General features: G+C 35.7%; 44 protein-coding genes (2 of these 44 only partly in view). 39 read left to right on the forward strand and 5 right to left on the reverse strand.

The features are described 5' to 3' along the window. From BK574_RS19550 to BK574_RS28905, 14 genes are all read left to right on the forward strand, one after another. Positions 1–734, forward strand: the 3' portion of a protein-coding gene (locus tag BK574_RS19550; protein WP_078429740.1) for a glycosyltransferase family protein. Its footprint begins 2,059 nt before the window's first position; 734 of the gene's 2,793 nt are visible here — the last part of the coding sequence; the start codon falls outside the window, past its left edge; it ends in the stop codon at positions 732–734. Positions 735–1,234: 500 nt separating this feature from the next. After that, positions 1,235–3,967, forward strand: coding sequence for a SpoIID/LytB domain-containing protein (locus BK574_RS19555; RefSeq protein ID WP_078429741.1), 2,733 nt, complete (start codon positions 1,235–1,237; stop codon positions 3,965–3,967). Between the two features lie 205 nt (positions 3,968–4,172). Further along, on the forward strand, positions 4,173–6,002 hold the full coding sequence (locus BK574_RS19560; protein ID WP_078429742.1) for an N-acetylmuramoyl-L-alanine amidase: 1,830 nt from the start codon (positions 4,173–4,175) through the stop codon (positions 6,000–6,002). A 264-nt stretch (positions 6,003–6,266) separates the two neighbouring features. Then, the gene (locus tag BK574_RS19565; protein WP_078429743.1) at positions 6,267–8,132 is read left to right on the forward strand and encodes a L,D-transpeptidase; all 1,866 of its coding nucleotides are present in this window, start codon (positions 6,267–6,269) and stop codon (positions 8,130–8,132) included. Positions 8,133–8,336: 204 nt separating this feature from the next. Next, positions 8,337–13,403: a choice-of-anchor L domain-containing protein gene (locus tag BK574_RS19570; RefSeq protein WP_078429744.1), complete on the forward strand. Its 5,067-nt coding sequence runs from the start codon at positions 8,337–8,339 to the stop codon at positions 13,401–13,403. 32 nt (positions 13,404–13,435) lie between these two features. After that, positions 13,436–13,948 carry a hypothetical protein gene (locus BK574_RS19575; RefSeq protein ID WP_078429745.1) on the forward strand — a complete coding sequence of 171 codons (513 nt, stop codon included), beginning with the start codon at positions 13,436–13,438 and terminating at the stop codon, positions 13,946–13,948. A gap of 55 nt (positions 13,949–14,003) precedes the next feature. Beyond that, on the forward strand, positions 14,004–14,582 hold the full coding sequence (locus tag BK574_RS19580; protein ID WP_142247998.1) for an LPXTG cell wall anchor domain-containing protein: 579 nt from the start codon (positions 14,004–14,006) through the stop codon (positions 14,580–14,582). A 277-nt stretch (positions 14,583–14,859) separates the two neighbouring features. Continuing rightward, complete coding sequence (locus BK574_RS19585) at positions 14,860–17,031, forward strand: S8 family serine peptidase (RefSeq protein ID WP_078429746.1); 2,172 nt, start codon at positions 14,860–14,862, stop codon at positions 17,029–17,031. A gap of 115 nt (positions 17,032–17,146) precedes the next feature. Further along, entirely contained in the window at positions 17,147–19,534 is a 2,388-nt protein-coding gene (locus BK574_RS19590; protein ID WP_078429747.1) for a M14 family zinc carboxypeptidase, read from the forward strand. A 355-nt stretch (positions 19,535–19,889) separates the two neighbouring features. Further along, positions 19,890–21,095, forward strand: a complete 1,206-nt coding sequence (locus BK574_RS19595; RefSeq protein ID WP_078429748.1) for a glycosyltransferase family 4 protein — start codon at positions 19,890–19,892, stop codon at positions 21,093–21,095. 12 nt (positions 21,096–21,107) lie between these two features. Then, positions 21,108–22,235, forward strand: a complete 1,128-nt coding sequence (locus tag BK574_RS19600; protein WP_078429749.1) for a glycosyltransferase family 4 protein — start codon at positions 21,108–21,110, stop codon at positions 22,233–22,235. 279 nt (positions 22,236–22,514) lie between these two features. Next, positions 22,515–23,609, forward strand: coding sequence for a glycosyltransferase family 4 protein (locus tag BK574_RS19605; protein WP_078429750.1), 1,095 nt, complete (start codon positions 22,515–22,517; stop codon positions 23,607–23,609). A gap of 321 nt (positions 23,610–23,930) precedes the next feature. Then, positions 23,931–24,167 (forward strand): transposase, encoded by a 237-nt coding sequence (locus tag BK574_RS28895; RefSeq protein ID WP_142247999.1) that lies wholly within the window; start codon positions 23,931–23,933, stop codon positions 24,165–24,167. A 267-nt stretch (positions 24,168–24,434) separates the two neighbouring features. Further along, entirely contained in the window at positions 24,435–24,593 is a 159-nt protein-coding gene (locus BK574_RS28905) for a transposase (RefSeq protein WP_274379466.1), read from the forward strand. Positions 24,594–24,697: 104 nt separating this feature from the next. Here BK574_RS28905 and sda read toward each other — a convergent pair whose 3' ends face one another. From sda to BK574_RS19625, 3 genes are read right to left on the reverse strand one after another with little or no spacing between them, the layout of a single operon-like run. After that, entirely contained in the window at positions 24,698–24,841 is a 144-nt protein-coding gene (sda, locus tag BK574_RS28910) for a sporulation histidine kinase inhibitor Sda (RefSeq protein WP_078429751.1), read from the reverse strand. Positions 24,842–24,865: 24 nt separating this feature from the next. Beyond that, on the reverse strand, positions 24,866–26,179 hold the full coding sequence (locus tag BK574_RS19620) for an acetyl-CoA hydrolase/transferase family protein (RefSeq protein ID WP_158211697.1): 1,314 nt from the start codon (positions 26,177–26,179) through the stop codon (positions 24,866–24,868). 30 nt (positions 26,180–26,209) lie between these two features. After that, positions 26,210–27,805 (reverse strand): acyl-CoA carboxylase subunit beta, encoded by a 1,596-nt coding sequence (locus tag BK574_RS19625; protein WP_078429753.1) that lies wholly within the window; start codon positions 27,803–27,805, stop codon positions 26,210–26,212. 129 nt (positions 27,806–27,934) lie between these two features. Between BK574_RS19625 and BK574_RS19630 the strand changes: the two genes are divergently transcribed. The 7 genes from BK574_RS19630 (at position 27,935) to BK574_RS19660 (ending at position 36,939) form a co-directional block, all read left to right on the forward strand. Continuing rightward, on the forward strand, positions 27,935–28,840 hold the full coding sequence (locus BK574_RS19630) for a LysR family transcriptional regulator (RefSeq protein ID WP_078429754.1): 906 nt from the start codon (positions 27,935–27,937) through the stop codon (positions 28,838–28,840). Between the two features lie 343 nt (positions 28,841–29,183). Then, positions 29,184–30,596 (forward strand): hypothetical protein, encoded by a 1,413-nt coding sequence (locus BK574_RS19635; RefSeq protein WP_078429755.1) that lies wholly within the window; start codon positions 29,184–29,186, stop codon positions 30,594–30,596. 158 nt (positions 30,597–30,754) lie between these two features. Continuing rightward, a complete protein-coding gene (locus BK574_RS19640; protein ID WP_078429756.1) occupies positions 30,755–31,795 on the forward strand; it encodes a TAXI family TRAP transporter solute-binding subunit in 1,041 nt (346 codons plus the stop codon). 65 nt (positions 31,796–31,860) lie between these two features. Beyond that, on the forward strand, positions 31,861–33,819 hold the full coding sequence (locus tag BK574_RS19645) for a TRAP transporter permease (protein ID WP_158211698.1): 1,959 nt from the start codon (positions 31,861–31,863) through the stop codon (positions 33,817–33,819). Positions 33,820–34,080: 261 nt separating this feature from the next. Then, positions 34,081–35,439, forward strand: a complete 1,359-nt coding sequence (gene accC, locus BK574_RS19650) for an acetyl-CoA carboxylase biotin carboxylase subunit (protein ID WP_078429758.1) — start codon at positions 34,081–34,083, stop codon at positions 35,437–35,439. A gap of 2 nt (positions 35,440–35,441) precedes the next feature. Next, positions 35,442–35,654, forward strand: coding sequence for an acetyl-CoA carboxylase biotin carboxyl carrier protein subunit (locus tag BK574_RS19655; RefSeq protein WP_078429759.1), 213 nt, complete (start codon positions 35,442–35,444; stop codon positions 35,652–35,654). Between the two features lie 94 nt (positions 35,655–35,748). Then, complete coding sequence (locus BK574_RS19660) at positions 35,749–36,939, forward strand: YeiH family protein (protein ID WP_238458053.1); 1,191 nt, start codon at positions 35,749–35,751, stop codon at positions 36,937–36,939. Between the two features lie 45 nt (positions 36,940–36,984). Here BK574_RS19660 and BK574_RS19665 read toward each other — a convergent pair whose 3' ends face one another. Then, on the reverse strand, positions 36,985–37,995 hold the full coding sequence (locus BK574_RS19665; protein WP_078429760.1) for an LCP family glycopolymer transferase: 1,011 nt from the start codon (positions 37,993–37,995) through the stop codon (positions 36,985–36,987). A gap of 256 nt (positions 37,996–38,251) precedes the next feature. On the opposite strand from BK574_RS19665, the gene BK574_RS19670 reads away from it, so the two are divergent. Next, positions 38,252–39,535, forward strand: a complete 1,284-nt coding sequence (locus tag BK574_RS19670) for a nucleotide sugar dehydrogenase (RefSeq protein ID WP_078429761.1) — start codon at positions 38,252–38,254, stop codon at positions 39,533–39,535. A 44-nt stretch (positions 39,536–39,579) separates the two neighbouring features. On the opposite strand, the gene BK574_RS19675 is transcribed toward BK574_RS19670, so the two are convergent. Next, the gene (locus tag BK574_RS19675; protein WP_078429762.1) at positions 39,580–40,476 is read right to left on the reverse strand and encodes an LCP family glycopolymer transferase; all 897 of its coding nucleotides are present in this window, start codon (positions 40,474–40,476) and stop codon (positions 39,580–39,582) included. 248 nt (positions 40,477–40,724) lie between these two features. On the opposite strand from BK574_RS19675, the gene BK574_RS19680 reads away from it, so the two are divergent. The 17 genes from BK574_RS19680 to BK574_RS19760 form a co-directional block, all read left to right on the forward strand. Continuing rightward, entirely contained in the window at positions 40,725–41,438 is a 714-nt protein-coding gene (locus BK574_RS19680) for a YveK family protein (protein ID WP_078429763.1), read from the forward strand. 14 nt (positions 41,439–41,452) lie between these two features. After that, complete coding sequence (locus tag BK574_RS19685; RefSeq protein ID WP_078429764.1) at positions 41,453–42,145, forward strand: CpsD/CapB family tyrosine-protein kinase; 693 nt, start codon at positions 41,453–41,455, stop codon at positions 42,143–42,145. 81 nt (positions 42,146–42,226) lie between these two features. Beyond that, positions 42,227–42,994, forward strand: a complete 768-nt coding sequence (locus BK574_RS19690) for a tyrosine-protein phosphatase (protein WP_078429765.1) — start codon at positions 42,227–42,229, stop codon at positions 42,992–42,994. Positions 42,995–43,437: 443 nt separating this feature from the next. Continuing rightward, a complete protein-coding gene (locus BK574_RS19695; protein ID WP_078429766.1) occupies positions 43,438–45,249 on the forward strand; it encodes a polysaccharide biosynthesis protein in 1,812 nt (603 codons plus the stop codon). A 282-nt stretch (positions 45,250–45,531) separates the two neighbouring features. Then, positions 45,532–45,885 (forward strand): four helix bundle protein, encoded by a 354-nt coding sequence (locus BK574_RS19700; protein WP_078429767.1) that lies wholly within the window; start codon positions 45,532–45,534, stop codon positions 45,883–45,885. Positions 45,886–46,056: 171 nt separating this feature from the next. After that, positions 46,057–46,938 carry a UTP--glucose-1-phosphate uridylyltransferase GalU gene (gene galU / locus BK574_RS19705; RefSeq protein WP_078429768.1) on the forward strand — a complete coding sequence of 294 codons (882 nt, stop codon included), beginning with the start codon at positions 46,057–46,059 and terminating at the stop codon, positions 46,936–46,938. 133 nt (positions 46,939–47,071) lie between these two features. Beyond that, on the forward strand, positions 47,072–47,503 hold the full coding sequence (locus BK574_RS19710) for a type II secretion system protein (protein ID WP_078429769.1): 432 nt from the start codon (positions 47,072–47,074) through the stop codon (positions 47,501–47,503). 418 nt (positions 47,504–47,921) lie between these two features. After that, positions 47,922–49,133 (forward strand): DegT/DnrJ/EryC1/StrS family aminotransferase, encoded by a 1,212-nt coding sequence (locus tag BK574_RS19715; RefSeq protein WP_078429770.1) that lies wholly within the window; start codon positions 47,922–47,924, stop codon positions 49,131–49,133. An 11-nt stretch (positions 49,134–49,144) separates the two neighbouring features. Then, positions 49,145–49,822, forward strand: a complete 678-nt coding sequence (locus BK574_RS19720; protein WP_238458054.1) for a sugar transferase — start codon at positions 49,145–49,147, stop codon at positions 49,820–49,822. 21 nt (positions 49,823–49,843) lie between these two features. Further along, the gene (locus BK574_RS19725; RefSeq protein ID WP_078429771.1) at positions 49,844–50,869 is read left to right on the forward strand and encodes a glycosyltransferase family 2 protein; all 1,026 of its coding nucleotides are present in this window, start codon (positions 49,844–49,846) and stop codon (positions 50,867–50,869) included. Positions 50,870–50,915: 46 nt separating this feature from the next. Beyond that, positions 50,916–51,998 carry a polysaccharide pyruvyl transferase family protein gene (locus tag BK574_RS19730; protein ID WP_158211699.1) on the forward strand — a complete coding sequence of 361 codons (1,083 nt, stop codon included), beginning with the start codon at positions 50,916–50,918 and terminating at the stop codon, positions 51,996–51,998. A 71-nt stretch (positions 51,999–52,069) separates the two neighbouring features. Then, complete coding sequence (locus BK574_RS19735) at positions 52,070–52,702, forward strand: GNAT family N-acetyltransferase (RefSeq protein ID WP_078429773.1); 633 nt, start codon at positions 52,070–52,072, stop codon at positions 52,700–52,702. A gap of 32 nt (positions 52,703–52,734) precedes the next feature. Continuing rightward, entirely contained in the window at positions 52,735–53,865 is a 1,131-nt protein-coding gene (locus BK574_RS19740) for a glycosyltransferase family 1 protein (protein ID WP_078429774.1), read from the forward strand. A gap of 171 nt (positions 53,866–54,036) precedes the next feature. Then, positions 54,037–55,113 carry a glycosyltransferase family 4 protein gene (locus BK574_RS19745; protein ID WP_218970597.1) on the forward strand — a complete coding sequence of 359 codons (1,077 nt, stop codon included), beginning with the start codon at positions 54,037–54,039 and terminating at the stop codon, positions 55,111–55,113. 48 nt (positions 55,114–55,161) lie between these two features. Next, positions 55,162–56,409 carry an O-antigen ligase family protein gene (locus BK574_RS19750; protein ID WP_078429776.1) on the forward strand — a complete coding sequence of 416 codons (1,248 nt, stop codon included), beginning with the start codon at positions 55,162–55,164 and terminating at the stop codon, positions 56,407–56,409. Further along, positions 56,396–57,307: an ATP-grasp fold amidoligase family protein gene (locus BK574_RS19755; RefSeq protein WP_078429777.1), complete on the forward strand. Its 912-nt coding sequence runs from the start codon at positions 56,396–56,398 to the stop codon at positions 57,305–57,307. The genes BK574_RS19750 and BK574_RS19755 overlap by 14 nt, the downstream gene beginning before the upstream one ends. Positions 57,308–57,422: 115 nt before the next feature. Then, positions 57,423–57,671, forward strand: the 5' portion of a protein-coding gene (locus BK574_RS19760) for a glycosyltransferase (protein WP_078429778.1). The gene runs 864 nt beyond the window's last position; the window shows 249 of its 1,113 coding nt (coding positions 1–249); it begins with the start codon at positions 57,423–57,425; the stop codon falls past the right edge of the window.

The following is a 57,671-nucleotide window of genomic DNA, read 5'->3' on the forward strand; positions in this document are numbered from 1 at the left end:
CGATATTGGAGAAACTAAATATTAATATAGACGAACATGAAGAAGGCGTGTCCGTTGTTACATGTACAAATCGCGAGAACTTTTTAGAAACTGTATTTGAGAATTTCATTTCTCAAACGGTTGAAAAGAAAGAGCTTGTTATCGTATTAAACAGTGATGATATGGCTATCGAAAAGTGGGAAGAAAAGGCCCAGGAATATAACGACCATAAAATTACAGTACTCCAGTTACCAGAAGACAAAACACTGGGAGAGTGCTTGAATTATGGAATAGACAATTCCACCTATGAGTATATTGCCAAGTTTGATGACGATGATTATTATGCACCGAATTATTTACAAGATGCACTACATGCATTTACGTACTCTGGAGCTGATTTAGTAGGTAAGAAGACATTCTTAACATATGTTGAAAGTTATGGTGCGATTGCGGTTCGAACCATTAATAATGAGAACAAAATAACCGATTTTGTTCATGGTGGAACGTTAGTATTTACAAGAAAGCTCTATGAGGATGTTCGGTTTGAAGCTAGAAACCGAGGTGAAGATACGGCCTTCTTAAGAACAGCACGGGAAAAAGGGTATAAAGTGTATTCAGCGAATCGATTTAACTTTGTGTATATGAGAAGTGCAAACCTTGAACATCATACGTGGAAAATTGATGAGACAGAATTTATGAAAAACTGCAAAATTATTGCTTATACTACTGACTATAAACCTCATGCCACAGTTTAGCCGATTCTTTTAAAGGAGTTAAAAAGCTAACGTTGAAAACTAATAAGCAACTTTTGAAAGGTGTAAAGTACAAATTAAATCGTGTTTCGGTAAATAACCGAGGCACGATTTGTCTTATTTTAGTCAAAAAAGGAGTCTTCTTCCAGTTTGAGAGTATGTGGTTTCTTACTTATCTGACTTTGGGGAGGTACTCTTTTTTTATGTCTTGATAATCTAGTATGACCAAATTTGAATTATGCGACTGACAAAGATACAGCTTTTTCGTTTTAGTAAATCTAATTACCTAACGAAATATATTTCGATTATGGTAGTATGTTTCGACACAAACCTTTAAAACTATTATCTATAAAAATATGACTTTTTGTCCAAATTTAGTTTTTTTTAGGTTTTTTTCTATAATTATGTAGAGATCTAGTGGCAATATTTATATAATGAAATCTGTAGGATGAAATTATATAATTGTCCTTGTGTTTAACACAACAAATGGAGAGGAAGCGATTATGAATCAATTAAAACTATTACTTGTTTATAGTTTAGTATTTTTACTCGTTCTGTCTGGGATAGTTCCAAGTAGCGGTAAAACATCAGCACAAAGTAGCAGTGCTTTTATAATGGAAAATGGGGAAATAAAACGGCACACATTAACGATTGATCGACGTGCTTGGGATTTTCGCTCGATATTTAATAGTACTTTTATGAAAAGTCCTTATGTAAAGAGTGTCACAGACACTGGAAGTACATTTACAGTAAATGGTGGCGGCTGGGGACATGGGATTGGTATGAGTCAATTTGGAGCGTATCAAATGTCGACGGAAGGCCATTCATATCAAAATATATTAAATTTCTATTATCCAGGTGCACAAATCACTACGGAACAAAATAGAAATGTTAATATTCGACTGTCGAATTATTTAGGAAATAGAACAGAAGTGCCGGTTTTAGTAACTGGTGAATATACGATAGATGGAGTTCAAACATTAAATGGCTCGCATAACTATTCTATTAAAATAGAAAATGGATTGCTTGCTTTATATAGAGGAAATGAAAGAATTAGAACAGGAAGTACATTGAATGCTGTTCCTAAAGAGTATGGGGCTGATAACGTTATTCGCATTAATGGTCGCCCATATATAGGTACAGTTCGCTTTGCGATAGAAGGTGGGTTCATTCGCCCAGTAGTAACACTTCAACTTGAAGATTATTTAAAAGGTGTTGTCCCACACGAAATGTCAGCTGGTTGGGGGAATCATGGTGGCTTAGAAGCGTTAAAAGCGCAAGCCGTTGCTGCTAGAACGTATATTTTACGCTTTGGTTCAGCAACCGTAACGGATACACAAAGTCATCAAGTATATGGTGGACATGTTACTTTTGCAAATACGAATCAAGCTGTCGATTCAACAAGAGGAGAAGCTCTTAGACACAATGGTGGTTTAATAGAAGCTTTATATTCTTCTAGTAATGGTGGGAAAATTCTCTCGAACACAAACTCTTGGGGGAGTGGATTAATTCCGTATCTTATAACAAATGATGACCCATATGATTTGAGAAGTGGCGGTTTAGGAAACGGAAATATTAATTGGAACTTTTCACTTCACAAAACACAAATTGATCTATCTGGGAGAAATCTATCAAATCCAGGTCAATGGTGGAGCGAAGTCAGTGAAAGAGATGTTACTTTAACGAACAATATTAAAACATGGATAAGAAATCAAGGCTTAGTAGACTCTCATTACGAGATGAAAATAGTAGGAATAGATAATATTTCTTTTACTACGAACTTCACTAGTAATCAACGTATTAATGGCTCGATGTCTGTATCCTATATTCTAAGAGATACAAATGAACCACTGTATAATTTAACCCTTACTTCATCTACCCCTTTGTATGATCAAATAGGGGGTTCGCCTCGAAGTGAGGTTATCAACCCGCAAGTCGTAACGGTGTACCAAGAAAGTAATGGTTGGTATCAAATTAATACGTGGTTAGGTAGAAAGTGGATTAACCCAACGTTTGCTATTGAAGGTGAACCGAATTCGGTTTCGCAAAGGTTGACGTTAACTCAAGATACTCGACTGCATGACGGTCCTTTTGCAGGTCAAAGACGATCAGAGATCGTTAAACCACAAACAGTAACAGCAATAGCCGAGTGGAACGGTTGGTACCAAATCAATACATGGTTAGGACCTAAATGGATTAATCCAACAAATGTATTAATCGGGGAACCGAATGTTATTAATGAACGATTACTCCTAACTACAGATACACGTTTACATGATCAACCGTTAGATAGTGCAAGACGCAATGATAGTGTCAGACCACAACAAGTGACAGCAACAGCCGAGTGGGATGGCTGGTATCGAATTAATACGTGGCTAGGACCGAAGTGGATTAAATCAAGTAATGCGACTGTTTGGTCTCCAAATAATGTATCTGTAAGGATTACATTAACTGAAGATGTACGTTTGCATAACCAACCGCTAGCCAATACAAGTCGAAGTGAAATCGTTCGACCACAAACCGTAACAGGTATTCAGGAATGGAATGGTTGGTATTTAATAAATACTTGGGTTGGACAAAAGTGGATCAAACCAAATAATGCAATTATTGGTGAGCCAACACCAATTTCAGAACGAATTCGCTTAACAGAAGATGCACGTTTGCATAATTCCCCATCGGAATCATCAAGAAGATCAGAAGTAGTCCGACCACAAACAGTAACAGCAGTTGCTGAATGGAATGGCTGGTACTTGATTAATACGTGGGTTGGGCAAAAATGGATCAAACCAAATAATGCAATGATCGGTGAACCAACGCCAATCTCTGAACAAATTGTATTGACTGAAACGGTGCATCTGCACAATTTACCGTTTGAAAATACAAGAAGATCAGAAGTAGTCCGACCACAAACAGTAACAGCAGTTGCTGAATGGAATGGCTGGTACTTGATCAAAACTTGGGTTGGAGATAAGTGGATTAAACCTAGTAATGTAACATTTGCAAGTAGTAGTATTGTTGTTGAAGAGAAGGAAGAGGAAAAAGAAGAAGTAATTGAACCAGTTGAGGAACAACAACAGGAAATCGATAACAAGCCAGAGGAAGTTAAGCAGGAAAAAGTTGAACAGATCAATGAAGAAAGTAAGCAATCAGAAGAAGTTGAGTCTGTAGAAGAAGAGCTGGCTAATGATGAACATGACCTGTTAGAAGAAGAGGAACCAGTAAAAAACGACGAATGATTATAGAAAAAGCTTTGTTAAAAAAATGATCAAGTTGTTATGAATAGAAACTCGAAACATATACGGTCTCGTATATGTTTCGAGTTTTCAAAAAATATTACAACAACTTGAAGTAGTTTTTAGAAGCAAATTGAGATGGTACTAGTGTAGCACTTGAGTTTGCTAGCTAGTACCATTTTTCTATACATATGGAAGGAGGCTCGGAATGTATTATAAAGACGTCCTAGTAAAAAAGAGTTATCTAATTACCTTTTTATTCATTATGATTGTTGCATTTATGGCGGTTACCTCACCTAGTAATATTTCTGCAAATACAACTGTCGAAATTAGAGAACGGTTAACATTAACAGAGCCCACTCATTTACACGATTCTGCATACTCCACTCGACAAGTCTCATTAATACAACCACAAACGGTAACTGCTACAGCCCAAAATGGTAGTTGGTTTCGGATTAACACGTGGCTTGGTCCGAAATGGATTAATCCAAGAAACGCTGTTCCATCAGAAATAACAGCGACTTCCAAACAATTGACTTTAACGAGAACAACATCGTTGTACAATCAAACGATGTCCAATACAAAAATAAGTTCTTCAGTGAACCCACAGACCGTTCGAGTAACTGGCCAGTGGGGAAATTGGTACCGAATTAATACATGGTTAGGATCAAAATGGATACAGCCAGTCGATCCAAGACCTGCTAATGTTGAAACCGTTTCTGAACGATTAACATTAACGGAAGTAACCCGACTATACGATCAGCCATTTTCAAATAAGCGGATAAGTTCTAGTGTAAACCCACAAACCGTAACAGTTACAGGAAAATGGGGAGAATGGTATCGAATCAATACTTGGCTTGGAGCAAAGTGGATCAAGCCAACCAACGCAGTTCCTTATAATATAGAAGAAATCAACAGATCTTCCGTTTTACTCCAAACAGCGCATCTGCATAATCAGCCGTTGGCAGGGTCCAAAACATCTACGACCGTTCAACCTCAAGTGGTAACAGTGACAGGTCAATGGGGAGAATGGTATCGAATTAATACGTGGCAAGGTCCGAAATGGATAGAAGGAAGAACGATTTCTTCGACACCGATTACAGAAATATCGCAACAATTAACTCTCGAGCATGCGGTTCCTCTTCATAACCATCCGATTACAAGCACGAAGCAAAACAATGAAGTAAAGCCACAGACAGTTAACGTCATTGCGAAATGGGGAGAATGGTATCGAATCAATACGTGGTTAGGTCTGAAATGGATAAATCCAAATATAGTCGTCATTTCACAAACCGAAAAAAAATACGGAATTGTGAAGGTGAATAGCACATTGAATGTCCGTAGTGGTCCAGGGTCATCCCATCCAGTCATCGGTGCATTAGCGAATGGTACGAGTGTAACGATCATAAATGAGTTAAATGGCTGGTACCAAATTGAATTCTCGAATCATAACGGCGCTGCTTATGTTTCGGCAGATTTTATCGAAATACAAAGCCATTCTGCAAATGGGAAGTATACTGTGTTCATTGATGCGGGACATGGGGGAACCGACCCAGGTGCTCTAGGAAGAGTCAGTACAGAAGCCAATCTTGTCTTGAGCATTTCTAATAAGATAATTAATCTACTAGAGAATGATCCGACGATTAATGTTCATTATTCTAGAAAAGATGATAGTACTGTCGCATTAGGTGATCGGCCCAAACTAGCAAACGCAGTAAATGCTGATCTATTTTTATCAGTTCATGCAAATGCAGCAACTGGAACAGCAACAGGGACCGAAACCTGGATGTCAAAAAGTATTGACCGGCCATTTGCTGAGATCGTTCATCAACACTTGATTAAAGCTACTGGACTTAGAGACAGAGGATTGAAAACAAGTAGTTTTAGAGTATTAAGGGATACAAATATGCCAGCAGCCTTAATAGAAGTTGGATTTATTGATAATCCAAGTGAAGAGACGCTACTTTTAAACAATAACTTTCAAAATAGAGTTGCAACTGCAATGTATAACGCAATTAAAGAATACCTTGAAAAATAGAATAGAAGGCACACCAAAAAAACAGGTACTGTATTGATTTACAGCACCTGTTTTTTTTTGTGTGCTGAAAATAATATAGCAATTCTGAGGGACGTCCTTTGAGTAAAATAGTAAATAACAACTACAATTTTTAAAACTAGTAAAAAAATATAAGAAATTAAACTGAAGTTACATGTTTTTACAAAAAAATTAAATATTTTCCTGTATAATAAAATTACTTTTATTTATCCTACAAAACTACTAATTCTTTGGGTGGGTGATATGATGAGAAACATTGCAGTTATTATCGTTTTATTAGTTAGTTTTTTAATTGGTATGCCGCATGAAGCAGAGGCATCTAACCAAGGACAATTAATTATTATTAACAAGAGTAATAATCAACTAGCCTTTTATGATAATGGTAAATTAGTAAGGACATTTAGTGTAGGTACAGGACGGGATAATGCATTTACTCCAGAAGGTACCTTTAAGATTGTTAATAAAATAAAAAACCGTCCATATTATTCTGGAAATATACCAGGCGGTGATCCAAGAAATCCACTTGGTGACCGTTGGCTAGGTTTAGACGCAAGAGGTACATATGGAACAACCTATGCTATTCATGGAAATAACAACCCTGCTTCAATTGGTAATTATGTAAGTGCTGGCTGTGTCAGAATGCACAACCATGAGGTTCGCTGGCTATTTGATCAAGTAAAATTAAATACAACAGTAATCATTACGAATACCAACAACACATTTGAACAAATTGCGAGATCTCGTGGTTATCAAATAACGCAAGGGCAAGCAATCAATAAGACCATTACAGTGTTAGAAAGAACACATTTATATAATCAACCAAATACGAGTAGCAGAACTTCTGCTGTATTAAACCCTCAATCGGTCAGGGCAACTGAGAAACTATCAAATTGGTATAAAATCAATACATGGATGGGTCCGAGGTGGATTCCTTCTAATAACACGATTGATGGTACGATCAAAAATATTTCACAAAAATTGACATTAACCGAAAATGCACGTCTACATAATCAACCGATTGCTAATACGAGAAGGTCTGAAGTTTTACGTCCTCAAATGGTACAAGCAACAGGAGAATGGAATGGTTGGTACCGTGTAAACACGTGGTTGGGCTCGAAATGGATTAAACCGTCGAATGTAATCGTTGGGGAAATTAAATCAATCTCGCAAAAAATAACATTAACCCAAAATACATACTTGCATAACCAACCTTTTACAAACACAAGAAGATCAGAATTACTACGTCCGCAAACTGTACAGGCAACAGGGGAATGGAATGGCTGGTACCGAATTAATACATGGGTAGGACCAAAGTGGATTAAACCGTCGAATGCGATTGTAGGAGAAATTAAGCAAATCTCGCAAATTATAACATTGACGCAAAATACGTACTTGCATAATCAACCATTTGACAATACAAGAAGATCAGACTTGTTACGCCCGCAAACTGTACAAGCAACAGGAGAATGGAATGGCTGGTACCGAATTAATACATGGGTAGGACCAAAGTGGATTAAACCGGCGAATGCGATTGTAGGAGAAATTAAGCAAATCTCGCAAAGTATAACATTGACGCAAAATACGCATTTGCATAATCAACCATTTGCAAATACAAGGCGATCAGAAGTGTTAGGTCCACAGACGGTACAGGCAACGGGAGAATGGAATGGCTGGTACCGAATTAATACATGGGTAGGATCAAAATGGATTCAACCAACTAATGCAATTGTAGGAGAAATTAAATCGATTTCGCAAAGTATAACGTTAACGCAAAATACGCATTTGCATAATCAACCATTTGCAAATACAAGGCGATCAGAAGTGTTAGGTCCACAGACGGTACAGGCAACGGGAGAATGGAATGGCTGGTATCGAGTGAATACGTGGTTAGGATCAAAATGGATTCAACCAACTAATGCAATTGTAGGAGAAATTAAATCGATTTCGCAAAGTATAACGTTAACGCAAAATACGTATTTGCACAATCATCCATTTGCAAATACGAGAAGGTCTGAAGTTCTTCAACCTCAGACTGTTCATGCGATAGGCGAATGGAATGGTTGGTACCAAATTAATACATGGATTGGTCCCAAATGGATTAAAGTAAATTAATAGAAAAGGAAAGTAAAGAACCGAGTAGATCATCTACCGGTTCTTTAGTTTGGTTATTTATAAGGGGAAAAACCGACAAAACATGACCAAGTATCCATAAAATTGTTAAAAAGAACTAGAAATTGTTGGTTTTTATAGTATAATTGTTAAGTATGTAAAATATATGGAAAAATCTAAAAAAATGTCAAAAAAGGAAGTGTGAAGATGGGGAAAGCATCATTCAATAGGCTAATTGCCGTAATGTTAGTCGTATTTTTATCATTACAACACTTACTGCCTATTGGAACGGTATTAGCAATAAGTGCTACGGATTCCTCGGTAAAAACAGAGATTGAAACTGAAGCCGAAGCACTCATTTCTAGTGAAGAAGAAGTAGATAAAAAGTTAGAAGAACCAACACCTCAAGAGATAGAGACTAAGGAACAAGAGGTGGACGAGGAAACCTTAAAGAAAGAAGAACAAGATAAAATAGGTGTCCAAGCTGAGAAAGCTGCAGAAAAAGTTGATAATACAGAAGAAGCTGAAACGGTAGAAAAAGTAGAATCCGTTGAAGAAGTAGAATCAAGTTTAGTAGAAAGCAGTGAAGAAACGGAAACACCGAAAAGACAAGGTACTACAAAGCGAGATACTGGAGCATTCTCTGCGTTAAATAATGATTGGATGATAGCAGATCTAGATGATTTAGATTTATCCGAAGGGCAAACGAAAGCACAATATCTTGTAGAAGCTCTAGTTGGTTCTGGAGTTGTTGTAAAAAACATTAAATATACAGGTGTCGACAGATCGGCTGGTTTTTTTATAACGGAAGAAGATATTATTGGCTTTGAGAGTGGAATTATTTTAAGTACAGGAAGTGTCCATAACGTTCAAGGACCCAATACAGTCGATGACATTTCAGCCAATAATGGTTTACCAGGAGACCCAGATTTAAATTCACTCATTCCAGGCTATACAACATATGATGCGACAATATTAGAGTTTGAATTTATTCCTACATATGATGAAATCTTTTTTGAATATGTGTTTGCTTCTGATGAATATAACGAATACGTAAATAGTTCATTCAATGATGTTTTTGGTTTTTTTGTAAATGGGCAAAATGTTGCAACAATTCCAGGAACAGATACACCTGTTGCAATAAATACAGTCAACGGTGGAAAACCTTATGGAACCAATGCCAGCCATCCTGAACTTTATAGAAATAATGACCTGAACGATGGCGGTGGAGATATCAACACGGAAATGGACGGTTTAACAGTAGTCCTTCCAATTAGAGCCAAAGTAAAACCGAATCAATTTAACACGATTAAGCTAGCTATCGCCGATGCAGGAGATCATATTTTAGACTCGAATGTTTTTATTAAATCAGGAAGCTTTATTGGGCAAGCAGGGGTGATGTCAGGCTTAGGAGCAAAAGAAAACATTAAAGGTCAACAGCCTAATTACCCAGAGAAAACAGTCGGTGAACCTGTCATTGATCCGATTGATAGTGCAACAGGAGCCCAAGTCTTATATGAAACTCTATTAACGGTTAACGGTGCTTTTCCATTAACATTCGATGTTCTTTATAATTCTTTACTGTTAGATGAAGGAATGATGGGAACAGGTTGGACGAATAATTATGAAATGAGTATTCAAGAGTCAGAGGGTGGAATTGTTAATATCCTCTGGGATTCTAATCGAATAAACACATTTGTTGAGATGGATTCAGGTGGTTATACTTCACCAGATGAAGCATTGAAACATTACAACTTAACGAAAAATAATGATGGTAGCTTTACATTAGAACATAACAATGGTGAAAAATATGAGTTTAACGCAGATGGGCAACTAGTGCAAAAGTACAATTCCTATCAACAAGTATTAAATTATTCTTATAACGAGTCAGGACAGTTAACGAGTGTCACGGAGCCCATTTCGGGACAACAATTACATTTTTCCTACAATAATGCAGGTTTGTTAACGACGGTTGCTGATAACGTAGGGAGAGAAGTAAAGTTTAACTACGACGAAGAAGAGCTCCTCGTTGCAAAGGTAGATCCAGAACAAAATTCGATCGCCTTTACTTACAACGAAGTGAGACAAATTGTCACAGCAACAGATTCGAATGGTAAACAAATTTTTAGTAATACATTTGATGAAGCTGGTCGTGTTATTGCCCAAAAAGACTCAAAAAATCAACAAGGACAATTTGAGTATGATGAAGATATGGAAGAAGGGCGCCTAGTAACGACGTTTACTGACCGAAAAGGAAATCAAACGATCTTTACGTATAACAACCTCTATCAACTGTTAAGTCGTACGGATGAATTAGGAAATACGAAACGCTTTGAATACGACTCGCATGGAAATAAGGTAAAAGAAATAGATGAAGGCGGGAATCTAACTACTTTCTCCTATGATGACCGTGGCAATGTTACAAGTATTACCGACGCACTAGGTCGTACGACGAAAATGACATATGATGCTCGTAATAATTTGCTATCAGTTGAAAATGCAAAAGGTGATAAGCATAGCTTTTCTTATAATGAGCGTAATCAAGTAACGAAAGTAACCGATCCTCAAGGAAATAGTGTTAATCTTGAATATGATCAACAAGGCTTATTAACGAAAAATACGGCACCTAAAGGCGGCACAACGAACTTTACGTATCATCAAGGCTTAGTCCGTACCATGGTTGATTCAAATGGAAATACGACAACGTTTGAATTTGATCAAATCGGTCAACTCATCTCGTATACGGACCCGGAAAGTTATACAACGACATTTTCCTATAATAAAAATGGGTATTTAACCAAGGTAACGAACGCTCTCGGTTATCACATCATTTACAGCTATGATCAGTTTGGTAATTTAATGCAAGAAACAAACTCAAGAGGTAACACTACGAAATATGAATACGATGGGAATAATAATTTGATTAAGGAAACCAATGCGCTTAATCAAACCATTCAATTTAATTACGATGCTGAGGATTTGTTAACATCCATCACGGATGCACGTGGAAATACCACTCGTTTTAGTTACGATCAAAAAGGTAGAATAACGGGGTTAACGAATCCGCTAGACAATTCAATAACACTAGCGTACGATGCAGTAGGCAATATCATTAATGAAAAAGATGCCAATGGGAATACGGTTTCCATCGCCAACTACGATAGCGTCGGGAACATGATCGAACTAAAGAATGCCCTAGGTCATACAGAGACGTTTGAGTATGACAATGTAGACTTACTTAAGAAAATAACAACGGAGCAAGGGACGTTACTTAATATTGATTATGATGCAATTGGTAGAGCGGTTCGTTCAGTAGATGCGTTAAGCGGAGTTAGTCAGCAAGGGTTTGACTCAGAAGGAAATCAAACGTCTTTAACAGATGCAAATGGAAATACATTGCAATTTGCGTTTAATCTACTAGGAGACTTAACCTCTGTTGAGTCGGCCAATGGTCATACTATACATTATGAATATGATAATCGTGGTTTGATTAGTAAAATGACCAATGGCAGAGGACAAGAAACAACTTATGAATATGATCCATTAGGTCGTGTGATTACACTAGTTGAGCCAGAAAATACGTCTCATTACACTTATGATGAAAATAATAATATCTTAACAATAACAGACAATTTAGGTACAATAAGCTACGTATATGATGCATTTGATAGAATCATTAAGTATACCGATGTATATGGAAACATCATTCAATATGGATATGATGCTAATCATAATATAACAAAATTAACATATCCAAACGGAAATGACGTTCACTACAGCTATGATAGCGCCAATCAATTAGTTGAGGTAAGAGATTGGAAAGATCGTACAACTCGTTATTCATACGATGAAAATGGTCGATTACTAGAAACGTCTCGACCAAACGGCACGGTAGAAACGAGAACGTATAATGAACTTGGACAACTCATAGCAACTCAAGATGTTTCATCAAGTGGAGAGGTTATTAATCATTACCAATATACTTATGATGAAGTGGGTAACATCGTATCGGAACAAAATGAGATATCAATGAATATTGATATTGTCCCAAGTTCCATAACAGCTTCGTATTCATCAGGCAATCAAGTGAATACGATGAATGACCATACAATGATTCATGATGAAGATGGAAATCTTACAACAGGTGTTTTACAAGGCGGGCAAGCTGAATTTGAATATGACTCCCGTAATCGCTTAGTTTCAACAGGACATACGGAATATACGTATGATATTAACGACCAGCGTGTGGCACTAACAGAAGGTGGGGAAACGACAAAGTATGTGGTTAATCCTATTGCCCATCTATCACAGGTGCTAATGGAGACAGACTCTGAAGGTAATCTACTAAACTCTTATATTTACGGAATTGGTTTAATTGGTTTTGAAGATGAACAATTCGATTATTTCACTTATCACCAAGATTATAGAGGAAGTACGACGGCTATTACAGATGAAGAGGCAACTGTTGTTGCTCGGTACATGTATGATCCATTCGGGAATATCATCGCCAAAGAAGGAAACGTGGATCAACCGTACTTATATACGGGTCAGTACGGTGTCGAAACGGACCATAACGGCCTTCTCTTTATGAGAGCTAGATATTATCAACCAGAAACACAACGCTTCTTAAATGAAGATATTGTCAAGGGGTCTGTATTATTAGGACAATCATACAATCGTTATGCATACTCTCGTAATAATCCTGTAATGTTTGTCGACCCGGATGGAGAGTGGGCCCATATTGCCATTGGAGCGGGAATTGGTGCCATAGTTGGTGGAGTAACTGCAGCGATTGCAGGAGATGGTATTAAAGATGTTGTTGCGGGCACTTTAGGCGGTGCAGTAGCAGGAGGTATTACTGCAGCAGCTGCACCAGTAGCTCTCGGTGCAGGTCTTGTAGGAGGTACAGCCATCACAGTAACTTCAGGTGCTGGAGCAGGTATTGCCGGTGAATTAACTTCTTCCTTAGTTAAATGGGAAAAACCAAAGGGAAGCGACATAGCGACAGCAGCTCTTTTAGGTGCAATCCCAATCAAAACCGGAACATCGAAGTACTTACAGAATACGAATACAGGATTGAAAAACCTTCAAAAAGGTTTAAACAATGCTCAATACGGATTAAGTAAACAAGCTCAAGCCAATGTTGCGAAACAAAAAAAATCGCTCAACAACCAATTGAAAGTAGCGAAGGGGCTTGATAACTGGGCACCAGATGTGTTTACTCATGTAACAGGTTGGGCATTAAAAGGCGGAACAGCCAAAGGAATTAAATAATGATTTTGTAAATTGTTTTTGGGGGATTTTTTATGATAACAGGTATTACGATTATTTTAACAGCGATCATTACAGGGATACTTTATAAATCGATAGAAACGGGTGTCGAGAGAAAAGCAGAGAAACTAAAACATCTCGAAATGAATAATCGGAAGTTTACGTATTCTACTATCGGTATCCTTTTAGAAGTTGTCATCTATTCAGGTCTTGGCTTGATTTGTTTTTCCGTGTTCTTTTTCGGAGAACATATCGTTCAATACGTTATTTTGATCGCTGTAGGATGTTTATTATTGTTCTTAGCCTATTATCGAGCTACTATTTTAACGAAAAAGCGCTTGGAATTGTCTAGTGGCCAAATATATTATTATTACGGAAAACAACCTAATAAAGTGTTACGAATTAAATTAAATAACATTAGCTATGTTGAGATGAATTTTTTAATGTTTCATCTTCATATGAATAATGATCAAACGATAAAACTACCCATGTTATTTAATGAATGCAGTCTCGTATACAGTATATTAAAATATCATCGCCCCCAATGAATAGAATGGTTAGACTAGACATCCTTATTGGAGAATATAAAGGAGAACGTAAAAAATGAAGAATTTCTCATTTAAACCGCTCATTTATTTCATAGTTCTATTTGCTATGTTTCTACCATCATCGGCATTAGCCGCTACTTATACCTATGATGAACTGAATCGGATAACATCTGTTACGTATAATGATGGACAAACGATTGAATATACTTATGATAGTACAGGAAATATTTTATCAGTAACACAAAACGGAGGAGCGCCAACGGAAGAGACTCCTCCTCAAGAAGAAACACCACCTGGTGAAAGCACACCTCCTGGAGAAATTCCAACACCTGAGGAAGACACACCACCTAATGAAAGTACACCTCCTGAAGAACCAACTCAGCCAGAAGCTGGGGGAAATCCTCAGGATGAAACAGTTTCAGAAGAGGATGTAAGAATAGGTGGAGGAAATAATGAAAATGATCAAGAGGTAAGAGAAGAAGTAGAAGAAGGGAAAGAAGTGGCAGGTGAAGACCACGGACTTCCTAAAACAGCGACTTCAATGTTTAACTGGATATTTGTTGGAATTATCCTTTTAGGTGCAGGTATAGCAACGATTGTAATTGTCAAAAGAAGACAGAATTTAACAGAGTAATAATTAATTAAAGAAGCTAACACTCATCTTATGATTGGTGTTAGCTTTTTCTATGAAAGGCCTTCCTACCGAGCGCCTATAGCAATATGAAAGTTTGTCGGATTGTAATAGAATAATTGATTTATTTCCCTCTTTACCTAATAATATGAAGTAGTAAAGCTGTTATTTTTCATGATATATTTATTCATAGTTAAGTAGTTATTTAAAAGATGGTATTAAGATGGAAACCAACCTATCTTAAAATCCAATCAACATTATTAAAAGGTAGGGGACATATTTGAAAAAATTATTATCCATTCTTATCGTATTTCTTTTTATATTTCAACTTGTTCCTCACGTAGACGCACAAAGTGATGAAGAAATTATTATTCTTTTTAAAGATAAAATCGATTTAGACATCATTGGACAAGTTAAAGGAAAAGTAGAGCACGAGTTTGAAAACATCCCTGCAGTAGCGATCACCGTTTCTGAAGAGATGAAAGAGGCGTTGGAAAACAATCCGAATGTACTAGCGATTGAAAGTGATCAAGTCATTCAAATTCAAAGTCAAGCTCAAGTCCAAGATTGGGGAATTAAACGGATAAATGCACCAAATGCTTGGGAAGCAGGCTATACGGGAAAAGGGGTCAAAATTGCTGTAATCGATACTGGTATTGCTCCACATAATGACTTAAAGATTGCAGGAGGAGCTTCCTTTACCCCCTATACAACGTCATATGTCGATGATAATGGCCATGGAACGCATATCGCTGGAATTATTGGCGCGAGAAACAATGGTTTCGGAACAGTCGGTGTTGCTCATGAAGCTGAGCTTTACGCCGTAAAAGTACTTGGGAAAGATGGAAGTGGTCTTCTTTCAAGTATTGTTGCAGGGATTGATTGGGCCATCACAAACAATATGGATATCATTAATTTAAGCTTAGGTGCTGAAATTGAGTCACCCTCATTGAAGGAAGCTGTAGATCGAGCCTATAATAATGGCATTTTAGTCGTCGCTGCCGCTGGAAATAATGGATCTACGAATGGAGTAGGAGACACTGTGAACTTTCCAGCACGATACGATTCCGCGATTGCAGTATCGGCTACAAACAAAAGTGATCAAAGGGCAACCTTTTCTGCTACGGGGAATGCTGTAGAACTGGCAGCTCCTGGTGTTGAAATCTATAGCACCCATTTAAAAAATGGTTATGCTCATATGAGCGGAACTTCGATGGCAACACCTTATGTTTCGGGTAATCTAGCCCTTTTAAAAGAAGCTTACCCCAATCTAAGTCCAGCACAAATACGTGAAAAACTACAAAAAAATGTCATTGATTTAGGAGCAAATGGAAGAGATCCATGGTTTGGATTCGGTTTAATTCAAGCTCCTCAAATAGTAGAGAATGATCCTAATGAGCCTGGAGATGGAGAAGAACCGAAGGACCCAGATCCAGTACAACCCGTTGATCCAGTGGAACCACCTAAACCACCAGAGCAACCGATTTTTACTATCCAACTAACGGAAAATACGTATTTGTTTGACCATATTAATGGAAAACGGCGGATTGAATTTTTAAGACCGCAACGCGTTTCCGTATTTGAAGAAGTCAATGACTGGTATCGAATTAATACGTGGATTGGACCGAAGTGGATCAAACCAAACAATCCGCTTCTAGGAGAACCAACTTCCACCTCAGCGCGGATTACGATAACAGAAAATACCTATTTGCATAACCATCCGTGGAGTAGTGCTAGAAGAAGTGAGTTTTTACGCCCTCAAACAGTTACTGCTATTGAAGAGTGGGGAGAGTGGTACCGAATTAATACGTGGATCGGACCGAAGTGGATCAAACCAAATAATCCGCTTCTCGGGCAACCAACTCCGATCTCAACGCGGATCACGATAACAGAAAACACCTATTTGCATAATCATCCGTGGAATAGTGCTAAACGAAATGAATTTTTGCGTCCACAGACTGTGACAGCATTTGAAGAATGGAATGGATGGTATCGAATTAATACGTGGCTTGGACCTATGTGGATTCAACCGAATCGGCCATTAATCGGCGAACCGAATCCGATTTCATTGAAATTGACGTTAACCGAAAATACTTTTTTGCATAATCAACCGTGGAATAGTGCAAGGAGAACTGAGTTCTTGCGTCCGCAGGCAGTGACAGCATTTGAAGAATGGAATGGATGGTACCGAATTAATACGTGGATTGGACCGAAGTGGATCAAACCAAACGATCCATTAAAAGGGGATCCAACAAATGTTACTATAAGTATACACTTAATAGAAAATACGTATTTACACGATCAACCGTGGAACAGTGCTAGAAGAAATGAATTTTTACGTCCGCAAACTGTTACAGCCGTTCAAGAGTGGGATGGATGGTATCGAATTAATACATGGATTGGCCCTAAATGGATTCAACCGAGTAAAGTATCAATAAATAATCAAGACTAGCATTTAAAATATTACAGTTATTGCCAAATGGAGTGCAACTTGTACTCTATTTTTTTTTGTCGAAATATGGTTAAATAGATAGATAGTTACTGATAGATAGGAAGGAGATGAAGCGTTGTTTAGGAGAAAAGTAATAGCACTCATTTTTATATTTTCATTAATTACTAGTTTGATTCCAGTAAATACGATCACGTTCGCATCGACTAGTAATATCGTGAATAAAAATCAAGTCTATTCATACGAACAAATGACGAATGATATTAAGAGACTTGCCCAAAGATACCCTAATATAATGGAGTATCGATCTCTTGGAAAAAGTACATATGGTCGAGAGATTTGGGCGGTAAAGTTAGGTAACGGTGATGCGAACGTCTTTATCAATGCATCCCACCATGCAAGGGAATGGGGCACAACGAATGTTGTGATGACGATGATTGACCAATACGCTCAGGCACATAGTAGAGGTCAAAACTATCAAGGGTATAATGTGCGAGACCTTTTAAGTAAAACAACGATTTGGTTTGTACCGATGGTTAACCCTGATGGTGTTACCTTACAACAACGAGGGTTGTCAGCCTTTCCAAGCCATCTTCATAGTAGTTTAATTACGATGAATGCTGGGAGTAGAGATTTCGGGCGCTGGAAAGCAGATGCAAGGGGAATTGACCCTAACCGACAATATCCAGCGAAATGGTCAACGATTAGAAATAATCCAGGTCGTCCCTATTATTCCAATTTTAAAGGGACTCAACCATTACAAACACCAGAAACTCGACTTGTAGCCGATTTTACGTATCAAATTAATCCTGAAATCGCGGTGGCTTACCATTCGACAGGAAATATCATTTACTGGCACTTCCATAACAGACCAGAAAACGTCAATCGTGATCGAGCGATCGCTAATCAGTTTTCAAATATTACGGGCTATACTTTAGTCCAACCAACATCTAATCCTTCTGGAGGAGGATATACTGACTGGTTTATTCAAGAGTTTGGCAGACCAGGCTTTACGCCTGAAATATGTTCATATATTCCAGAAAATCGTTATGCAGGAAGCCATCAAGCTATTTTAAATTGTATTAATGATGCTTGGGATCGAAATAAGTCAATCGGTTTATTTATAGCGAATGAAGGGCACAAACTATGGGCAAATAAAACGAGTAATATCAATGAAAAGATTACTCTTTTAGAAACAACAAGAATGTATAATCAACCATTAGAGCAAACAAGAATAGCGGCAAAGATTAATCCACAAGCCGTTACCGCTTTTCAAAGGCAAGGGTCTTGGTATCGGATTAACACATGGCTAGGACCAAAATGGATCAAACCGACGAATGCGATTGTTGGGGAAATTCAAGCAGTAGACAAAGAAGTAAGGTTAACTGAAAATGCCTATCTTCATAATCAACCACTAGCTAGTTCAAGAAGATCTGAAGTTCTTCGTCCACAGACGGTACGAGCATTTGAGGAATGGAACGGCTGGTACCGTATTAATACATGGGTCGGTCCGAAATGGATCAGACCAAATAATGCAATCGTCGGTGAAGTGAAACAAGTAGATGAGACGATTAGATTAAGTGAGGATACACGTCTTCACAACTTACCATCTACGAATCATCGAAGATCCGAAATTATCCGTCCACAAACGGTACGAGCGTTTGAGGAATGGAACGGCTGGTATCACATTAATACGTGGGTCGGTCCAAAATGGATTAAGCCAAATCATGCTATTATCGGTGATGTGAATTCAATCGATGAGCGCATTACGCTAACAAGCAATACCCATTTGCACAATCATCCGTTTACGAATCACCGCAGGTCCGATATCGTTCGTCCCCAAACGGTACGAGCGTTTGAAGAGTGGAACGGCTGGTATCGAATCAACACTTGGCTCGGCCCGAAATGGATTAAGCCAACAGATGCGATCATCGGTGAAATCAATGCAGTCGATGAACAACTAACATTAACAAGTAATACGCATTTACACAACCATCCATTTGATACACATCGACGATCAGAGGTCGTTCGTCCGCAAACCGTACGAGCATTTGAAGAATGGAATGGTTGGTACCGAATCAACACATGGCTTGGTCCGAAATGGATTAAACCAAGTGATGCGATGATCGGTGAAATTACATCGATTGATGAACGTCTAACACTGACGAGGGATGCGCATTTACACAACCATCCGTTTGATAACCACCGCCGATCAGAGTTGTTACGCCCGCAAACGGTACAAGCGTTTGAGGAATGGAACGGCTGGTATCGCATTAATACGTGGCTTGGACCAAAGTGGATTAAGCCAGAAAACGTAATGATTGGCGAAATTCGAACGATTGATGAGGCCATTACGTTAACAGAAAGTACGTATCTTCATAATGATCCATTTGAAAATACAAGACGCAATGAGCAATTAGATCCACAAACGGTACAAGCGTTTGAAGAATGGAACGGTTGGTACCGAATTAACACATGGATTGGACCGAAGTGGATTAAACCATAGGGACTAATTGTTGTTCAAATAAGGCAGACTCTTATAAGTTTTCAGCACCTCAAGCACGAGTTTGAGGAAAGCTGATACTGAAGAGTCGCCTTTTTTTGTTCTTTCGAATGTTTAGCTTCTTTTTAGGATTATTGTTTTTAGGGTAAAGACACCACCTCTAGTGTAGGTGGGATGTTCTAATCAGGTGGAGTCGAGACTCCATCTAATTCCCGATGTTCCAGCTTGTTGGAACGAGTTCGCTCCTTAAAGAAATGAAATGGCTAGTTTTATCCATAGAATGACATAAAAATCAGTGATATAATACAGGAATGACTAAAATACGACATTAGTAAATCAAAGTGGGGAAATTCACATTATGAAAATATTGTATATCTCGCAACACTTTCCTCCAGAGATTGGAGCAGCACAAGGGCGTGCTTATGATATGTCTAAGAACCTTGTCAAGCACGGTCAGGAAGTGACGATGTTAACGACGTTTCCGAATGACCAAACGAGCTATAAGTGGTTTGAAAAAGAACAACGCGACGGCATTCAAGTAAGGCGGTCGTTTCGTATAAAAGATAAAAAATCAAGTGCCAAAAATAGATTAGCGAATTATTTTTCATTTATGGCTTCAAGTATTTTGTCTGGAGCATTTACGAAAAAGCCAGATGTGGTCTATGCGACATCACCACAGCTTTTCGTGGGGGTTGCAGGCTACGTTTTAAGTCGAATCCACCGGACGAAATTTGTCTTAGAGGTACGTGATCTTTGGGTTGATTTTGCCGAACTGCTAAGTCAGTTCAACAATAAGAAGCTATTGAATCTCGCACGAAGATTAGAACGTTTTTTATATATGAAGGCAGATAAAATTATTACTGTAACGGATGGGTATAAACAACGTCTGATCGAGCAAGGGATCCCTGCCGAAAAAATTGAAGTGATTACAAACGGTGTTGATCCAGAATCTTTACAACAAGTTGAAGCAACGGTTGATGTGAAAGCAAAGCATAATATAGAAGACCAATTACTTATTCTTTTCGCAGGAAACATTGGGGCAGCCCAAGGGTTGGATGTTGTCATTGAAGCGGCCATGGAATTCAAGAAGCAGCAAAAACCTGTTGTTTTTATGCTCATTGGCAACGGAGTAGAGAAGGAAAACCTTAAACAAATGGCAAGCGAGTATCAACTGGATAACATTATGATTATGAATAGTATGAAGAAAAAAGAGTTGGTTCACTATTATCAAGCAGCGGACCTTTGCTTAGTTTCTTTAAAAAAACACCCACTTTTTGAAATTACGATTCCTTCGAAAGTGTTTGATTGTATGGGGATGAATGTGCCGATGCTAATAGGAGTGGACGGAGAAGCGCGGCAAATTGTTGAAGAGTTCAATGCAGGCATATTCTTTGAGCCAGAAAATCCGATTGATCTCGTGGAAAAAGTAAACAATGTGCTAGATCACCCTGAAAGTCTAGAGGAAATGAAGCAACATATAGGACAAGCTATCGAACACAAGTATAATCGTCAGGAACTGGCCAAACAGTTATCTACGATATTAGAGAAAACTAAACGAAAATAAAGGATCGATCTTATGAAGAAAGTTTGTGTCATTACGACCGTACATCACGCGTATGACGGTAGAATTTACCATAAACAATGTAAGAGCTTGGCGAAAAATGGATACAGTGTCGATCTCATTGCCCCAGAACCAGATGATCGAGAAGAACAATCGCCAATACGATTAATTCCAATTGAGAAGCCTAAAAGTAAGCTTAAAAGAATTGTGAATACATTAAAGGTGATCAAGCTTGCCCGAAAGACGAAAGCAGATCTTTACCATTTTCATGACCCAGAGCTTCTTATGGTTGGTGTCATCCTTCGCCTTATAACCCGTAAGCCAGTGATCTTTGATGTGCATGAGCATTATCCAAATGCGATTATGAGCAAGCCGTATTTATCAAAAAGGTTGAAACCGATCATTCGTTCTGGGTATGAGATGATGGAAAAGCTATCTCTTTCAATATTGAGTGGTGTCATTTATACAACGACAGAGATCGGCGAACGCTATAAAAAATATAAAAGCTGTAAGATTGAAAACTACCCGTTGAAAACAATGTTTACCCAATCAATTTCAGAGCAATCAAAGGATCCAAACCAATTGATTTATCTAGGTGGAATGACTCCGATCCGCGGGGTAAAAGAATTAGTTGGAGCCTTTGCACTCGTCGTCAAGGACAAGCCAACAGCAAAATTAACGTTTGTCGGATTTTTTGAGTCCTCATCATTTGAAAGTGAAATTAAAGCGATTATAAAAAAATTAGAGATAGAGGACCATATTGAGTTCAAAGGAAGAGTTCCATACGAAGAAATTGAGAACTACCTTTCTCATTCGGCGATTGGCATTATCCCATACTTACCTGTTCCTAATCATTTAGTCTGTTTGCCAAATAAGCTGTTTGAATACATGGCGTCTGGAACAGCTGTTGTTGCCTCGGATTTCCCACATTATCGTGAAGTTGTCGAACAAAGTCGAGGTGGCATCGTGGTCGATCCAACCAATGTACAGAATATGGCGAAAGAGGTTACTCGACTGTTATCCGATCCAGACCAGCTCAAAGAAATTCAAAAAAATGCCCAGAAAGCTTTTAATTCTACGTATAATTGGGAAAAAGAAGAGAAGAAACTATTAACATTTTATAATGAGGTACTTTCTTCATAATTATGTATTAGTTTGGAACTTTAAATAAAAAGATTGCTTATTTGCTCGGAAATGCTATAATTTCTTTGGGATAAAGTCAAACTTTATTTATATTGGGGGCTTCTTCCTCCACACTGAATATTAGTTGAACCAATCGGGTTTGTTACTGAGGCCCACACGATGTGGGTCACACAGACGTTGCCATAGGACGTGGCGACCTTAGTCTGTGTTCCATCGTCTCCCACTTAGCATAACGCCAGTTAAACGGGATAATTGAAGTAGAAGAAGGTGAAAATAGACATGTTACCTTTATATATATACGTCATTGCATTTATTATCGCATTTACAGTAACTATCGTTTCTACACCGTTCGTCAAGAAATTAGCGATCAAAATAGGAGCAACCGATCGTCCTGAAACAAGGAAGGTTCATGAGAAAATCATGCCCAGGCTTGGAGGACTTGCGATTGTTTTGGGGTTTGTAGCAGGTATATTAGTAATCAGGCCAGAATCCCAATTTATCGTACCTATTATGATGGGTGCATTCATTATCGTTGTTTTAGGAATTCTAGACGATAAATATACACTAAGAGCAAATTCAAAGTTAGTGGGGCAAATCCTTGCCGCAAGTGTTGTCGTTTTTTCAGGTTTGAAAATCGACATGATTAACCTCCCGTTCACAGGAGAGATTTACTTTGGAATATGGAGTTATCCGTTTACGATCTTATGGATTGTCGGGATTACAAATGCGATTAACTTAATCGATGGATTAGATGGATTGGCAGCAGGGGTTTCATCCATTGCGCTTACATCCATTCTCGTCATGGCTGTATTGGATGGACAACTGTTAGCAATTGCTTTATCGGTTGTATTAATTGGAAGTACGTTAGGATTTTTAGTTCATAATTTTTACCCAGCGAAGATTTTTATGGGGGATACGGGATCATTATTCCTCGGGTATTTAATTTCTGTTATTTCAATAACAGGATTGTTTAAAAATTTAACGTTTATTAGCTTAGTTATTCCAGTCATTATATTAGCCATACCGATTTTTGATACGTTGTTTGCCATCATTCGAAGAATTGTGAACAAGAAAAAAATCTCAGCACCAGATAAAAAACATTTACACTATTGTTTATTAGAAATGGGATTTAGCCATCGGAAAACTGTACTCATCATCTATGGAGTAAGTGCATTTTTCGGTATTTCGGCCATTATCTTTTCAACAACTGCTCAATGGTTATCGGTCTTTATTATCCTTTTCTTATTACTCGTCATTCAAATTAGTGCTGAATTGGTCGGTATTATGGACAACAAGAAAAAACCGCTTATTAATTTCTTTATGAAAATGATTAAGTATAATTCGGTTCGTAATGAACCTAAGTATAAACGATAAGAGGCGAATCGCCTCTTTTTTTTGGGCTCTATACTGAATGTTATGGTGCTGCCTATAAAATCAATGGAAGAAGCCCCAGTGATTTCATAGGAAAAAAATGCACCCAATTCTCTCTCTTTGTTAACCTTGAGTTACCACACAAAACAACAAAGGAGAGAATTAAGGTGCGATTTCATTCTATAATAAGTTTACTGTAGAGGTATTTGATTCAGGGGAAGAGAATACGGTTTTTGGTTTGAACTTCATACAATAATTCGCAAACAAAAATGTCCTAAGTGTAAGGAGAAAACGCAACGGATTCATGGTTATCGTTGGCAGGGGATGCGGATAAAGAAAAATTCCAAACAATTGCTGTGGATGTTGAAAGGTGAAAAATCATTGATATGCTACCAGACCGTCGTTCGGAAACGATCGAGAAATACTTTAAGTAGTGTGATACAGCTAATGTTCAAATCGGTGATGGATTTATCAAAGGCATTTAAGGGAGCTGTTCGCCGACAACTAGGCAACCCACTGATTATCGCAGACCAGTTTCACTTTATGCGGCAAGCGTACTAGGCCTTTGACCAAGTTCGAAGAGAAGTCCAACACGATTTATATAAAAAACAGCGCATTCGTCTCAAATGAAATAAAGAAGTTTATGGAATTCTCCTTTCAAGCTAGATGAAACAGGACAAGAAAGAGTGGAAGATATTCTCGGTCACCACCCGCGACTTCGTGAAGCGTATGAGTTAAAGAATGATTTGGATCGGTGGTTTAAAACGAGTAACCATGAAAATGTAAAAGAAGGTTAGAAACATGGTTTGAAGCCGTGGAAAAGCTGAGATATTACAATCCTTTATGTCTCCTTACAATAACGGCTATATCGAAGAAGTCAATAATACAACAAAAGTCATTAAACGTATGTCTTACGGGATCAAGAGTTTCCAAAGACTACCAAAGAAAATTTTGTGGCGACAAGCGGTTAGAACCCAAGCGGGTTAACCCGCTTGGGTTCTAAGAGAAAGAATTGGAAAATTCTATAGTGGCTTTCCGCCATTAAGTGCTTATTTAGCTTTGGGGCGTGCGAACTCGTTAACCATTATTTCCTATTTTTGTTGAAGTAAGTAAGGGGAGTTCCTTATCGCGTGAAACTTAACCTGCCTTAATAAATTGATAAAGTCATTATCTAAATTGAATATTAGTGCTCTTTGATATGTTTCCATTAATAGGGCATCTGGGAGGTTTCCCATATTAAAACTTTACTCCTTCTTTCCTTATATTGTGGTTTTCGATTGGGTGTATAGTAGCTTTTCAGCTTTATCTCTTAATTCTTCTCGGAATTTTGGGTGAGCTATATTAATTAATCTTTCTATCCGTTCATTGAGAGTAGCACCTTTTAACCTAGCTACTCCATACTCTGTAACTATTATATCTGCTAGTGTTCTAGGTACGGTAACAGCGGTTCCTTCTGGAAAAGTAGGTAAAATTCTAGATTGTTGCCCGTTTAAAGCAGTTGATGGTAAGGCGACAATAAACCTGCCATTTTTGGACCAATATGAACCTAGGGCGAAATCTAATTGACCACCTACACCGCTTATTAGTCTAGTTCCTATGCTCTCAGCATTAATTTGACCTGTTAAATCTATTTGTATAGCAGCATTTATTGATACCATATTATCATTTTGGGCAATAATTCTCGGATCATTTACATATTCTGAAGGTTTAAAATGGACCATTTCGTTATTATTAACGAAATCATAAAAACGCTGGGAACCATCACCAATGGTCGCTATGATTTTTCCATTTAAATGCGTTTTTCTTTTTCCAGTAATTACACCTTTGTAGACTAAATCAACAACCCAGTCAGAAATCATCTCTGAGTGCACACCTAAATCTTTTTTCTTATCAATGAGCTGTACAATGGCTGCTGGTACACCACCTCTACCAATTTGTATTGTATCTCCGTCATTTATTAATGGCTCGATATTTTGTGCAATCTTTTGCTCTACTTCTCCAGGTTCTATCGAATTAACACCTAACAAAGGCTCGTCTGCTTCGTATAAATAATCTAATTCGTCAATATTGATTAATGTGTCTCCAAAAGTACGTGGTACTTTTGAATTGATTTGACCAATAATTAATTTTGCACACTTTAATGCACTTTTTAAATAAACTGTATAAGGTCCCATTGAACAATTGCCATTTTTATCTGGGGGACTAAGGTTAAGAACTAAAACATCTGTAGGTACTATATTTTCATTTAATAAATCTGATATAGAAGATAGTCGAACGGGTATATACTCAACACCTTTTCTTTCTTTCCATGTATTACGTGCATTTGCTGAAAGAAAAAATGATTTATAGGTAAAATTATTATAGCCATCTTTTCCGTAAGGGAAGTCCCCCCAAGCAGTGGGATGACATATAGTGATATCTGTTAATGTTCTTTTATTACTAAATAGGCTATTTAAAAATGCCCAAGGAACACACCCACTACCTGGAATAATAATATGACTATTTGAATGGACTAATTCAATGATGTTATCTATTTCGCGAAGTTTACTATTATAGTTTTTTATATAAGTCACTTCCATCCCTACTTTCAAAGGATTTAAATTTTAAACTCTCATGGTCCTACATTTTACTCCAACAATTTCTGGAATTAGTTCATATGAATCTTCAATCCATTCACATAATAGTGGACGAGTTTTTCTAGGATCTATAATTTCATCTATTTTAAAACGCTCAGCAGTCCTAAATGGTGATTCATACTTTTTGTAATAGTCAACTAGTTCATTTCTCCGAGCGATAGGATCTTCAGAGTTTTCAATATCTCTTCTATAGGCCGCTTCAACCCCGCCTTCTACTGGAATAGATCCCCAATAGGCAGAAGGCCAAGCAAACCTTACATTTGCTCTTCCATCATCTGGACCCCACGCCATACCAGCTACACCAAAGGCCCTTCTTACATAAACTGTACACCAAGGGACTGATACTTGGTGCATGGCTAGCAGAGCTCTTGTTGCTTTTCGAATGGTTCCTCTACTTTCAGCCATTTTTCCAACTGTAACTCCAGGCTGATCAAAAAAGTTAATAATAGGTAAATTAAATGTATCGCACATATCAATAAATTTTGTAATTTTTTCAGAAGATTCGTCACTCATTGACCCAGCGTATATATATGGATCATTGGCTAAAATACCTACGGGGTACCCATTCAATCTACCTAACATAGTGATATTTGATTTACCGTAATACCTTGACATCTCAAACAGGGAACCATTATCAAATACAAGTTCCAATACGTTCCTCATATTGTAGACACGCCTTCTGTCACTAGGGACAATTGAGGCTAAATCTTCTTCGCAACGATTGATGTTATCATCGGACTGCTGAAGAGGCGGCATATGATATGAACTACGAGGTAGGTATGATAAAAATCTTTTAATTTGATCAAGTGCATCTTGTTCATCTTTGGCCTCATTGTCGACAATTCCGCTACCTCGAGCATGGACTTTGCTTCCCCCCAATTCCTCTTTTGTAACAACCTCATTAATTCCTGGTGTTACCACTTGAGGTCCAGCTGCAAAAACATGACTTTTATCTTTTACCATAACAGAGAAATGGGAATGGACGACCCTAAGTGCACCAAGACCTGCACAAGAACCTAAGGCTGCTGCAACTACTGGAATAGTACCGAGCATTTTTCCGAGAGGCCATTGAGGGTAGCCTGGTATTTTGGTAGATTGATTTTTTTCAAGGAGTTTAATACTTCCGCCTGCACTATTTACTAGGCGTATTAACGGGATTCTCATATCTAAAGCCATTCTTTCTGCATAAACCATTTTCTCTGGAGAAGCTGATTCAGATGATCCTCCTCGAACCGTAAAGTCATCAGATGCTACATAGACTTTCTGTTTGTTTATTTTTCCCTTCCCAATTACAATATTTGATGGAGTGACATCAAGTAATTCTCCACTCTCTGAATATTTTGCAGATCCAGTAAATGCTCCAACTTCATGGAAACTACCTTCATCTAATAAATAATCTATTCTTTCTCGCGCAGTAAGTCTTCCAGCATCATGATGTTTCTTTATATTTTCTTCTCCACCTAATTTTTCAGCAAATTTTTGTCTTCTTTCAATTTCTTCAATTTCTTTATGCCAGGTATGCTCTTTAACCTCTTCATCAAGTACCTTTTGTCTTTCACTCATAAAGACAGCCTCCTCAATAGTTTTCCTAATATTTATAATTATTGTATAATTAGGTTTATGTAATGTAAAATACTCATTTATAATACTTAATATAGATATAAACTATATAAAACTAGGAGGTAATACTTGATGAGATTAGAACAATTATCATATTTAATTGAAATAGCAAGACTTGGTTCATTTTCTTTAGCCGCTGAAAGGTTACATATATCTCAGCCTAGCATTAGTCAAGCAATCAATAATCTTGAGAAAGAGTTAGGAGTGAAATTATTTAAGCGGTCAAGAGCAGGTGCAGAATTAACTGAGGTAGGAGAGGTTATTGTAAAGAAAGCCCAAGAAGTACTACGAAAACTCGATGAATTAAAACAAGAAGCAAACATTGAAACATCAAGTTATATCGGTAAATTATCTATAGGTGCAGTTCCTAGTATATGTATGACACTCTTACCAGAGGTTCTAGATGTGTATAAAAAAAAATATCCAAATGTTAACTTAGATATAAATGAAAGTGGTACAAAAGAAGTTATTAGTGATGTATTAAATGAAAAGATTGATGTGGGTTTTGTTGGTGTTTTTACAAATGGATGGAAAGAAGCAGGGTTGAATAATAACTTACATTTTGAGAAACTCTTCCATGGGGAAATAATGGCTTGTGTAGGAAAAGAGTCGCCTTTAGCTTTTGAAAACCCTGTAGACCCAAAAGTTCTAATTAAATATCCAATTGTCATTTTTAATCCTATGTATACTATCAATCAAATTGTGACAAGTATTTTGGAGGAATACGGAGAAATTAAGAATTTATTTTCATCAGATAATACTGAATCTGCCAAAAGGGTAATTGCACAAGGTTTAGCTATTGGTTTCTATACTGATTTATCACTAAAAAATGATCCATATGTAGAAACTGGCAAGATCATTCCGCTACATATAGATCACAACGAAGTTAGTATAACTTTTGGTCTAATTTACCCGAAAAGTTATCAATTCTCGCCAATTATTCGTTCTTTTATAAAAGTCTTAAAGAGCCATATTTAAAGAATTAACTAGCTTTTTAAGGCGAAGTTGTTAAAAACGTAGTTAATTCTACCAACTTTATTACTTGAATTATAAGTAGGTATCTCCATAACCTACTTTATTTTTTTATTTTGAGTTATTTTTTGATTATATATTTTGAAGGTTTTCTGAAAAAAACTACTATTTAAAGTTAAACTTGAAAAACTTAAGATAGTTGTCCTGCTTAGGATTGACACTCCAATAGAGAGATAACCATAACTATAGGCTATGGTTATATAATTAACTTAAATAAATACTCCGTTCGTTTGTCTGTTATATTCTCTTTATACATAATCAAAGACAAAGTCGATTGGAGGACATGAAAATGGGAATAAAATTCAAAAATCTTTTTTTAATTGTCCTTATCCTTTTGATAGGTTTTAAGCTTGCTCAATCGTTTGTTTATCTGGAATTTTTAACACATTCTATTTCTTTTTTTGCACTAATTTGTTTAATTTTATCTTTTTGCTTGATGGGTTTACGAAAAATGTTATTACCTATTTTTCTTTGTTTGTTAGCGTTGTTGATTAGTGTAATATATCCAAACGTCAGTTTAACTGATGTTATTTGGCAAGGATTGAGAGAAATGAGTAGTATGGTAGTAATTATTACAGTTGTTCCTATTGTGAGTTTAGTTCTTCGCCAAGATAATTATATAAATAATATTATTATTTTTTCGAGCAAAATTCTTGATAGTAGCACAAGATTTTATACTGGAACGATATTAATTACGCAAATGATCGGCTGTTTTTTATTGCCAACATCCATCCCGATTACTTATCAGTTTATTAGTGATTTTTTAAAATCAAAATTTAATGTATCCTGGGAGCACCTTAAAAGTACCGCTATTCTTAGGGGGTTTGCATTAATTGCTTTTTGGGCTGTTAGTATACCAAGTTTTGCTTACGCTGTAGAAGTTTTTCAAGTCCCTATAACAGTTGCAGTTGCACATGGTTTTTTCATTTCTTTCTGTGGGGTAGTTTTATCTGTTACACTATATCATTTTTATGAAAGGAAAGGTGAAAGTAGGTTAACTGAAGAAATTAAACAAACAATTGAAAAGAATTTAACATCAGAAACGTTAAAAACAGCAAAATATAAATCTATAGAATTTTTTTTACTCCTTATATCGTTATTAGGTTTAATTTTGGTTATAACTGTTATATCACCCTGGGGACTATTAACAGTTATGCCATTAGTGGTTATGGTTTGGACCATTAGCTTTTTTGTAATTAAAAAGAGGGTCTATGACTTTTGGCTCGAATTTAAGAATTATATTAATTCTCTTCCACTAAAAACAAAAGAAGTGAGCATTTTCTTATCATCTGGGTTGGTGATTTCCGCCATAAACAGTACGCCTATAGGAATGCTACTTATAGAAACCATGTATAAATTTACTGATATATTGCCAGGTATCAATTTCTTATTTTTGTTACCGTTTGTTGTTGCGCCACTTGGCTTTGTAGGGATGCCACCAGTAGCTTCTATGGTATTGGTTGTTAGTATCTTACATAACTTCGCTTTACCCTACCCAACTTTTTTAATTGTACTTTCATTAACGGTTGGATCATTTATCAGTATTATGCTCTCTCCATTCACAATCCCTGGCGTTTTATTAAGTGGTGCTAATGGGCAGACATCAATAAAAAATACTCTATTACAAAATAAGTTATTTACTATTCTCTTTTTTTTAATTGTACAATTTTATATTCAATTATTATTAAAACTATATACATAGCTATAAACTATGGTTTTATAGATTATTCGTATTTTACATAGTCTTTTTTAATGAATTATAATAATAGTATGAAAATTGTTAATATTCAAAACTAACAAAACACTGAACCTTTTTGTAAGGGTTTACAAAAAAGGTTCAAAAATTTGAAGGGGGAAAATATGCGTATAAAAAAAGTTTTTATTGTTCTAATTTCATTAGCCCTAAGTGTAATTTTAGTTGCATGTGGTGAAACTCCAAGTAGTACAACAGATGAACAAGCTAATAATTCAGAGAGTAGCGATACTTCAAACAGTGTTACTAAGGATGATGATTGGCCTAGAGGAATTACAATAGCCACATCGTCAGCAGGTGGATTTTACTATGCATATGGTGGAGCTTGGGCCAATATTTTAGATTTCATTCCTATATCACCAGAGAGTAGTGCAGGTGGGGTTGATAACGTAAAATTGGTTGAAGCAGGAAATGTAGAGGTAGGGATCGCCTCGGATGGAATATTATACGATGGACTACACGGTATTGATTGGGCAGAAGGTCAAGAATATTCTAATGTTCGAGCTATGTTTCCTATGTCTCCAGGTTACTTTCAGATAGTGGCAAAATCAGGAAGTGGTATTGAATCTATCCATGACCTTGAAGGTAGGAGATTTGTAACTGGGGCTGCAGGAACTGGTTCCGATACTTATTTAAGAAGGTTGTTAGATCATTTTGATATTAAGGCAGATATTATAAATATTAATTATGGAGATGCAGTCGGTCAACTTAATGATGGTATGATAGATGCATTTGGGGTAGCTCCAACTGGTGTTCCTCATCCTGCAACATCAGAGTTTATGGCAACAAATGACGCTGTAATTATTGGTGTTAGTGAAGAAGATCTATCTTCGTTACAGGAAGTATATCCATATATGCAATCAGGTTACATTCCTGCAGGAACATATGATGGTATAGATGAAGACGTTCATACAATTACGATGTGGAATATTTATTTAGCACACAAAGAATTGCCAGATAGTCTTGTGTACGCACTAGTAGAAGAAACGTATAAAAACTATGATCGGTTAGCAACCAATGCTCCTTCAGCTGAAGAGACTCTTCCTGAGAATATAAAATACTTGACGGTACCACTACATTCTGGTGCAGCACAGTACTTTGAGGAAAATGGTTATGAAATACCAGAACAAGCTAAGCCAATAGACTAAAAAAATATAGGGAGTCGCTACTACCTTAGTGACTCCTTAGCTATATCGACTAGGAGGTGCTTACTTTGTTAAAAACAGATGAAAAAAGTGAATTGGAAAAACTAAAGGAAGCATCTGAACAAAATTCTACGGAAAATGAGCGTTATCGAGATTTAAAGGGAATTGGTTACAAGATTATATATATTACAGGGGTTATATTTGTTTTATTTATTTTAATAACAATATTATGGAAACCCATTGACCCTTTTTATATGAGAAGCGTGTTTCTAATATCTTCTCTAGTTATGGTATTAACGCTCGTGCCTTACTCTAAGTCTGAACGTGCAAAAAAATTCCATTGGATAGATCTCACAGGTATACTACTATCAATTGGGATTTTAAGTTATATTTTCTGGGACTTTCATGGCATCCTCGGACGAGTAACTACTTTCCCAAATGGTTATGATGTTATTGCTAGTATTGTGCTTTTGTTACTTTTATTTGAAGCAACCAGAAGATTACAAGGATGGGGATTGGTAATCCTTGCGTTAATTTTTATTATTTATGCAATTATTGGCAACTACTTACCTGGGATACTTTGGCACCGAGGATATGAGATTGAACGGATATTAGGTAATACGTTCAGTAATATTGGTATTTTTGGTATACCTCTAGGAGTTGCTACAACCTATGTATTTATGTTTATTTTATTAGGTTCATTTTTACAGGTTTCAGGTGTTACACGTGTTTTTGTAGATCTAGCATCTTCAATAGCAGGTGCACAAAGAGGAGGACCTGCTAAGGTTGCAGTCTTAGCTAGTGCGTTTTTTGGGACAATTAATGGAACTTCAGTAGGAAACGTGGTAACTTCAGGAACTTTCACTATACCTATGATTAAACGGGCAGGCTATTCTGCTCGATTTGCTGGAGCAACAGAATCTGTAGCCTCAACTGGGGGACAAATTATGCCACCTATAATGGGTGCGGCGGCATTCCTAATGGCGGAATATTTAGGTATAAGTTACTTTGCAGTTGCTCTCGCAGCCACAATTCCTGCTCTTCTTTATTTTATTTCTATATTTATAATGGTTGACTTTGAATCACGTAAAAAACAAATTAAAGGTATACCTAAGGAAAAACTACCTAACTTTAAATATATTATTATAAAAGAGTCTTATTTACTGATTCCAGTGTTTGTTCTCCTATTCTCTCTGTTCTTTTTGCAAATTTCACCTCTTCGTGCTGCTTTTTATTCAATAATTGCAACAATTATAATATCAATATTTAACGCTACTAATCGTATGGGAATTAAAAAGACGTTAGATGCACTCCATATCACTTCTAGAGGATTGATGGATATAGCTGTTACTACTGCAGTAGCAGGAATAATAATAGGTATGGTTTCTCTAACAGGACTAGGGTTTAGATTTACAGAACTTGTTATTTCTTTTTCATTTGGAATCATGTTGCTTGGATTAATACTTGCTATGCTTATTACAATTGTTTTAGGGATGGGGCTACCTACTGTTGCTGCATATGCTATTTCAGCAGTAATTATTGCACCAGCTTTGATTGAGTTAGGGGTTAACCCGTTAGCCGCTCACCTATTCATACTATACTTTGCTAGCCTCTCTGCAATTACTCCACCAATTGCACTAGCGTCATTTGCAGCTGCAGCAATTGCAAAGGCAAAACCAATGGAAGTGGCACTTACTTCTGTTAGGTTAGGGATGGTAGCGTATATAATCCCGTATATGTTTGTTTATGGAACAGGTCTTATTTTACAAGGTCCTTTTACTCTAACACTTTATAAAACTATAACATGTATTATTGGAATTTATGCATTAGCTGGTTTTGTGCAGGGGTGGTTTATTAGAAAAGTAAACTGGTATATTAGATGTTTGTTACTATGTATAGGTTTAATGCTAGTAATACCTGAAATAATCAGTGACATTTTAGGAGCTATTCTCTTATTATCAATTATTCTTATCCAAAGAAAGCCTACTACTATTTCATCAGAATCTACAATAGATTCAGTAAATTAAATAAAGGCTTTAAGGTGGAGGGAAGTCATTACTTCCCTCGATCTACTGATATTAGACAATTAATGCCAATTAATATAAAAGGCTGGTAGAGTATGAGAGCTTTTGACTAAAAGTTTATTTTTATATAGGTAAAAACTATATTAATTATCAAAAATGTGTATTTTACATTACATAAAACTAATTATAAAATTATTATGAGAATTCTAAAAATAAACACAAAATTTATAGCGGTCTGGTATTGCTAAATAAGGAGGAGTATTTTTGTTTAAAAAAGTTTTAATAGCAAATAGAGGAGAAATAGCAGTTAGGGTCATTCGGTCCTGTGAGTATTTGGGTATTAAAACTGTAGCTATATTTTCGGAGGCTGATCGTGATGCCCTCCATGTTCAACTGGCTGATGAAGCTTTTTGTGTTGGGGGACCACGCGTAAATGAAAGTTATTTAAACTTAGAAAAAATTATCGAAGTGGCTAAAGAGAATAGCGTGGATGCAATACATCCTGGGTATGGTCTCCTTTCAGAAAATAGTCATTTTGCTGAGGAGTGTAATAAGAATGGGATTGTGTTTATAGGTCCTTCTCCAAAGGTTATTTCTCGTATGGGTAGTAAGATAGAGGCACGTAAAGTAATGGTAAATGTAGGTGTGCCTGTCGTTCCAGGAATAGATTATCCTTTAGGGGATGTTGAAGAAGCTTGTAGGGTAGCAAGTAAAATGGGCTTCCCTGTTATGTTAAAGGCCTCTGCAGGAGGTGGGGGGATAGGGATGCAGGTTGTCAAGACTGAGGAAGAACTTCGAAAAGTATATTCTGGTAACCAAAAGCGAGCTAATGATTTTTTTGGGGACGGGGCAATGTTTATCGAAAAATTTATTGAAAACCCACGTCATATTGAAGTTCAAATTTTGGTTGATAGTCAAGGGAATGCAGTATATTTGTGGGAACGTGAATGTTCTATTCAACGTCGTCATCAAAAGGTGATCGAAGAAGCCCCATCATCTTTTTTAGATGAAGAAACTAGAAGGGAAATGGGAAAGGTTGCTGTAAGAGCTGCAAAGGCCATTGGCTATACTAATGCAGGGACGATTGAATTCTTGGTTGATAGCAATAAAAATTTCTATTTTTTGGAAATGAATACGAGGTTACAAGTAGAACATCCAGTTACTGAAGAAATAACGGGCATCGACTTAGTCAAGGAACAGATAGAAATTGCTACAGGAAAAGAATTAACATTTTCTCAATCTGATATTAAAAGAATAGGTCATGCAATAGAGGCCCGGATATATGCTGAGGATCCTCAAACATTCTTTCCATCACCAGGTAAAGTTACAAAGTTTAAGATTCCCAACGGTGAAAATATTCGTCATGAATTGGCTGTTTACGAGGGTTTTACCGTGACACCATACTATGACCCGATGATTGCGAAATTAATTGTTACTGGAAATGACCGAGATGAAACGATTAATCATCTTAAAGAAGCATTGGAGAACTATCATGTAGAAGGAATTAAAACAAATATACCTATGTTAAAAAGAGTTATCTCCCATCCAGCCTTCAGTGCAGGAGATACAACCACAAATTTTGTACAAAAATATTTAAGTGATAAATCAAAAGTGGAGGGATAAACATGAGTGAAATTGTAACAAATATGGCTGCGAATGTTTGGAAAATACTAATTAACGAGGGGGACCAAATAGAAGACGGTCAAGAAATTGCAATAATGGAATCTATGAAAATGGAAATACCAGTAATAGCCGAAGAAAGTGGAGTTGTTAAAGAGATCAAAGTGAAAGAAGGAGACTTTGTTAATGATGGAGATGTTTTATTAATACTAGAATAATAAAGACAACCAAATAGTCAAATTTGATTATTTGGTTGTCTTTATTTTGAATTATTTTACCAGATGGAATTAGTTGTAAGAGGGAGGTGACCTTTTGGCAATTCCAGAAGTCAAAGAAAAAGAAAATTATCCTGCTCAAAAGAAAGAATCTCGAGCTTCTAAATTGGGCAAATTTTTACCTGGTATTGGGTTGTGTTTAAGTGTAATGGTAATTGGGTTATATTTAGCTGAGGTATTGGGAATTGCTTTTAATTACTTAAATGGAATTTCTACTGAGGCTAGTAGCCCTATTTCGGGAGTATTTATATCAATTATTTTAGGTTTACTAATAAGAAACATGATTGGTTTACACCCTATTTTTAAGAACGGTGTTAATTTTTCAATCAAGTTTATTTTGAAATTAGGAATAATTCTATTAGGAATCAGGTTAAGTTTTATGGATGTTGTAAAATTAGGTTCTTGGGGAATTCCTATTATTATCTTGTGTATAGTTTCCGGAATATTTATTACTCTCTGGATTACAAAAAAACTAAACCAATCTTATCGTTTAGGGACATTAATTGCTTGTGGTACGGGAATATGTGGTGTAACAGCTATACTAGCAACTGCTCCTAGTATTAAGGCAAAAGAAGATGAGGTTGCTTATGCAATTGCTAATATAACGTTATTTGGAATAATAAGCATGATCCTCTATCCATATATTGCTTTTTATTTGTTTCAAAATGACCCTATTAAAGTAGGAATATTTCTTGGTACAGCCATACATGATACAGCTCAGGTCGCTGGTGCTTCTCTAATTTACGATCAAACTTTTGATAATGCTAGAGTTATTGATGTTGCAACTATAACAAAATTGACACGTAATTTCCTTATTATTGCTGTTATCCCCATAATATCTTTCTATTATCTTAAAAGTATTCCCAAAGATAGTAATAGTAAAGGTGCGGTTACGCCAAAGTGGTATAAATTAATACCATTATTTGTAATAGGTTTCCTCATTTTATCTGCTATTAGATCCATTGGCGATGCTGGTGTATCACATAGTGGGTTTGCTTTTGGATTACTAACACCCGAAAATTGGGCATCCTTTTATTCAAATTTAGACACAATTGGTACAAAATATATGTTAGGTTCTGCTATGGCGGCCGTTGGACTATCAACAAGCTTAAGTGTATTTAAAGGTTTAGGTATTAAGCCATTTTATATCGGTATAATTGCAGCATTGTCAGTAGGAGTTATCAGTGTCATTATGATTTCCTTATTGGGAGGGTTAATAAATTTTTAAAACTAATGAAAGGAGCCTGCAAATCAGCAAGCTCCTTTCATTAGTTTATTCTGTTACATCTTCCTCATTCATACCTAAACTATTAGGTAAACTTTCTTCTAAACCTAAGTGCACTCGTAATTCATGAGAAACATCTTCAACAGACTCTTGGTCTAATTGATAGTAGTAAATGCCATCCAAACGCAAATTATCGCCGCGTAATGAAAGTTGTTCAATATCATTAATAGAGCTTGCATAAGGATGTAATGCTAACATGTTTTCAAATAAAAAATTGGTTGAAATATGTTCACTAATTTCATCAATAATCGTATCGAAACGTAGGATCGACGATAATGATGCGGCTTCTTTAATAACCCCTTTAACGACTTCTTGCTGACGTTCCCCACGACCAATATCTCCGCGTGGATCATCTTTTCGCATTCTCGCATAAGCTAACGCTTCTTCACCATTTAAACGTTGTAGCCCTTTGTAGATCGTTACCGCGTTTCGACTTCCTTGACTTCCATGTGCATTAAAAGTAAATGGTACTTCGACTTCAACGCCGCCTAAAGCATTGATAACCTCTATAAAGGCTGTAAAGTTCAAGCGGACAAAATAATCAACTGGAACATCAAGTAATTCTTCAACCGTGTCAATCGACATATCGACGCCGCCGAATGCGTGAGCGTGGTTGATTTTATCTAGGCGATCACGTCCAACAATATTGACTCGTGAGTCACGAGGAATACTTAACATTTTAATTGATTGTTCTTCTTTATTAAATGTCACTAACATCATCGAGTCTGTTCTTGCACCGCGACTGTTAGGTTCTAACGTATCTATTCCTAAAAAGAGAACGGAAAAGTTATCACTTTTTGGATCAATCGGTTCTAATCGTTTTTCTGATTTATCGCCACGTGCTAATTCTTGATTCACTTCTGAAGCAGCACTTGCAAGTTTATATGTGAGATAGGAACCATAGGCAACTGTCGGAACTACAATTATCAATAATGGAATGATAAACCATAGCAATCGACGTCTATTTTTCCTTTTTCTTTTATCAGTTCTTTTTAGCATAATTCGACTCCTTTTTCTAGTCTTCTAATCTATTTTAGTTGAAGACTTTCTTATTAGCAATACGTAAATAATTCCGTTTATTCCTTTTAAAACGGCTAATTTCTAGTGTGTTTATAAAGGTTACTAAAATAGTAACCCATTTTTCTAGTATCTTCTAGTACAAAGTTTGACAATATATGATATAATACACCGTGTATTTTTAAAATAGTATATTAAATTTATATAAATATAATCTAAATAGATGGAGTGATACACATTGTCAAAGAATAGCTTATGTGTAGTTGGATTAGGATATATTGGTTTACCAACAGCGACGATGTTTGCTAAACATGGCTTTAATGTATTAGGTGTAGATATTAACGAAAATGCTGTAAACCTTTTAAACCAAGGAGAAATTCATATAGAAGAAGTGGGCTTAGGTGAATTAGCGAAGGAAGTAGTCACGTCTGGAAACTTACATGCAGCAACAGCTCCATCATTTGCCGATACCTTTATTATAGCAGTACCAACGCCTCATCATGCAGACGGTTCTGCCAATTTAGATTACGTCGTATCTGCGACGAAGTCGATCTTACCTTATTTAAAAGAAGACAATGTAGTGATCATCGAGTCAACGATCCCACCGCGTACGATCGATGATGTGGTGGCACCGATCCTTACAGAAGCAGGTTGGAATGTCGGAGAGAATGTATTTTTAGCCCATTGCCCTGAGCGTGTTCTTCCTGGGCGTATTTTAATCGAGCTCGTTGAAAACACACGTATTGTTGGTGGAATTAACGCGATTTCTGCCCAAAAGGCAGCTGAAGTTTACCGTACGTTTGTGACAGGCGACATTTTAGAAACAAGTGCCGTCAGTGCAGAAATGTCGAAGTTAATGGAAAATACGTACCGTGATGTCAATATTGCCTTAGCAAACGAATTAGCGAAAATTTCTGAGCGTCTTGGTGTGAATGCACTGGAAGTTATTCAACTAGCAAATCACCACCCGCGCGTAAATTTACACCTTCCAGGTCCTGGTGTTGGTGGACACTGTTTAGCAGTTGACCCTTACTTTATTATTGAAAAAGCACCAGAACAAGCGGTGTTAATTTCGGACGCTAGAAAAATCAATAATTCAATGCCACAATTTGTTGTGGAGCAATTAGAAAAAGTGCTTTCTAATGAAAATGCGAAAGTGGCCGTATTAGGGTTAACGTACAAAGGAAATATTGATGATGTTCGTGAAAGTCCGGCGATGGATATTGTCGCGTTACTACAACAAAAGTCATTTAATCTGTCCTTCCATGACCCGCACGTACGTCAAGAACAAGTATCTTTTACCTTATCATCATTTGAAGATGCCGTTGAAGGTGCGGAATGTGTGTTAATTTTAACAGACCATAAAGAGTTCAAATCGTTAAATGAAGAAGCAATGGTGAATACAATGAGCAACCCACTTGTATTTGATACTCGTAATTGTACAATAATCGAAAATACAGCGATTCAATACTTTAATTACAGCAACTTGTTTGAAATGAATAAAACATTACAAGAAGTGTAATAATACGAAAAAGCCGTTCCGAATGGAACGGCTTTTTCAATCACTTATTGAAGTTCTAAATGCTTCTTCAACTCATTGCTTACACGTGTAATTTCTTCATTAGGGACAATGTAGTAGTAAATGCCATTTATCGTTTGACCAGAACCGCTAATTTGTAGTTCATCTACACTGTGGCGAGCATCACGGTAATTCGATTGAATTTTGTTGATCGCATCGAAATCTAAATCAGTCTTAACGTTATTACCTATTGCTTTTAACATATCATCAAGTCGTGTAATTGAACTAATTTGAGCTCCTTCTTGGATCACACCATTAATCACTTGACGTTGTCGATCATTTCGTCCAAAATCTCCACGAGGATCTTGCTTTCTCATTCGAACAAACGAAAGGGCTTCTTCACCATTTAATGTGATTTCTCCTTCAGGAAATGTAAATCCACTTTGATTAAAAGCAAAGCTATTATCAACAGTTACGCCACCAACAGCATCGACAATATCTTGAAACCCATCCATATTAACACTAATATAATGATCAATTGGAATATCAAGCATATGCTCAACCGTATCCATCGTCATTCCCACACCACCAAATGCATAAGCATGGTTGATTTTGTCTTCATTCCCACGACCAACAATAAGTGTACGCGTATCACGAGGAATACTTAACATTTTAACGGATTTCTCATTTGGATTAACCGTCATTACGATAATCGTGTCTGAACGACCTTTAATTTCCTCACCGCTAGAATCGACTCCTGTAATAAGGAAAGAAAGTGGTTCTCTTTGATGAAAGTCAACCAACCGTGTTTTTTCACGTTCAATGGGTTCATGCATTTCTGATGCAGTATCTTTTACCGTCTTATATAAGTAGAAACCGTAGCCAACAACTGATAAGACGATGATACTTATAATAATAGAAGCAATGATAATTATTTTCTTCATGGGATAGTGCCTCTTTCTATGGTTTTTTGACATTTTTTGATAGTCTAGCAGATTTATTATAGAAGGAATTAGACAATTCCGCAATCTGAATTTTCACACCGGTATCACACAAATTTTAGATTCATATATAAAAATTTACTAATCTCTTTTTTTACCTTCAAATCTCGACCGTATATGATATAATTCTCTATGTAATTTCTAGTTGAAATTGACAATTTTATAAGCTTCTTACTATTAGGGAGGACAAGATGGAAGAAACAATTAGCCTAAAAGAACTATTTACGACATTAAAGAAAAGAATAAAGTTACTCATTATTCTACCGTTGATTGCTGTCGTAGTTAGCGGATTAGTCAGTTATTTACTTTTAACACCGATTTATCAGTCATCGACACAAATCTTGATCAACCAGTCAAAGGTGGACATGCAAAACGTAACTCAAGCAGACTTAAGGACCAATATTGAATTAATTAATACGTATAACGTCATTATGAAAAGTCCAGTGATTTTAGAAAAGGTTATTGCTGAACTTGACTTAAATACATCGGTTGGTGCTTTGAATAGTATGGTAACTGTCGGCAGTGCGCAAAACTCTCAAGTCGTCGCGATTACCGTGCAGAACGAAGATCCAGCAATGGCGGCACAAATTGCGAATACGGTAGCAAGCGTGTTCCAACGCGAAATCGTCAATATTATGAATGTCGATAACGTCAGCATTTTATCTGTTGCCCAAATGGCTGATAACCCAAGTCCGATTAAACCAAACCCTACATTAAATATGGCGATTGCTTTTGTTGTTGGGTTAATGACGGCCGTTGGACTAGCCTTCTTACTTGAATACTTAGATACTACTGTAAAAACAGAACAAGATATCGAAAAATTACTCGGTTTACCTGTCATTGGAGTTGTTTCGCAAATGGAAGCAACGACAGCGAATAAGAAAAACCGACGAAATGCTTCTTAGAGGAGGTCTAGACGATGTCACGAAAAAAACATACAAAAGAATCGAATAAACGAAATTTAATTACCCATCATGAACCGAAGTCACCGATATCAGAACAATATCGTACGATCCGTACGAATATTGAATTTGCGTCCATTGATGAAAAAGTGAGTACGATCCTTGTAACATCGGCAGGCCCAATGGAAGGAAAATCAACAACAGCTTCGAACTTAGCCGTTGTCATGGCTCAACAAGGAAACAAAGTGTTACTGATTGACGCTGATTTACGGAAACCCACAGCACACTATACATTTGGCGTCGCTAATCTTGCAGGGTTAACGAGTATGTTAACAAAACAACATACGGCTGAAGAAGCGGTGCAAGTAACAGAAGTGAAAAATTTATATATTTTACCAAGCGGACCAACCCCACCCAATCCTGCAGAGCTTTTAAGTTCAAGAGGAATGTCTGTGTTATTGGAAAAATTAGCAACTGCCTTTGACGTTGTGATTTTAGATTCACCGCCATTACTAGCGGTAACAGATGCACAAATTCTCGCAAAACATGCTAACGGCACGATTTTAGTCGTAAGTAGTGGCAAGACAGATCAGGAGCAAGCTATAAAGGCAAAAGACCTATTAACAGCAGCGAAAGCGAAAGTTCTAGGCGTTGTCTTAAACGCAAAAGAGCTCAAAGAAGGTCAATACTACTATTATTATGGTAGATAAATGGTAATCTTGTAAAAGGGTGTACCTAAATGCCGTATTCTATGATAATATGGAAAAGGATTTACAAAAGAGGTGAGTAGAATGATTGATATTCATTGTCATATCTTGCCAAGTGTTGATGACGGGGCAGCCCATAAAGCGGAGAGTATTCAAATGATCGAGCAGGCAATCGAAGAAGGGATTACAACGATCATTGCCACTCCACACCATCTGAATGGACCATATATAAATGAAAAACAAAGCATTATTAAAGCTGTGGATCAGCTAAATGAAGAAATAAAAATAAACGGACTTAATATGAACATCTTACCAGGTCAAGAATGTCGAATTTATGGAGATCTAGTCAGCGATTATCATAAAGGCGACATTCTTCCGTTAGCAGATAGTAACAAATATGTATTTGTTGAATTTCCATCTAATCATGTCCCACGATACGCAAAGCAATTATTCTATGATATGCAGCTGGCGGGGTTAACACCGATTATTGTGCACCCAGAACGGAATAGTCAGATCACGGAAAAGCCAGATCTGTTGTATGACTTTGTGACTAGTGGAGTATTAACGCAAATTACAACATCTAGTTTGACAGGTCACTTCGGTAAAAAGATTAAAAGATTTACAGAAGATCTCATCGAACACAATTTGACACACTTTCTAGCATCGGACGCTCACAGTTTAGTAAAGCGTCCATTTCGAATGAGAGAAGCTTTAAGTGAACTTGAAAAAAACTTTGGAACTGAAGTCGTGTATCAGTTCCAAGAAAATGCCAATCTTGTAGTGAGCGGTCTTCATGTAGGTATGGACCCACCTGAGAGGATTCAAAAGAAAAAGTTCTTAGGGATATTTTGAATAGGGTGATGGATATGAAGAAATTTTCAGATTTCCCAAAAACGATAAATAAAACGGTTAGGTATATTCAGCAGGATGCGCCTTACGAAGACCTTGAGGCCATCCATCATCTAATTAAAACAGCAATAGATAGACGCAAGCAACAAGAAAACAGGACGAGCAAGGCGACCTGTTAGAGTATAATCTATTGGCAATGTCTCCTTGCCGTTATCGATGGAGGCACTCGACCATGCTGTGGGGTTCTGTATCTTGAACCCTTAGGTGCTAGTCGTCAAGGGTGTGGTGTGAGGAGAGGTTAAATGCCTCTTTATATTTAAATATAAAACAATTGTAATGAAACGTTTTCATTGCTTTTATATTGAGCCTTAAGCTATGGATCTTTTCACAAAAGGTGTATAGCTTAAGGCTTCATTTTTGGAAAATGATTTGGAAGGGGTAGGAAAATGTCTTATCAGAAACGGTTATTAGCATTAATGCTAGTAGACTCTATGATTGTCTTATCATGTATTTTCATTAGTTACTTTATATTACTACCAATAGGAACTACAATTTCAACGGTACTTATCATCAGTTCAGTGACATTATTACTAAGCCATCATGCATTTGCCTACTATTATAAGTTGTATAAAAAAGCATGGGAATATGCGAGTATTAATGAGTTGATTGGGATTGGAAAAGCGGTCACTTTTTCGATTATTGTAACGGGGGTTGTCCAATTCGTCCTAATTCAGGATGTTTATTTCCGTACGTTAGCGATTACTTGGATGATGCATATTTTATTTATTGGGGGTTCCCGTTTTTCATGGCGTATGTATCGCGATACGTACATTAAACCGAGTAAAGATAAGATGCGTACGCTTATTATCGGAGCGGGTTCAGCAGGGACAATGGTCGTGAGGCAGCTTCAGCATAATGAGGATGTCGAACTGAACCCCGTTGCTTTTATTGATGATGACGTTTCGAAGCATCATTTAGAAATTATGGGTCTCCCTGTATTAGGTGGCGTAGAGGTCATTGAAGCAGTCGTTCAAGAAAAGCAGATTGAACAAATTATTATTGCCATTCCTTCATTGAAAAAAGAGGAGCTCAACAATATTTTCAACGAATGTGCAAAAACAAAAGCAAAGACACAAATTATGCCAAAGATCGAAGACATTATGGTAGGGAAAGTGTCTGTGAACCAATTCCGAGATGTTGAGGTAGAGGACTTACTCGGTCGTGAACCCGTTGAATTAGATATCGCTGGTATTGAGAACTTTATTAAAGGACAAACCATCTTAGTGACAGGAGCAGGAGGTTCGATTGGATCTGAAGTTTGCCGACAGATTACTAACTTCGGGCCGAAAGAATTAATCCTATTAGGTCACGGTGAAAATAGTATTTATTCGGTTGAAATGGAATTAAGACGGAATTACCCTGACCTAAATCTAGATACAGAAATTGCAGATGTTCAAGATCGGGAAAAGATGTTTGTAATTATGAATAAACGAAAGCCACATGTTGTCTTCCATGCCGCTGCTCATAAGCATGTACCGTTAATGGAACGTAACCCAGAAGAAGCGGTGAAGAATAATGTGATCGGAACGAAAAATGTTGCCGAAGCGGCGAGTGATGCGGGAGTTAATACATTTGTTATGATTTCGACGGATAAAGCAGTGAATCCAACGAGTGTGATGGGCTCTACGAAACGGATTGCGGAAATGGTTATTCAACATATGGATATGGTTAGTGATACGAGGTTTGTAGCGGTTCGTTTTGGTAATGTATTAGGTAGTCGTGGGAGTGTCATTCCACTATTTAAAGAGCAAATTCAAAACGGTGGTCCAGTGACAGTAACTCATCCTGATATGGTACGTTACTTTATGACCATCCCAGAAGCTTCTCGACTTGTGTTACAAGCGGGTACCTTAGCTAAAGGTGGAGAAGTGTTTGTCCTGGATATGGGGGAGCCTGTTAAAATAGTAGATTTAGCAAGAAACCTTATTAAACTATCTGGATATACAGAAGCAGAAATTCCGATTGAGTTTACGGGTATGCGTCCTGGGGAGAAGATGTTTGAAGAGCTTCTTGGTGAAGATGAGGTACATGATGAACAGGTGTATCCGAAGATTTATCGCGGGAAGACGCCGATGGTGAATATTAATGTGGCCGAGCAGTTGATTGGGGAGTTTGAACAATTAACAAGTGAACAGCTGCGTGAGGAATTGTTGGATATTGCGAATTTTAGGAAGAAGAATTTGCAGGTAGTTGGATAGCTATTAGTTGGTTAGTTGGATAGTTGGACAGTTGGTTAGGGGATAGTGGTTAGTAGGTAGGAAAAGCGGAATGAGTTGATGAGTTGGAAGAGTTGGGACTCGTTTCGCTAGCTGAAACGTCGGGGGTTGGAAGAGAATAAAATTGGCTGGTTGGTTAGGAAAGACAAGACCAAAAATTAACATTTTTAGGTAAAAGAACAGCTTCTTGGAATAACTCAAAAGCCTAACCAACTAATAACTAACCAACTAACCAACCAAAAAACAGAAAGTTGGTCCTTCAAAATGACTTATAACGACACTAACAAGTTAATCGTTTGGCAAAAGTCACATCAATTAGTCCTCAACGTTTACAAAATAACCAAAGACTTTCCTAAAGATGAACAGTACGGATTAACATCGCAAATTAGACGAGCCGCCGTTTCTGTACCGAGCAACATTGTCGAGGGAAAAGCAAGAGGCTCAAACAAAGAATACAAACGATTTCTGCTAATCGCGAGAGGATCACTAGAAGAAGTGAAGTATCAAATGTTATTAGCAAAAGAGTTAAAATATATAAATATAGAAGACTATGAAGAATTGTCAAAAAGAGCAAACGAAATAGGGAAAATGTTGAATGGAATTATTAGAAGTTTGTAAATTAGTTGGACAGTTGGACAGTCGGATAGTTGGTTAGGAAATGATATAGCTTAAAGCATATTATGTTGTTTACTGAAGTAGTTTAGCAAGAAAATAGCTTCATTGAACAACCCAAAAACCTAACCAACTAAAACCTAACCAACTAACCAACCCAACCAGGAGGTTATTTAATTGAAAAAAGTCAAAAAAGCCATCATCCCTGCAGCTGGCCTTGGAACTCGTTTCCTTCCAGCGACAAAAGCAATGCCGAAAGAAATGCTACCGATTGTCGATAAACCGACGATTCAATATATTGTCGAAGAAGCAGTTAATTCTGGAATTGAAGATATTATTATTGTTACAGGTAAAGGGAAGCGTGCAATTGAGGATCATTTTGATCATGCGTTTGAGTTAGAGCAAAACTTATTCCAAAAGGGCAAAACTGATTTATTAGAAAAAGTTCAATATTCGTCGAATATGGTAGATATTCACTATATCCGTCAAAAAGAGCCACAAGGATTAGGACATGCTGTATGGTGTGCTCGTAAATTTATTGGGGATGAACCGTTTGCGGTATTACTAGGTGATGACATAGTTCAAGCGGAAAAGCCTTGCCTAAAACAACTGATGGAGCAGTATGAAGATACACTTTCATCTGTTATTGGTGTGCAGACAGTGCCTGATGAAGAAACACATCGTTATGGAATTGTAGATCCGATCAACAGTATTGGACGTAGATATTCGGTAAATCAGTTTGTTGAAAAACCAAAGCAAGGTACAGCTCCATCCAACTTAGCGATTATGGGACGCTATGTTTTAACCCCCGAAATTTTCATGTTTTTAGATCGGCAAGAAACAGGAGCTGGTGGGGAGATTCAGTTAACAGATGCGATCCAAAAGCTAAATGAAATCCAACGTGTGTTTGCTTATGATTTTGAAGGTAAGCGATATGATGTTGGGGAGAAGATGGGGTTTGTGAAAACTACATTAGAGTTTGCGATGCAGAATGGGGAGTTGAAGGGAGAGTTGCTTGGTTTTCTTGAGGAGATGTTGGAGAGGGAGAGAGTGAAATAAGTCGGACAGTTGGTTAGTGGGTTAGTTGGAAAGGGAAAGATAGTATAGATCTTTAAGCCTTCCAGCTTACCAACTGTAATATATTTTGACACCTTTAGAATTGCTGAATAAGACAATCTTGGAGGTGTCATGTATGTTTGTAAGTAATAGAGTTACTAAAATACTGTCAGTTATAAAATCATTAAGAACGAGTTCAATAGCAAAGGGTGGTAGGTTTCTTAGAACTGAGAATAAAGGTATTACACTAATTGAGCTACTTGTTATAATTACAATTTTAGGAATACTTGTAGCGATTGCGGTGCCTTCTGTTTTGGGTTTGATAGATAAATCTAGAGATGAAGTTTGTCGTGTGAATTTACTTCAGTTGGAAAAGGAGTATGAGACATATTTAGCTCTGGAGATTATTGATCACTCCAATGTAGTGTTTACACAATTTTTAGAAAGTTACGATGGTAAAATTTGTGGAGATGAGTGTAGTTTTGCTTATGTTGATGGAAAAGTTGTTTGTAGTGATGGGGCTGGTGACGATGATGGTAAGGAAGACGAAGGTGTTCCGTTTTTATGATTGTAAGTGATTAGGTTTTAGGGGATAGTGGGTAGAAAGACCTTAACCTAATTACTAATAACTAACCAACTAACTGCTAATTCGATTGAATAATAACGTGGAACTGACTATCGTAATCAGATAACAAGTTGGAAGCCTTGGAGCGTAAGGGTTTCGAGTGTTTTTAATAGTTTTTAAGGTTTGATTGAATGGTAGTTTAATAGGAAGAAACACGGTTGAGATTAGTTTAAAAATGAAAAACCTTCGTGATTGAATGTAGTTGATTGAATAGATATTACGAGGTGAGTATCAGAAGTGGATTAGGTTTGGTTGGTTAGTAGTTGGTTGGAAGAGGAGTTATAGTTCCAATTAAGTCCTAGCAAACTAAATAACTCTTAAATGCTTTGAATCAAAACATAATAAAGCGAGGGAAATTATAATGATTGATACTGAATTAAGAAATATTCCATTCTCTCCACCGGATATAAAAGAAGCGGAGATTGAAGAAGTTATAAAAGCAATGAAGTCTGGTTGGATTACAACTGGACCAAGAACTAAAGAGCTAGAAAAAAGAATAGCTAAATACGTTGGCACAAATAAAGCTGTTTGCTTGAATTCAGCAACTGCAGCTATGGAGCTTACCCTTCGGATTTTAGGTATTGGACCTGGCGATGAAGTCATTACTTCAGCATATACCTATACTGCATCTGCCTCAGTTATAGAACATGTTGGGGCGAAAATAGTTTTGGTTGATACTGCACCAGATTCTTTTGAAATGGATTACTCTAAATTAGCAGATGCAATATCTGAAAAGACTAAAGCCATAATTCCAGTTGATATTGCGGGAAAGATGTGTGACTACGATACTATCTTTGAAATAGTAGAAAGTAAGAAAGAACTATTCAAGCCAAATAACGAACTACAGGGGTTATTTAATAGAGTAATTGTTATGACGGATGCTGCTCATGCTTTTGGAGCAGAGAGACAAGGAATGAATTGTGGGCAAGTTGCGGATTTTACTTGCTTCTCTTTCCATGCTGTAAAGAACTTTACAACTGCTGAAGGTGGAGCTGTTGTATGGCGTAATGATGGTGGTTTAGATGATGAATGGCTTTATAAGCAGTTCATGCTATATAGCCTTCATGGTCAATCAAAAGATGCCCTTGCCAAAACTCAAAAAGGCTCATGGGAATATGATATTGTTTACCCTGCCTATAAATGTAATATGACAGATATTATGGCGAGTATTGGTTTAATACAATTAGATAGATATGACGGATTGCTAGAAAGACGGAGAGAAATTATCCAAATGTATGATAGAGAACTTTTACCATTAGGGATTCAGAGTCTTCAACATTACGGTGATGATTTTTCTTCTTCAGGGCATCTCTATTTATTGAGAATACCTGAAATCAGTGAAGGGAAGAGGAATGAAATTATCGTTAAAATGGCTGAAGCGGGTGTAGCGTGTAACGTACACTATAAGCCATTGCCTATGTTTACAGCATATAAAAATTTAGGGTTTGATATAAAGGAGTATCCTAATGCTTTTGAACAATATGTAAATGAAGTTACACTCCCACTTCACACTTTATTGAGTGATGAGGATGTGGAGTATATAATGAATTGTTTAAAAAAAGTTATAGGTTAGGTGGAAAGTTAATGCCTGAGATAAAAAGTTACCAAAATACAAAAAAAACAAAGTTATTTGATATAGAGATGATACTGGACCAAAAGAGAGGTCAACTATTGTTAAAGAGAATTTTTGATATATTGATCTCGTTTATAGGATTAGTGGCTTTGTGCCCATTGTTACTAATAATAGCAATTATTATAAAAATAGATTCTATGGGACCTATTTTTTTTAAGCAAGTACGTGTTGGGAAATGTGGAGAAGAATTTAAGATATATAAATTTCGTACTATGATATTAGATGCTGAAAACAAAGGCATGCAAATCACAGTTGGTAAAGATAAACGGATTACGAAATCAGGTCATATTTTACGAAAGACAAAATTAGATGAATTACCTCAGCTAATAAATGTTTTTAAAGGTGACATGTCTTTCGTGGGGCCTAGACCAGAGGTGCCTAAATATGTTGCATTATATGATAACCAACAAAAAAACATTTTAAGGGTAAGGCCAGGTATAACTGATTTAGCATCTATTGAATATAGAGATGAAAACACTCTGTTAGCTAAGAGTAATGATCCTGAAAAAACATATATCGAAGAAATTATGATCAAAAAAATTGAATTAAACATAGAATACCTAAGTAAGATGTCAGTTCTTTATGATATAAAATTAATTTTAAAGACGATACTAGTAATTATGAAATAAAACTAATTTTGGGGGATTTAGATGCTAGTTTCATTTATAGTTGTAGCACTTAATGCAGGTGATAAACTTAATAGTTTAATAGAAGATATAAAAAAACAAGACTATGACCATGGGAATATAGAAGTTATATTTGTTGACGGCAATTCTACTGATAACACTAAGGAAGTGATGACTTGTCTTCAAAATTCAAGTCATGACTTTAATAGAGTTTGCGTGTTAGACAATCCCAAAAAGACATTACCATGCGGATGGAATATAGCCTTAAAAGAAAGTAAAGGAGATATTATCTTAAGAGTAGATGCCCATTCTTCCATTCCAACAAACTTTATCAAAAACAATGTCGAGTGTCTTAAAACAGGTGAAAAAATTGTTGGTGGGCATAGAATTAGTATTATTGATGAAAAAAGTTCATGGCAGAAAACACTCCTGATAGCTGAAACATCTTTATTTGGTAGTGGAATAGCTAGTTATAGAAGAACTAAAGAAAAAAATTATGTCAGTACTTTGGCACACGCGGCTTATTCTATAGAAGTCTTTCAAAAAGTCGGCGGATATGATGAAAGATTAGCTAGAACTGAAGACAATGAAATACACTACCGTATGAAAGTAGCTGGGTATAAATTTTTACTGAACCCTAAAATACAGTCATTTCACCATGCCAGAAATACATTTTCAAAAATGTTAAAACAGAAGTTCTTAAATGGATACTGGATAGGTCTAACCCTGGGTATTTCTCCTAAATGTTTCTCAACTTATCACTTTGTGCCATTATTATTCGTACTAGCTATAATTTTTGGAATTGGTTTAGGACTATATGGAATTACATTACCAATAACAGTGTTGGCAAGTATATACTTTTCTTTTAATATTCTAAATACTGCAGCTTCTACATTAGGTAAAAAGTTTGAGGTAAGTTATCTATTACTTCCGTTTTTATTTTTATTATTACACGTTTATTATGGCATAGGTACGCTATGGGGAATCATAAAGTTGCCGTTATGGAAGGAAAAAAGCGTAAAGTTTGAACCCCCAAACATTATCAGGTAATATCTACCAGAAGTTAATACATCACTTTATTATGGAGGATTTTAAGATGTGGAATCATGTTAAATTAATTCAGGAGTTAAAATCTATTTTACCTTTTGGATTGAAATTGTTAATCATAAGAATTTTGGTTGCAGCGCAGTACATTTTTTATGCAATTTTTCCACAAAAAGTTGAAGCTGTTGATCAAAGTAAAAGGAAAATTTATGTATTATTAAGTACCGATTACTCAAACTTAGGCGATCATGCAATGACTTATGCACACATAAAGTTACTGAAAGAAAATTATCCAGAAGCTCAAATTATTGAAGTTTTAGTAAGTGATACATTGAAGAAGATTAAAGATCTGCAATCAATAATAGGTCCAGAAGATGTATTAACATTGAAAGGTGGAGGGAATATTGGACTTGAATATTTCCGGGAAGAACTATATAGAAGAATATTAATTAAAAAATTTAATAAAAATAAAATCATTTTATTCCCACAAACAGTATATTTCCCTGATACAAACAAGGGAAAACGTGAATTTAAAAATACAATGACGATTTTTAATAGTCATCCACAGTTTTATACGTTTATTCGGGATAAAATATCATTTGATTTAGTCAAGAAATATTTAGGGGAAAGAGTTTTCTTAATACCTGATATAGCAATGTCTCTGGGTGATTTAGAAATAAAAATGGAGCGAAAAGGTGCTACTATATGTCTAAGGGATGATAAAGAAGGGGTGTATACAAAAAAACAAAAAGAGATGATTATTTCAAGTACCAAAAAACATTATGAGAAAATAAACATTACTGATACGATCACTAATTACCCAATATCTATTGAACAAAGGGAGAATGAATTATATAAAATATGGAATCTATTTTCGGCATCAGAATTAATTATTACAGATAGATTACATGGAATGATATTTGCTGCAATAACATCTACTCCATGTGTTGTTTTTGGGACATATAATCACAAGTTAATTGGTCAGTATAAATGGTTAGAGCACCTGGATTATATTAGGTTTACAAAGTGTGATGAAAGTGAGATAAATACTGCAATAAAGGAACTGCAGGATATCAAAAATGTTCATTTCAATATTGATAGTAAATATTATAAAAAGATTACTGAATTAATATGATTCTTCCAGAAATATTTGGGCAAGTTATAAGTTTTAAATACTTATAAAACTTATTAGTCAGGTGGTTAATTATGAATAAAGATAAATGTGTTGAAATCAGAAAAGCAACAAGTAATGATTTAAATGCTATTGCAGACGCACATATGAAAGTGTTTGATAGTTATTTTTTAACTAGCCTTGGTAGTAAATTGGTTAAGAAGTATTATGGTGAATACTTATCGAATAGTAATACCGTTTTTTTTATTGCAATAAAAGGTAATTCTGTAGTTGGATTTGTTTTAGGAACTATTGACTTAGATCAGACAATGAAATATTTCTACAAAAAGAATTTTTTTAGTATATTAAAAAAAATCTCGATTGAATCAATAAAAGGAAATACAAATATAATTAAAGGAGTTAAAGAACGTTTTTCGGCAATTAATGAAGCATTAGCCGCTATTCTAAAAAAAGATACGAATGATCAGCACCGAGAACTAAAAGTTAGGCTTATGTCAATTGGGACTTTATCTGAATATAGAGGGACTAACGTTTCTAGTAATCTAGTAAAAGCATTTGATAATGAATTATTAAAAAGAGGTAAACAAGATTATTGTTTGGCCTTTAAGAAAGATAATCACAGGGCTAGAGCCTTTTATGTGAAAATGGGATTTGAGAAGAATTATTATAAGAAAGACCTAGAAGTAATGCAAAAACGTATAATGTGATCTTGTTACTACTTCTTCTGGAGGTATTTTTAATGGGTAAAATAAAAGTATTGCATGTATTAGCACAAAGGCCTAAAGGTGGTATAGGTACTTTTCTAAAAAACATGCAGGCTAATATAGATACATCTAAGGTACAATTTGATTATATAATTTGTGATTCAGATGAAACTGGAGAATTCGATACTTTTGTAGAAAAATTTGGATCTAAAGTCCATATCTTATCTCCGTTAAAATCTAATAAAATATTCCGTTATATATCAGAAGTTGACACTTTTTTCAAGACTAATGGTAGTGAATACGATATAGTTCATGGACATCTCTCAAGCCTCGGAGTAATTTATTTAAGTATAGCTAGCAAATATGGCATAAAACATAGAGTGATTCACTCTCATGCAACTAGGCTATCAGATAAAAGGTTAAATGAGTTTAGAAATTTTTTTACTGAACTACCTTTGAAAAAGGCTGCTAATATATACTTCGCATGCTCCAAAAAAGCTGGAGAACATAAATTTGGGAAAAAGAATATGGATAATAATAAAGTCCATATTATTAATAATGCTGTAGATGTCAATAAATACAGATTTGATACAGAAAAAAGAGTTAAATTAAGAAAAGAATTGAATTTAGAAGATAAGATAGTTATTGGTAATGTGGGAAGGCTATCTAATCAAAAGAATCTATTATTTTTAATTGATGTATTTCATCGAATCTATGATAAAGACAAAAAAGCAGTTCTAATGTTAATTGGAGATGGTGAGCTATTTACCACTTTAAAAAATAAAGTTGACTCACTAGGGTTAAAAAATGCAGTATTATTTCTAGGTAAAAGAAGTGATGTTGATAAATTACTACAAGCTATGGATGTCTTTGTGATGACTTCTTTATATGAAGGTTTTCCTTTAGTCGGGGTTGAGGCACAGTGTTCTGGGCTTCCTTGTGTATTTTCCAACACAATTACTAAAGAGATAAAGGTTACTGATGGTTGTGAATTTCTCTCATTAAAAGAAACGAAAGAATTATGGGCCTCTAAAATTCTAAACCTTGTTCGTGAGAACTCAGGTAGAAATCAGGCATATAAGTTAGTAGCGAATGCTGGTTATGATATAAAAAAAGAGGCAGAAAAATTGCAAAGGTTATATCATAAGATTATGGAAAAAAATTAAGTTATGGAATGACATGTATTAATAGAGTCTAAGAATACTCATTATTATACATTGTCATACCCATAGATTAAATAACTATTAAAGTAATAATCGATCAATAATACTGATATAACTTAAAGTATAATGTGGGTATTATAATAGAACAATTAAAGAAATCTGGTGAGTAAAATGGTGAAAAAAGTTTTTTTTGTAATGAACACAATGAGAGCTGGAGGCGCTGAACGGGTTGTCTCCCTTCTTGCTAATAATCTAGTGGTAAAAGGTCAGGATGTTTCAATAATTGTTACTTCCAATGATAACTCGTTTTATAAATTAAATAATAAGATAAACTATTGCAAACTAGGCTGTTGTTCAAAGGATTTAAATTTATTTAATAAGTTAAAAACTAACTTTTTAGAAATATTAAAGCTCATTCGAGTTTTAAAGAGAGAAAAGCCAGATGTTGTAATAACTTTCATAAGGAACATTCCTACTATAATAGCCTGTAAAGTTGCAGGTATAAAAGTGATAGTTTCAGAAAGGAATAATCCTATTTATGATCCTCCAAATAAAGTGTGGAGGTTTTTGAGGAGAATTATCTATCCTTTTGCAAATGGTTTTGTATTTCAAACGGATGCAGTTAAAGGTTATTTCGATCTGAATATACAGAAAAAAAGTGTTGTTATCCCCAATCCTGTAAATGAAGAACTACCTATTTGCAATAATAATAAGAAAAGGAAGGTAATTGTAAGTGTAGGTCGCCTTTCAAAACAAAAGGATCATGCAACACTTATTAAAGCATTTGGTATTGTGAGGAAAACTTTCACAGATTATGAACTTATTATTTATGGTGAGGGTAACCTACGAGAAGATTTATTAGAAATGATCGAAAATTTAGGGCTAAAAGATAGTGTTTTTTTACCTGGAAATGCAAAAAACTTATATAGTGAAATCTGTGATGCATCTGTCTTTGTACTTTCATCAAAATATGAAGGCTTTCCTAATGCATTAATTGAAGCAATGGCTCTAGGTCTACCTGTAATTTCAACCAAGTGTAATTATGGCCCTTCAGAAATTATAAAAAACGGTGAAAACGGTTTTTTAGTAGAAGTTGGAGACTATGAAGAGCTAGCTAAAAAAATTAATTATGTTATTAAAAATAAATCAATATCAGAAAAAATTGGAAATAATGCTTATGCAATTAGAGATAAACTAAGCACTGAAAAAATCATTAAAAAGTGGATTGATTATATTAATTTAGTTAAATGAAAATGTTAATTTTATAAAAACAAACTATAAATAGTCAGGTAGGTTAACATGTTAACTAATAGAATACAGGAACAACGAAAAAAAATATTTAACTTTGAATTTATCCTAACTATTGTATTTTTGTTTACATTATTTTACACAATAGATGGTTTCGTATATGGTAAATTTCTTTTAATACTTCTTATGTCTCTTGTTTTTTTGGTAAAAAATAAAGAACTGAAGTTTGATAGAAGTATTTTTATTTTCTATTTATTTTTGATCCTTGTTGGTGCATCAGGTATTTATGGGGAAAGAAATGAATTCATTATAGGTAACATGATCACATTATTTGCGTGTTTTATGTTGTTAATTATTATACCTTTAATAGTTAACAATGAAGAGAGGCTAGAAATATTTATTAGTTTTACAATTTATTTTGGATTTTTCTTAAGCTTGTACGTGATTTCTTTAACTGATATTGAGAGATTATTACAAGGAAGGTACTATGCCTCTTTAGTGTTGTTTGAAAAAATAGGTAATCGAAATTCTGTAGCGATTTTGATAGGAATTGCATTTAATTTTGGTATTTATAAAATACTATATCGGCACAGGTATGCATATATACCATTAATATCATTTATGTTGATGGCGGTCTTGTTGACTGGCTCCCGAAAGGGCCTGTTATTGTGTGTTATCCCTTTATTCATTAATTTAGCGTTAATATCACTTAAATCAAATATTAGAAGGAAAATTTTGTATACTACTTTATTTATCATTTTAACTATTTCATTACACTTTATTATATTTAAGGTTGATTTTTTATATCAAAATATTGGTTGGAGAATTGAAAGTATATATTCTGAAATAATACTAAATGAGTCAAGCGAAGAAAGCTCTTTTAATGTTAGGCAAGAAATGATCCAATATGGGTTTGAGTACTTTAAAGAAAAACCTTTTTTTGGGTATGGAATAGAAAATTACAGATATCTATACGGTGTTGACAGTGGATTTGAGACATATTCACATAATAACTATATTGAAATATTGGTTAATAACGGGCTGATTGGATTTATTTTATATTATTCGTTTTTCATAATAGTTATTATCAAGGCTAACATTAAACGAAGAGCTTCTACAATAGTCGCAGAAAAAAACTTTTATACTTTTATAATAACCATTCTAATGTGCTTACTTATAATGGACGTAGCAGTAATTAGTTACAAGTGGTTTCCTTATTATATATTATTGGCATTAGCCTTAAAAGGAAGTTGGAATAAAGAAAATATAAATAGGAGTATCCTAAATGAAAATAACTGAGAATTTAACAAAAGTAATTAATAATCCATATAAAATATTATCTTATTTTGGCGAAAGAGGTATGTTAAAAACACTACCTGACAATCTCTATCTTAAATTATTATTTCGTGCTAGGTTAGGAAAAGAATTAAACTTAAGAAATCCAAATACATTTAACGAAAAACTGCAGTGGTTAAAAATATACGACCGTAACCCTAAATATACAACATTGGTAGATAAGTATGAGGTTAGAAAACATGTATCAAATACTATTGGAAAGGAGTATTTGATACCTTTGTTAGGAGTGTATGATAAGGTAGATGAAATAGATATTACTACATTACCAAATGAGTTTGTTTTGAAATGTACTCATGATTCTGGGGGTATAGTGATTTGTAAAAATAAAAATAACTTTGATGTTGAATTAGCAAGGGAAAAATTGAGACGTAGTATAAATAAAAATTATTTTTATCAATACAGAGAATGGCCATACAAAAATGTTAACCCAAAAATAGTATGTGAGAAATACATGGTTGATGAATCTGGTAAGGAATTAAAAGACTACAAAATATTTTGTTTTAACGGGGAACCTAAAATAATACAAGTTGATTTTAACCGTTTTACTGGACATACGAGAAATTTGTACGATACCAATTGGAATTATTTACCTACCTCATTTCAATATCCAACAAACCCAGACATAGTTATAAATAAACCTAATAGACTAGCTGAAATGATTAAATTAGCTAGAATCTTAGCTGAAGGGTTAACTTTTGTAAGAATAGATTTCTATTCTATTAATGATCGAATTTTCTTTGGTGAAATCACCTTCTATCCTGAATCGGGTTTTGGGAATTTCTATCCAAATACCTTAGGTGTTGAAATGGGAGAGTGGATAAAGTTATCTAAAATTAATTAACTAAATAATTGATTTTCTTATATTATAAGATTATTTGTAAATTTGTATCAGCCCAAAATTAACAAATATTGGAAAATTTCTATGTGTTGACTATGTTAAAGAGAGAGATGATTATATGAAAGTCCTTAAGGTTTCCTGTGAAGGGTTGGGAAACGGTGGCGTACAAAATGTAATAATGAATATATGCAGAAATATACCAGATGCTAAGTTCGATATAATATTGTTTACTTCTGAAAGAAGGCATTACGATAATGAATTTGAAATGCTTGGAGGTAAGATATTTAGAATTAATAAATATGAAGGTTCTAGTAGATTTATTAAAAAAATAGATTCCTATTATAAATTCATTAGAATTTTTACTAAT

The sequence above is a fragment of the Alkalihalobacterium alkalinitrilicum genome, from assembly GCF_002019605.1.
Classification (GTDB): Bacteria; Bacillota; Bacilli; order Bacillales; family Bacillaceae_F; genus Alkalihalobacterium; species Alkalihalobacterium alkalinitrilicum.

Excerpts from the sequence above, each read along its gene's own strand:
- BK574_RS19720 (WP_238458054.1), top strand. The coding sequence starts at position 49,145 with ATGCCTGAGATAAAAAGTTACCAAAATACAAAAAAAACAAAGTTATTT.
- BK574_RS19570 (WP_078429744.1), top strand. The coding sequence starts at position 8,337 with ATGGGGAAAGCATCATTCAATAGGCTAATTGCCGTAATGTTAGTCGTA.
- BK574_RS19595 (WP_078429748.1), top strand. The coding sequence starts at position 19,890 with ATGAAAATATTGTATATCTCGCAACACTTTCCTCCAGAGATTGGAGCA.
- BK574_RS19730 (WP_158211699.1), top strand. The coding sequence starts at position 50,916 with ATGTGGAATCATGTTAAATTAATTCAGGAGTTAAAATCTATTTTACCT.
- BK574_RS19575 (WP_078429745.1), top strand. The coding sequence starts at position 13,436 with ATGATAACAGGTATTACGATTATTTTAACAGCGATCATTACAGGGATA.
- BK574_RS19665 (WP_078429760.1), bottom strand. The coding sequence starts at position 37,995 with ATGCTAAAAAGAACTGATAAAAGAAAAAGGAAAAATAGACGTCGATTG.
- BK574_RS19655 (WP_078429759.1), top strand. The coding sequence starts at position 35,442 with ATGAGTGAAATTGTAACAAATATGGCTGCGAATGTTTGGAAAATACTA.
- BK574_RS19700 (WP_078429767.1), top strand. The coding sequence starts at position 45,532 with ATGACTTATAACGACACTAACAAGTTAATCGTTTGGCAAAAGTCACAT.
- BK574_RS19685 (WP_078429764.1), top strand. The coding sequence starts at position 41,453 with ATGTCACGAAAAAAACATACAAAAGAATCGAATAAACGAAATTTAATT.
- BK574_RS19680 (WP_078429763.1), top strand. The coding sequence starts at position 40,725 with ATGGAAGAAACAATTAGCCTAAAAGAACTATTTACGACATTAAAGAAA.
- BK574_RS19725 (WP_078429771.1), top strand. The coding sequence starts at position 49,844 with ATGCTAGTTTCATTTATAGTTGTAGCACTTAATGCAGGTGATAAACTT.
- BK574_RS19605 (WP_078429750.1), top strand. The coding sequence starts at position 22,515 with ATGTTACCTTTATATATATACGTCATTGCATTTATTATCGCATTTACA.
- BK574_RS19580 (WP_142247998.1), top strand. The coding sequence starts at position 14,004 with ATGAAGAATTTCTCATTTAAACCGCTCATTTATTTCATAGTTCTATTT.
- BK574_RS19555 (WP_078429741.1), top strand. The coding sequence starts at position 1,235 with ATGAATCAATTAAAACTATTACTTGTTTATAGTTTAGTATTTTTACTC.
- BK574_RS19560 (WP_078429742.1), top strand. The coding sequence starts at position 4,173 with ATGTATTATAAAGACGTCCTAGTAAAAAAGAGTTATCTAATTACCTTT.
- BK574_RS19735 (WP_078429773.1), top strand. The coding sequence starts at position 52,070 with ATGAATAAAGATAAATGTGTTGAAATCAGAAAAGCAACAAGTAATGAT.
- BK574_RS28895 (WP_142247999.1), top strand. The coding sequence starts at position 23,931 with ATGCGGATAAAGAAAAATTCCAAACAATTGCTGTGGATGTTGAAAGGT.
- BK574_RS19565 (WP_078429743.1), top strand. The coding sequence starts at position 6,267 with ATGAGAAACATTGCAGTTATTATCGTTTTATTAGTTAGTTTTTTAATT.
- BK574_RS19755 (WP_078429777.1), top strand. The coding sequence starts at position 56,396 with ATGAAAATAACTGAGAATTTAACAAAAGTAATTAATAATCCATATAAA.
- BK574_RS19625 (WP_078429753.1), bottom strand. The coding sequence starts at position 27,805 with ATGAGTGAAAGACAAAAGGTACTTGATGAAGAGGTTAAAGAGCATACC.
- BK574_RS19675 (WP_078429762.1), bottom strand. The coding sequence starts at position 40,476 with ATGAAGAAAATAATTATCATTGCTTCTATTATTATAAGTATCATCGTC.
- BK574_RS19635 (WP_078429755.1), top strand. The coding sequence starts at position 29,184 with ATGGGAATAAAATTCAAAAATCTTTTTTTAATTGTCCTTATCCTTTTG.
- sda (WP_078429751.1), bottom strand. The coding sequence starts at position 24,841 with ATGGGAAACCTCCCAGATGCCCTATTAATGGAAACATATCAAAGAGCA.
- BK574_RS19740 (WP_078429774.1), top strand. The coding sequence starts at position 52,735 with ATGGGTAAAATAAAAGTATTGCATGTATTAGCACAAAGGCCTAAAGGT.
- BK574_RS19750 (WP_078429776.1), top strand. The coding sequence starts at position 55,162 with ATGTTAACTAATAGAATACAGGAACAACGAAAAAAAATATTTAACTTT.
- BK574_RS19710 (WP_078429769.1), top strand. The coding sequence starts at position 47,072 with ATGTTTGTAAGTAATAGAGTTACTAAAATACTGTCAGTTATAAAATCA.
- BK574_RS19630 (WP_078429754.1), top strand. The coding sequence starts at position 27,935 with ATGAGATTAGAACAATTATCATATTTAATTGAAATAGCAAGACTTGGT.
- BK574_RS19640 (WP_078429756.1), top strand. The coding sequence starts at position 30,755 with ATGCGTATAAAAAAAGTTTTTATTGTTCTAATTTCATTAGCCCTAAGT.
- BK574_RS19600 (WP_078429749.1), top strand. The coding sequence starts at position 21,108 with ATGAAGAAAGTTTGTGTCATTACGACCGTACATCACGCGTATGACGGT.
- BK574_RS19715 (WP_078429770.1), top strand. The coding sequence starts at position 47,922 with ATGATTGATACTGAATTAAGAAATATTCCATTCTCTCCACCGGATATA.
- BK574_RS19695 (WP_078429766.1), top strand. The coding sequence starts at position 43,438 with ATGTCTTATCAGAAACGGTTATTAGCATTAATGCTAGTAGACTCTATG.
- BK574_RS19690 (WP_078429765.1), top strand. The coding sequence starts at position 42,227 with ATGATTGATATTCATTGTCATATCTTGCCAAGTGTTGATGACGGGGCA.